Genomic DNA, 49,059 nt, shown 5'->3' on the forward strand with positions numbered 1-49,059 from the left:
GGCCGCCGCCCCCGCGCTGCGCGTCGCGGGCCGGGTCGCCGGGCCGCTCGCGCTCGCCGCGGGCATCGCCCAGGCCGCGACGGCGCAGACGACGGCGGAGAAGGCCGACGCCGCCGTCAACGTGGCCGGCGGGGCGCTGGCGTTGTCGGCCAACCCGGTCACCGGCATCGCCGCGGGCGCCCTCGTCGCGGGCGGCTACGTCGGCGGCAAGGTCGAGGGCGCCGTCACCGAGGCCACCGGCAGCAGCGCCGCAGGGGTGGCGGCCGGGACGCTGGCGGGCGCCGCGACCGGCGCCGCCATCGGCGCGGTCGTCGGCTCCATCGTCCCCGGAGTCGGCACGGCGGTGGGCGCCGGCGTCGGCGCCGCGGCGGGGGCCGTCGGCGGGTTCATCAAGTCGTACTGGAAGTAGCCGGACGCGATCCCGGACGAAGAATCCCGGAAGGAACCAAGGCCATGCCCGCTCTCATCGTCGTGAGGCTGCGTCCCGGCCGCCCCATGTCGGGGCCGGATTTCAGCACCGCGCTGTCGGGGCTCACGATCGAGGCGTTCGACCTGACCTTCGCCGACACCGAGACCGGGGTGTCGCTGGGCACGGCGTCGGGCGTCCTCACCTCGGCGGACGTCTCCGACCTCCTCGTGGACCTGACCACCACGGCCATCGTCCAGCACTTCCTGGACGTCACGATCTCCGGCCCCCTCATGGAGCGGCGTCCGGCGTCGGCGGCCACGGCCGTGATCGTGGCGAGCCCGCCCGCGGGGCATCCCGAACATCCGGCCGGCACGTCGTTCGACATCCGGCTGAAGATCACCAGGAACGGCGTTCCGATCGCCGACCGGCGGATCGACTTCAACGCCACGGTGGTCGACGTCGCCACACCGCCCGTGCTGCTGGCCGACGTCCTGGCGATGCCGCCGAGCGCGTACGCGACCGTCCCCGCCGTCGCCACCGGCGCGGGCGGGCGTCTGGAGCTGCCCGAGGACGGCGCTCCGCCCGGCTTCCACGGGCTGGTCGCCGCGATCGACGCGGTGCTCGCCCTCGACCCGGCGGACGGGCGGCGGATCTCCCAGCGCACCACCCTGACCGCCGCCCAGGCGCGGCAGATCGCCGCCGAGATCGAATGGGACCGGGCGATCCACCCGCCTCCGGCCGAGCCGAGGCCGCTCGGGGACATGTACACCCTGCCGCCGGTCAACCCGGCGGTCGAGGCCGGGGACGCGGAGAACGACCGCAGGCGCTTCGAGGCCGAGCTGGACGGCTACCACGCCACCCACGACGGCCGCACGCTGCGGCTGGCCGGGTTCGTCCACGCCGCCTGGGCAGCCATGATGTGCGAGCGGCTCAGCGCGGGCGAGCACCTGTCGGGACCGGGACCCGCGCAGGGAACCGTGGACGGGGTCAGGGCCGCCACGCTGACCTTCCCGCTGCTCCTCGGCGCCTCCGACGGGACCACCCTCAGGCATGCCGCCGTACGACTCGCCGGCGACCCCGCGGGCGGCGCGCTCGACCCCCGGTTCACCGTCCCCGCCGCCTACTTCTACGCCCTCGGCGCCGCGCTGCCGCCGCAGGTCGACGTGGCGCAGCGGTTCGCCACGGCCAAGGCCGACGCCGAGGCGAAGACGCTGGTGGCCATCCAGACGGCGATCGAGGCCGGTGTGGTCGCCGCCGCCGAGCCGCCCGCCGCCACGGCGGGGCCGGCCCAGCCGATCGTCCCCGCCCAGGCCGCGCGGCGGCTGCGCGCGATCGGCCAGGCCTCGACGCCCGCGCCGCACGTGCCGCTCGACGCGGCCGTGCGCCCCCTCGTCACGGCCTGGCTGGACCATCAGGGGCCGACCGCCGCGATCGACGCCGGCTTCTGGGTCCCGGCGGTCGCGTCCGGATCCGGCGCCGCCGCCTACCTCGCCCTGCTGCTGCGCGCCGTCACCGACGACTTCGACCCGCTGATCACCGCGATCGTCGCCGAGCTGGGGGTCGCCTCGGCCGCCGCGCTGGTCGCCGTCACCGACGAGCGGTGGCGGAGACTGTTCCTGCCGCCGCAGGCGCCGCCCCGGCTCGACCTGCTGCCGCCCTTCACCGACGTGGGGCCGGCCGGCACGCCCGCCGACCGGACCGAGGTCTTCATCCGGCGCCTGCGGCAGTTCTTCGCCGTGCCGTTCACGCAGGTGGTGCAGACGGTGTCCGCGCCCGGCTCCCCACCGGCGCTCCAGCCGCCCTCCGCCGACGTGTTCGCCGCGTTCGCCGCGCGGTACGCGGCCCACGGCGGCGGGACCTACATCCCGGGCTCCGCGCGTGACCCCGGCGCGACCCGGTCGGCGGTCGCCGAGGTGTTCCCGGGAGACGGCGACGCCCAGGCATGGCTGGCGGCGGCGCTGGACGCGATCGACGCGCTGCACGTGCTGACCGCCTTCGCCGCTCCCGGAAGCGCCCACGAGGAGCTCAGGTTCTCGCTGATGGAGGCGCTGTACGCGCGAGGCTTCACCACGGTGGAGGCCGTACGGGCGCTGAGCCCGGCCGACTTCCCGCGCGCGCTCGAGGGCACGGTCGCTCACCCGTTCGCGGAGGACGTCCAGACCGCGGCGGGCGGCTCGACGGCCGGTCCGCCGGACCGGCAGGAGGGGTTCGTCCCGGTGAACCCGGGCGGGCTCACCGACTGCGTGCCGCCTCCGCATCTGTCCCCGTTCGGCCTGACGGCCTATCTGGGCGAGCTGCTGCGGCTGTCGGCGGCGAGCACCTGCGCGCGGCCGTTCCCTCCCGACGCCGAGCGGACGACGGCCGGGCTCCTGTCGGGCCGCCGCGGCCCGATCGGCGACCTGCGCGCCACGGCCGCGAACCTCACGACGCCGGTGCCGGTCGTCGACCTGGTCAACGAGAGCCTGGAGCATCTGGCCGCCGCCGCGGCGACGGGAGGGGCCGCCGGAGGCGCCGTCTTCGACACCGCCTCCGGCGAGGTGGCCGGGCACGTCATCGGCGGGGAAGGACACGATCCCGCGGTGCTGCTCGCGGCCGTCCCCGAGCACTCGTCGCCGTCGGCCGCCGCGTCCCCCGCGGCCTACGCGGCGCTGCGGGCGGACGCCGGCGCGCCGCAGCTGCCGTACGACCAGGCGCTGGACGTGACGCGCACGTACCTGGACGCGGGCGGAGTCAGCAGGTACGCGGTGATGCGCCGGTTCCGGCGGAGGATCACCGAGTTCGCGCTCGACCCCGGCAACGAGCCCGAGGGGTTCGCCTCCCATCGCTGGCGCTATCCGGTCCGGCTGGAGACGGCGCTGGAGTACCTCTGCCTGAGCGCGCGGGAGCACGCGATGCTCTACACCCGGACGCCGGGCGAGGAACCGGTCGGCGACGTGCCCGCCGCCTGGCAGCTCTACGGGTTCTCCCAGCCCGTCGTCAGCGACAGGTCCTGGACCAGGATCGCCGTGCGGCTCCCCGAGTTCCTCAGGCGTACCGGGCTCGACTACTGCGACCTGGTGGAACTGCAGCGCAGCGGGATCGTCCGGTTCGACGTGACGCCGGCCGCGCACGGGCGGCGGGAGGGTGACGGGCGGCTGCCCGACTGCCCGCCGTGCGATCCGCAGGAGCACCGGCTGCGCTTCCCCGCCGAGGGTGAGAGCGACGACACGGCGGGCGGCCTGGTACGGCTGGCCCTGGTGGCGCGGCTGCAGGCCAGGCTGCGCGGCCGGTGCGCGGGCGGGCTGTCCTTCCAGAACCTGGCCGACCTCGACGCGGTGCTGCACCTGTTCGCCGCCGACGGCACGGTCAACCCGGACTTCCTCCGGCAGCTCGCGGCGGTGCTGATGCTCTGCGACGACTTCGGCCTGCCGCTCGGCGCGGGCGGCGGATCGGGGCCGCTCGAGCGGATGCCGCTGCTCGCGCTGTGGGCCGAGGACGCCTCCGAGCAGGAACGCTCACGCGCGGTGGGGCTGCTCCTGGACGGCGTGGAGGAGAGCGCGGGACGCGCCGACCCCGACCTGGAGACCACCCCCGAACTCATCAAGATCATTGGGGAGAACCTCGACGCGCTCTCGCGGCTGTCCGGCTTCGACCCCGCGGTCCCCTCCGACTCCTGGCGGGCGAGACCGGCCGCGACCCTCCGCTTCGCCGAGGTGCTGCTCAAGGTCTACCTGTCCCCGTTCACCGTCGGCGAGCTGCTGTTCCTGCTGACCGCGGACGACCATCTCGAGGGCGACGACCCGTTCCCCCTGCAGGACCGCAACGAGGCCGCCGAGGACCCGCTGGCGCTCGGCGACACCGAGGCGTTCGACGGCCAGGGCCCGCACTCGCTGTGGACCCTGCGCGCCGCGCTCCGCGAGGCCGCGGTGAGCCAGGAGGACGTCGAGCGGTGGAGCTGGCACCGGATCGTCCGGGCGCTGCGCGCCGACTTCGGACACCTCTCGCCCGCGACCGGGCCCGATCCGCTCGACCTGCTCGGGCGGCGTTTCTTCGCCGGGGAGCTGCGCGCGGCCGGGACATCGGTGAGCCCCGCCGACTCCCGGTTCTCGGTCCCGCTGCCGGCCGCGGAGACCTCTCCAGACATGTGGGCCGGCGGCCCTCCCGAGGGCGGGTTCGCCTACGACGCCGCCACCGAGGAGCTGTACTGCCGCCTGCCGCTGCGTGACGCCGACGTGCTCGACCGGCTGCTGCACGTGCGCCCGCTGAACGCCGCCGAGCGTCGCGCGGTGCGGGACCTGTACTTCGCGCCCAGGGTCGCGCTCGCACCGTTCGCGGCGATCTTCGAGAACCCGGTCGAGGCGATCGAGTCACTGGTGCGGGAAGGTGACAGCCATGCCCGCCTCGCCCGGTTCCGTACGGCGTTCGCGCTGTTCAGAAGGCGGTGCGAGCTGATCGCCCGGCATCTCGCCGGACATGTGCTCGCGGCCGCGGGCGACGACCCACGAGACGCCGAGCGGGCCGTCCCCGCCGCGTGGCTGCTGCTGCGGGAGCTGTGGGCCGACGAGAACCTCGGGCTGGAGCCGTGGGAGGCCGACTCCGGCGCCCCGCCGCGGGTCACCTGGCCGTGGCGGCCCGGCGGCGGCGCCTTCGCCGCCCTTCTCGGCCTCACCGGGACGGGCCTGACGGGCGAGTACACCCCCGCGGACTCCGCGGGCCCGCTGCTGTGGCGGGAGGTGCGCGGTCCGATGAGCGCCTTCGGCGACACCAGGAACGCGAACAACGCGCCCGTGCCGACCGTGGTGCCGGCGATGGACCTGGAGCTGACACCGCGGCAGCTCCGCTACCTCAGCGTCCGCAACGGGCTCGCCCTGCTGGACGACGACGGCGAGCCGCTGGGCGGCGCGCAGGCCTTCACGGTGCGCTGGCACGGGGTGCTGCTGGTCGAGGAGGGCGGCGTCTACCGCTTCCACGCCGGCTGCCTCTGCCGCACAGGCCGCGCTACGGAGCACGAGGACCACGGGCACGACCAGGGGCACCGGCGGGGACACGGCCACGGGTGGCGGCACGACGGAGACCACGGTGACCCGCACGGGGACGGAGGCGAGGACGGACCCGATGACCGCTACCGGCACGGACGCGCGGACGGGCATGACGACCGGCATGGGGAAGGGTGCGACCGGCGGGACTGGCGGGTCGTGTTGCGCCGGGGGCAGCGCGTGTGGACGGTGCTCAACCACGGGATGCCGGGAGACGAGGCGCCCGGACACCGCTCCGGCCCGCTGCGCCTGCGCCGCGGCGCGTACGCCATCGTCATCGAGGCGCGGCAGCACGTCCCCGAGCTGTCCCACGGCGGCGACGCCGATCCTGTCCGCACCGGATTCCGCTTCGCCTACTCAGGTCCCGACACCTCCGGTGAGGTGACCCCTCTGCCGTTCGACCGGCTGTTCAGGCCCGCGAAGACGGCCTCCCTGAGCGACGGCGTCGTACGGCAGCCGACCGACGGTGAGTCGGCCGGCGGTGAGTCGGCCGGCGGTGAGTCGGCCGGCGGTGAGCGGGCCGGCGGTGAGCGGGCCGGCGGTGAGCGGGCCGGCGGTGAGCGGGCCGGCGGTGAGCCGACGACCGTCATCAGGCCGGGCGAGGCCGCCGCGGCGTGGCTGGACGGGCTGTACACCAGCAGCCTGCGCGACATCCGGCGCACCTACCAGCGGGCGTTCAAGGCGCTGCTGCTGGCACACAGGTTCGGGCTGTCGGCCCGCCCCGAGCGCGGATACCGGCAGTCGGAGCTGGGCCACCTGCTCGCGCACGGCGAGACGTTCGCCGGCACCGCGCACCTCCGCACCGGACCCGCGTCGTTCGGCGTCCACCGCGCCTGGATGGACCCCGACCTGCTGCCCGTCGCCGACCCCTACCTCCCCGACGCCGTGGCCGACCAGCGCGGCGACCCGAGCCCGCAGCGGCGGGCCGCCCTCTTCGACGTGTGGGAGCGCCTGTACGACTACCGGGACCTGCGCCGCCGAACCGGTGCGGCGCGCGAGCGACCGGCGTGGCTGTTGTTCGCCGAGGTCGCCGAGCGGCAGCCGGACGACCCCGCGCACCTGCTCCGCCACCTCGGCGTGGACGCCCGGCACGCCCCGCTCGTCACCGCCTACTTCGACGTGCCGCCTGACCCGTACCGGCTGGCCGCTCACGACCTGGCGGACGAACGCTGGGCGATTCGTGCGTGGCGCGGCTCCCGGCTGCTGCGCGACCTGACCGAACGCCTCGTCCCGCCGAGCGTCGGGGCCGCCCGTCCCGACCTGTGGGCGGCCGACGACCCCGGCGAGCCGGTCGGGACGCCGCCGCTGCGGGGGACCGCCAACCTGATCCGGTTCGTCGAGGACGCCTACGTCGAGAACACGACCCCGCGCAGGTACACCGACCTGCGACGCCTGAACGACGGCCTGCGGGAGCGCGCCCGCCGGGCGCTGCTCGCCTATCTGTGCGGGATGGACCGCGTCGCCCTGCCCACGGCCCCCGGCCGGTTCGTCCGAACCCCGGGTGAGCTGTCCGACCTGCTGCTGCAGGACGTGGAGGCCGGCCCGGGACAGCGGACCACCCGGATCGAGGACGGGGTGGCCGCCGTACAGGCCTTCGTGCAGCGGGCCCTGCTCGGTCTCGAACCGGCTCTGGCCGTCGGCCCGGGGACGCGCGAGCTCTGGCGGAGCAGGTTCGCGACGTTCGCGGACTGGCGGGCGTGCGCGCGCAGGCAGGCCTACCGGGAGAACTGGATCGAATGGAAGGACCTGCGCGAGGCCCGGCGCTCGGAGGCGTTCCGCCTGCTGGACGCGCAGCTGCGGGAGGACCGGCTGAGCGTGCCGGTCCCGGGTGGCCTGGAGTGGTGGCCCGGCCCGCGTCCCGCCGGGCATCCGGCGCTCGGCCTGCTGCAGGACGGCGAGCGGGCCGTGCAGCGGCTGCTCGACGCCCCCGCGGAAGGCCTCGGGCTGCTGGGCCGTCCGCTCTCCTCCGCGCAGCCCGCCTGGCTGACCCCGGCGCCCCTGCCCCTTGACCCCGGCGGAAACGGCGAGGACGACGAGACCGACGGCGGCGGGAGCCGCGAGGATGACAGGGGCGGCGACGGCGGGAGCGGCGAGGGTCGCGGTGGTCGGCGCAGGTCCAAAACGGGCGGGCGGAGCAGGCGCCGTGCCCTGCCCGCCGCGGCCGAGCCCACCCTGACGGTGAGCGCCTCCGTCGAGCAGCCGGCGGAGACCCGGCTGCCCCTGTGGCTCACCGCCGCCATCTCGCTCGGCGTGCCGTTCGTGCGGGTCGCCGCGGCCGGCGTGCCGTACGCGTCGGCCCACCCTCACCCGTCCGGGCCCGCGTCCGGCTGCTGCGACGCCTGCGACCATGACGATCCGGAGGAGGTCGTCGACGAGTACTACTTCTGGCTGGTCCCTGGAGCTCGCTACGACGCCGACGACCCGGGGCAGGACGCCGACGCCGGAGTCGTGATCTCGACCGCCGCCGACCCCGCCGACCAGACCTCCGACTGGCACCGCCCGGACAAGCTTCCCGGCCTGCTCAACTGGCTGCCCGGGGGCACCGCCCACCTGTGGTGGTGCCGGGTGCGCGGCGGCCGGTTCGAGCCTCCCCGCCGCAGCGCGGAAGGAGTGCGGCTCAGACCCGGGTCCGCCCCGGTCGAGCTGGTGTTCCAGGGGCGGACGGGAGACTCGCTCCGGTTCACGGTGCCCTCCGCCGTGCGGCCCGTCGGCCACTCGGATCCGACTTCGCCGGGGTTCCGCTACGACATGGCGCCGGACGCGGCGCTCACGCTGCCGCTCGTCGCGCCCGCCACGCCGTCGGGGGTCTCCTATCCGGGGGGCATGGCCGCCTACCCGTACTTCGCGTTCGAGCCGCCGGGCGCGCCGCTGCTGCCGCTGTCGCCGTTCCCCGTCGTGTCCGCGGTCGCGGGCGCGCTGCGCACCCACTGCCGCTTCGACGCCGCTCTGGCCTGGTACGACCTCGCGCACCGGCCGCTCGACGCCGACAACGCCTGGCGGCCCGGCGGGCCGCCGGAGCCCCTCTCCCCCGTCGCCGTGCGGCGCAGGGCCATGCTGCTGTCGTACGCGGAGACCCTCGCCCAGGCAGCGGACGCATACCTGAACCGGGGCGACGCGGAGAGCACCCGGCTCGCCCGGGTGCTGCTGGACGTGCTGGCCCGTCTCCTGGGCGAGGCGCCCCGGCGGATCACCGGTCCCGACGAGCCGGAGGCCGCCGCGCTGTCGGCCTTCTCGCCCCGCCCCGCCTCGCTGAACCCGCGCCTGCTCGCCCTCTACGACCGGTGCGCCGACCGGCTCGGCCGCGTCCGGCACGACCTGGACGGCCACCGGCCGCACCCGGGCGGGAGGGCGGCGGAGGAGCACGGTGAGGCGTCCTGTGAGAGCGGCTGTGACGGCGCGGGCTGCCATGGCGCGACCGGGCCCTACCGGTTCGCCTACCTGCTGCAGAAGGCGCTCGACATCACCGGGGAGGTGCGCGGCTTCGGCGCGAGCCTGCTCACCCTGTACGAGAAGGGCGACGCGGAGGGGCTGGCCGCGCTGCGCGCCGCCCACGAGCACCAGCTCGTCGAGCTGGGCAGGCGGACCAGGCAGCTCCAGTGGCGGGAGGCGGACTGGCAGCTGCAGGCCCTGGAGAAGACCAAGCAGGGCGCGCTGGCCCGGCTGGCCTACTACCAGCGGCTGCTGCAGGGCGGCAACAACGCCGGAGAGATCGGATACGAGACCCTGACCGTGGTGTCCACCGCCTCGCGGGTGGCGGGCAACATCTCGGAGGGCATCGCCCAGGGCATCGGCATGTCGCCCGACTTCTGGCTCGGCGTCGCCGGGATCATGGGAACGCCGCTGCAGTTCAACCAGTTCCCGCTGGGCAACAAGCTGGCCGCGGGTTTCAGCACCGCCGCCCGGATCATGAACTCGGTCGCGGAGAACGCCGGCACCAGCGGTGCCCTCAGCCTCACCGAAGGGGGCTGGCAGCGGCGCGAGGACGAGTGGCGGCACCAGATCCAGGTGATCGCCATCGAGCTGCAGCAGATCGAGCGGCAGATCCTGGCCGCCGAGCGGCACCGCGACGTCGCCCTGCGCGACCTCGACGTCCAGGAGGAGCAGGTCGGGCACACCGCGGAGGTGCAGGACTACCTGCGCGACCGGTTCACCAGCGCGGAGCTCTACCTGCACCTGCAGCGCGAGACCGCGGCGCTGTACCGGCAGCTCTACGACCTGGCGCTGCGCACCGCGCGGCGGGCGCGGCGGGCCTTCCTGTACGAGCGCGGGCCCGGCTCGGCGGCCCCCGCGTTGCCCGAAGCCGGCTGGGACTCGCTGCGCCAGGGCCTTGTGGCCGGGGAGCGGCTGCATCTGGCGCTGCGCCAGACCGAGGCGGCCTACCTCGAGGAGAACTGCCGCGAGTACGAGCTCACCCGGCACCTGTCGCTCCGCCTCGACTTCCCCATGGCGTTCCTGCAGCTCCAGCAGACCGGCTACTGCGAGATCGAGGTGCCGGAGTGGTTGTTCGACCTCGACCACCCAGGCCACTACATGCGCAGGATCAGGAACGTCACGGTCACGATCCCGTGCGTCGTCGGGCCGTACGTAGGGGTGAACTGCCGTCTGACGCTGCTGAGCAGCCAGACGCGGGTTGATCCCGCGCTGCGGGACGCGGCCGCCGACTGCTGCGGCGCGTGCCCGCGCGAGCCGGGCTGCCGCTGCGCCGACGCCGGGCGGTGCCTGTGCCCCGGCGGCGGTTCCGCGCGGCGCTGCCGGTGCGCGCGGGGAGGCTGCTCGCGCTGCCCGGCCCTGCCCGACCCCGCGGCCGGGTACGCCCTGGCCGCCGACGACCCGCGCGTCGCGCGCGCACACGACGCGACGGAGGCCATCGCGACCTCCGGCGGCCAGAACGACTCAGGGCTGTTCGAGCTGAGCTTCCGCGACGAGCGCTACCTCCCGTTCGAGTTCCGCGGGGCGGTGAGCCGGTGGCGGTTCGAGCTGCCGCCCGAGGACAACCGCTTCGAGCTCGGCAGTGTCAGCGACGTGCTGCTGCATCTCAACTACACCGCGCGTGAGGGCGGCGACCGGCTGCGTGAGGCGGCGCGCGCCCACGCCAGGGGCAGGCTTCCCGGCGAGGGCTTCCGGATCGTCGACGTCAGCCGGGATCTGCCCGACGACTGGTACCGGTTGCGGTCCCTCGCGCACCGCCCCTGGGTGCGCTGGCCGCTGCGGCTGGGCCGGGAGCTGTTCCCGTTCGTCCCCGGCGGGTGCGACCTCCGGGTGACCCGGCTGGAGCTGTTCATCGAGGTCGGGACGCCCGGCTGCCGGTCGTCCGTGCCGGTGCGGCTCCTCGCCGGGCACCGGGGGAGGCACGGGGAGGAGCACAGGGGGGAGCACGGGCAGGACGAGCCGTGCGGCTGCCCGGCGGTGGAGGCCGAGTGCGTGGCGAGCGCCGACTGGCCCTGCCTGTTCCACGGCGTCCTCGAGGCGGAGCTGCCCGTGGACGGCTCCCAGCAGGTCGAGCTGGTCTTCCCCGAGCTGCCCGGCGGGATCTCCGCGCTCTACCTGCTGTGCGGGTACGGCCACGCGGCGACCTGACCTCCGCTAACCGACGCCGGGGTCCGTCCGAGATCGATGGGAGGAGTCGAGCAGGGACCACACGGTCTGGGGCGTCAGCGGGGTGACGGTGATCCGGTCGGCGATCTCCGGCAGCGCGGCGGCCACCGCGTTGCCTATCGCCGCGGGCGGGCCGATGACGCCCGCCTCGCCCACTCCCTTCATGCCGCCCGGTGTGACCGGTGAGGGGGTCTGGACCAGGACGACCTCGACGGCGGGGATCTCCCGGGTGGTCGGCAGGAGATACTCGGCGAGGGGCAGGCCCTCCTCGGAGTAGGCGAGCTCCTCCGTCAACGCCATCCCGATCCCCTGGGCGACCCCGCCCCTGATCTGGCCTTCCACGATCGCCGGGTTGACCAGGGTCCCCGAGTCGCCGACCACCCAGTAGCCCTCGACCTCCACGGCCCCGGTCTCCACGTCGACGGCCACCGCCGCCGCGTGGGCTCCGTAGGCGTAGGTGTAGGCGGCGGGGTCGTGGGTCGCCCGCTCCTCCAGGCCCGGGGACATCCCCTCGGGCAGGTCCCAGCCCCGCCAGGCGGAGGCGGCGATCTCCTCCAGGGTCCGCCTCGCGCCCGGATCGCCCTTCACCCGCACGACCTCGCCCGCGACCTCCAGATCCTCAGGGGCCGCCTCCAGCTGATGGGCGGCGATGGCGACGATCCTGTCGCGGAGCCGGGCGGCGGCCTGGATCAGCGCTCCCCCGCCGACCGTGAGCGAACGGCTCGCGATGGAGCCGACCGGCGAGTACGGCGTGGCCGCGGTGTCGCCGAGCACCACCTGGACCCGCTCGAGCGGCACCCCGACCCGGTCGGCGGCGAGCTGGGCGAGCGCCGTCTCGATGCCCTGTCCGATGCCCGCGACCCCGGTGCAGACGACGACCGAGGCGTCGGGCTCCATGCGCACGACCGCGCTCTCGAACCCGCCGGCCTGGATGCCCGCCGCCTTCATCTGCGCGGACGGCCCCATGCCCGTGCTCTCCACGTGGCAGGAGAAGCCGACGCCCCGCCTGCGCCCGTCGTGCGAGGGGCGGGTTCGCGCGAGGCCGCGCAGGGCGCGCAGGGCGCCGGGGTAGTCGCCCGAGTCGTAGGACTGCCAGGTGCGGGTGGCGTAGGGCAGCTCCTCGGGACGGATCATGTTGCGCAGCCGTATCTCGACCGGGTCCACGCCCAGGCGTCGCGCCGCCTCGTCGACCAGCCGCTCGCGCGTCCAGGTCGCCTCCGGCTGCCCGAACCCCCGGTACGAGCCGGTCGGGGTGGTCGTCGTGACGGCCGCGCGCACCCGCGCCCCGGCCCGCTCGAAACGGTACGGCCCGGGCAGCATGGTCGCGGAGACCGCGATCGGCGAGATGCCGACGTTGGACGGATGCGCGCCCAGGTCGCCGAGGATGTCGCAGTGCAGGGCGACGAAGCGGCCGTCCGCGTCGAGCGCCAGCCGTCCCCGGTGGACGGCGTCGCGGGCCGGCAGGGTGGCTCCGAAGTGGTCGGTGCGCGGCTCGACCCACCTCACCGGCCTGCCGGAGCGGATCGCGGCCAGGCAGACCAGCGTCTCGTCGGGGTAGAGGTGCTCCTTTGCGCCGAACCCCCCGCCGACGTCGCATCCGATGACGCGCACCCGGTGCTGGGCGAGGCCGAGGGCCTGCGCCGCGTGGTCGCGCACGTGGTGGGGAGCCTGGGTGGAGGCCCAGATCGTCAGCGTCCCGTCCGCCCAGGACGCCACGATCCTCCTCGGCTCCATGGGGCTCGGCGCGGCCCTGCCGATTCTGAAGGTCATCTCCACGACGTGCTCCGCCCCGGCGATCAGCTCCTCGCAGTCGGTGTCGCCGATCACGAAGTCGGTGACCAGGTTCGTTCCCCACCCCGGGTACAGCAGCGGGGCGTCGTCCAGCAGGGCCCTGTCCGCCCCGACCACGGCGGGCAGCTCGTCGAACCCGACGTCGAGAAGCTCCGCCGCGTCCTGGGCCGCCTCCTCGGTCAGGGCGACGACGACGGCGAGCGGCTGGCCCGCGTAGCGGATCGTCTCCTCCAGCACCGGGTAGGAGCTCTCCGGCTGTCCCGGCGCCAGGGACACGCAGGGCAGCCTGACCCCGGCCGCGTCACCCGCGGTGATGACGTCGAGCACCCCGTGGGCCGCGCGGGCGGCTCCCGCCTCGCACCGCGTCACCCGGCCGTGCGCGAGGGGGCTGCGCACGACCACCGCGTGAGCCATGCCTGGCAGGCTGACGTCCCCGGCGAACCTCCCCCGCCCGGTCAGCAGGCGGGGGTCCTCCCTACGGGGCGTCCTGGCGCCGACATACGGACGATCATCGCTCATGGACCTGATTGTGACCGCCGCCCCATGCCCCGCCAAGAGCGCCGTGCCGTACGGCCCGCGGCGGGGCGGCCGTCCTGGGCGCGGGCGGCCGGGCCGTTCACCGGCGAGGACGCGTCCGGCGGTTACGGTCATCCGCCATGGGAGTCGGCGGATCTCCCCCATGGTGGTCGGTCAGGACACCTCCTGGCGTTGACTGACATGATCAGCCTCATTCCCCTCGCCTGGTCATCCCGTCCGCCGCGTCCCATCCGGAGGACAGCGGCCGACGACGGAGGGGCAAGCCCGTCTTGCGCGCCCCTTAGCCGGTAGACGTTCCTCGGCCATCGGCACGGGTGACGGGGTGCGCCTCGGTGGGGCGGGTGGTGTGTGCGGCGGTCCGGCTGTGATTTCAGCTCGGACCGCCACACTGGCGTCACCCAAAGAGACAGTCACTATCTGCAACTTCATTATTACGCAGAGTCATGGGACGATGAGGTGTCGGTAACTCCTCACCCAAGGAGCATCATGAACACCACGCGCACCATGCCGCACCAGTCCGCCCCGGTCGAGCGCACCATCACCGGAGCCCCGGCGAGTGGCACCGTCGGCGTTGCTCCGTCGCTCTTCCAGCAGAAGGACCCCTGGGGTCCAGGCTTTCCCTTTGCCGGTGACGACGACAACTAACCGCACACCTAACCGCACACCGTGAACCGGCCCCGTTGTTCTTCGGAGCGGCGGGGTATGCGGTGCTGCGCCGGCGTGACGTCTAGACTTCGCAGCCGTGTCAGCTGAACGAGTCGCCCGCACGCTGGTGGGCGTGCTGGCGGGCATGGCCCTCGGCGTCGTCGAGCTGGCCTTCCTCTGCCTGGCCTTGCCGATGTCCGTGACGCCGGTCACGCGGGCGGCGGCGGGGCGCATCGCGGCCGGGTTGACGGCGTTGGAGCGGGCTCGGCTGGCGGCCTGGCTCGACCACGACACGGAGCGCGCGGGCGGCTACGGCTTTCTCACCGCCCGTGCCGTGACCGGCGTGCTCGGCGGGTACGTCTGCGCCGCGACCCTGTTCCTCAGCGGCCTGTTCCTCTTCGGCGGGCTGCTGGGCCTGATGTCGGGGCCGTCGAATCCGGTGCGGCTGGAGCTTCCCGGCGTGAGGCTGGCCGTCGACGGCCGGGCGCTCGGGCTGACGGGCGGGGTGATCCTGCTGGCGCTGGCCGTGCTGGCGGTCATCGCGGTCGGCGCCGTCGACCGGCGCCTGGCGGGCCACTTCCTCGGGCCGGACAGGCAGGAGCGGATGCGCAGGCGGATCGCCGAGCTGACCGCGACCCGCTCGGGCATCGTGCGGGCCGTCGACGACGAGCGGCGCAGGATCGAGCGCGACCTGCATGACGGCGTGCAGCAGCGAGGGGTGGCGCTGGCCATGCTGCTGGGGCGCGCCCGCCACAGCTCCGACCAGGACAGGACCGCCGAGCTGCTGCGCCAGGCCTACACCGAGGCCCGCCAGCTGCTCGACGAGCTGCGCGGCGTGGCCTGGCGGATCTACCCGACCGCGCTCGACGAGCTCGGCCTGCACGCCGCCCTCGCCGGGGTCGCCGAGCGGTCGGGCGTGCCGGTGACCGTGCACTACGGGCTGGCCGAACGGCCCGTCTCCGAGATCGAGACGGCCCTGTACTTCGTGGCCCGCGAGGCGATCACCAACGCGGTCAAGCACGCGGCGGCGCATGACATCCTGGTCGTCCTGACCGAGGACGAACGGACGGTGAGCGTGGAGATCTCGGACGACGGCGAGGGTGGGGCGGACCTGTCGGGAGGGGGACTGTCCGGGCTGGCCAGGCGCGTCCTGGCGCTCGACGGGAAGTTCGCCGTCCACAGTCCGCGAGGAGGCCCGACCAGGGTCTCCGCGACACTGCCCAGGGTCGCGCCGTGCGACTGATCCTGGCCGACGACTCGGTGCTGCTGCGCGAGGGCCTCATCCGGCTGCTCGAGGACGCGGGCCACGACGTCGTCGCCGCGGTCGGCGACCCGGAAGCGCTGCTCGACGCCGTCGAACGGCACCGGCCCGACGTGGCGGTCGTCGACGTGCGCATGCCGCCGACGTACACCGACGAGGGGCTGCGCGCGGCGCTGGAGATCCGCGGGCGCCGGCCCGCTGTCGGCGTGCTCGTCCTGTCGCAGTACGTGGAGAAGACCTACGCGGCCGCGCTGCTGTCCGGGGCCACGGAAGGGCTGGGCTACCTGCTGAAGGACCGGGTCTCCGAGGTGGCCGACTTCCTCGAGTCGCTTGAGCGGGTACGGGCGGGCGGGGCGGTGTTCGACCCCGAGGTGGTCCGTCAGCTGATCGCCCGCACCACGCGCGCCGACCCGCTGAGCAGGTTGAGCCCGCGCGAGACGGAGGTGCTGCGCCTCCTGGCGCAGGGCTTCGTCAACGCCGCGATCGCCGAACGCCTGCACGTGTCGCCGAGCACCGTCGAAAAGCACGTCGCCGCCGTCCTGGACAAGCTCGACCTGCCTCGCGACCCCGGCTACAGCCGCAGGGTGCTGGCGATCCTGCGCTACCTCGACGGCTGAAGGCGGCGAGCGGGGCGCGCGACGGAAACGAGAGCTCAGGCGAGGAGAGGCCGAAGTCTTCGAACGTCCGTTTCACGGACGCTCATCTCAGGTACGTCGCGGAGCGGCGGCAATCACACGATTACCTGCCGACGCCCGCGCGTTCGTGATCTGATGACCTTCGCTCTCGGCACCACCCTCGGCGAACCGCGCTCTCTCCCTGAGGCATGCGCGCTCGCCGGACGCTCAGCCCGGCCGTTTCCGGCACCGCTCGTCCCAGCGGCGAGCGATGCCCTCACAAGTCTGGATGACGTATCCATGTCCTCGAACGTGAGTCGCCTGTACCAAGCGGTCCTCCGGGACAAGACCGCGCCGATCGCCCCCCGGCTGCGCCGTACCTTCGGAGAGTGGCTCGCCGCCAAGGGGCTTCCCGCGCCCGAGCCGGGCAGGGCGTCGCAGGAGTTCGAGTCGGACGGGGCCAGGGTCCGTGTGGAGCGCGCGGGCGACTGCGGGCGGTACATCGTGGAGGAGGAACACGGGGACGGGCTGCTCCGCACGCGGGTCGCCTACGCCGAGTGGGTGGGCGGGCCGTCTGGCTGGGTGGTCGTCACGGTCGAGGAGGACGGCGAGACCTGCGCGGGACAGGCCCCGGGTTTCGTCCAGGCGTACCTGCGGACCGCGCGGATCACCGACGGGGCCGTCCACCTCACCGACACCGCCGACGAGATCGACGAGGACGACGTCCACCGGCTGATCTCCGCGCTCTCCGAACGCAGGCGCCGCGTCCCGGTGGCCGTGGTCTCGGTCGACCCGCAGGATCCGCAGGCGGCCAGGACGAGGGCCGACTACCTGGCGGGCATGACCGCCGGAGCCGGGGTGGTCGTGCGTTTCGCCGACATGCGCGCCCAGCGGCGTTTCAACGAGGCGATGGGGGCCGAGCTGGGCGTGTTCGGCGGGGGGATCCGCACCTATCTCGCGCCGTTCGACCCCGGCAACGAGAGCTACCCCTACCGGCATCGCCCGATGGGCGGCGGGATGATCCGCAAACAGGGCAGGCAGGCCCTCGACCTGGCGGCGGACGGCATCGTCGGGGAGACCGCCAGACGCGCCTTCCCCGACGACGTGCAGCGCGCCTACCGGGTCGTCTCGAGAGTCCTGGTGGGCAAGGCCGGCTCCGGCGATCTCGCCGAGGCGATGACGCCGACGCCCGCGCCGCCCGCCGGTTCCGAGCGGGAGGGACTGCGCCGCTGGATGATGGCGATGACCGCCCGCCCGGAGACCACGGCCGTCGGAGCCGAACAGCCCGCCGCCGCCCCCGAGGCGGCGCAGGAGCCCTCCGCCCCCGAGCCCGATCCCGCCGCGCAGCGGCCCCCTCTGCCCACGCCCTCGGACGCCTCCCCGGGTATGGCCCTGGACATGGGCGAACTCGCGCAGACGGTCGCCGGGGTCGTGGCCAGGGAGTTACGGGGAGAGCTCGACGCGGCGCTCGGTCTGGCGGCGTCCTCCGCGGAGGGCGGCCCGGGGTCGGGGAACGGGGAGATCCTGCGCCAGATGCGCACTCTCTCCGCTCATGTCGAGGGGTTGCGCGACCTCGTCGTCGTGCGGCAGCACGGCGACCAGCTGCTCGCCGAGGCGGAGGACGAAAGCGACCGGCTGGCCGGTGAGATGGACCGGCTCCACGCCGAGCACGAGATCCTCCAGCAGGAGTACGCGGAGGCCGTCGCGGGCGCCCGCAAGCTCCAGGAACGGGTCCGCTGGCTGGAGGCGAGACTGGCCAGGGCCGGTCAGCCCGCCTTCGGGCTGACCTCGAAGGAACCCGTCTTCGAGCCGACGAGTCTCATGGACGCCCTGAACATGGCCAGGGAGACGCTCGCCCACGTGGAGATCGGCGACACCGACACCGAGGCCGCCAGGCTCGATCTCACCTATCCCACGCTCGCCAGGGCGTGGGCCTCGAAGACCTGGGACGCCCTGCGCGCCCTGGACGCCTTCGCGCGGGCCAGGTCGTCCGGCGAGTTCGCGGGCGGCTTCTTCGACTGGTGCAGGAGCCCCGCCAGGCTCACGATCCCCGCGGGCATGGTCGCCATGAGCGAGTCCAGGACCGTGAACACCAACGGCAAGTACAGCATGAGGCGGACCTTCGCCGTCCCCGAGGAGGTGCATCCTTCGGGAAAGGTGATGATGGAGGCACACATCAAGATCCGTAAAGGCGGCTGTCCCGCCCCCAGGATCCACTTTCACGACGACTCAGGCGGCTGTACCGGCAAGATCTGGATCGGCCACGTCGGCGACCACCTGCCCAACACCCACACCAACTGACCCTCCGCCCAGATCCGGGTGGTGCGCGAAGCGGCACGCCCCGTCCTTGCAGATCTCGCCCATGGGCCGCCGGCCGCGCCCGCCTACCGCCCCTGACGCCGCGGCGACCGAACGCACGGGAAACGACGGCCTCTCCTCAGGAGATCGACTCGGGTGGGGTGAGCGTTCCCCGGGTGAGGCCCTGGGTCAGTGCGTTCACCGTCAGGTGGCCGGACGCGCTGAGCTCCCGGAGCGCGGCCTCGAAGGCGAAGGCCTGCCGGAAGACGTCGCCGTACCGTTTCTGCTCCCGCGGCGACAGGCGTGGCACCTGGGCGCGGCGCGGATCGAAGCGCGTCGCGCCCGACTGCGTGCCGACCGTCGCGGCGGAGGACAGACCGCGGATGAACCCCGCGAGGAAGAACGGGTCGAGCCGGGCGGGGTCCGGCCTGAGCAGGGTGAGCCGGGGGCCGAGCAGCAGGCCGGGAGTCTCGACGACCAGGGTCGCCAGGGTGTTCCCCCGGGCGGCGACGACCACGTCTCCGGGCTCGGCGGTGATCCGGCCCTCGGGCCGGGTGCGTGTCTCCGCCGGTTCTCCGTCGAACACCTGCCGATCGGTCAGCACGGGATCGCCCACACCGTCGATCTCGAACCGCCCGGCCTGCTGGACGGCCAGCGCTCCGACCCGTTCCAGCTCCGCCAGACCGACCGTCGGCAGCTCCCGGCCCGCCCCCGGCACGGCCTCGGGGACCAGGGTGGAGAGCCGTCCGAACTGCCCGATCAGGCGCTCGCGGAGGAGGACGTAGGTGTCCGCTGGAACCTCGTCTCTCACCCCCAGGTGGCGGGCAGGGGTGACGTCGACGTCCTCGTCGACCAGGTCGATGATCGGGACCGTACGGCTCTCGCCGGGCCGGTCGAGGTCCCGCTCCGGGTCCGCCCGGAACTCGTGCCAACGCTCGACGATCGCGTCGACGTCGCCGGGGTCGGCCTCGGCCATCAGCACACGGGACGGGGTGCGGTGGTCGCCCGACGGCTTGCGGAGCACCCAGACGTGCACGGGAAGCCCGGTGCCCGAGGCCACCTTCGGGGGGAGGCCGATGACGGCCTGGAGCGTCCCGCTCCGCAGGAGGTTGCTGCGGATGCGGCGGCCTGAGCGGCGGTTGGCCGCCGTCGCGGGCATGAGCAGCACCGCGATCCCGCCCGGTTCGAGGTGGGCGAGCGCGTGCTGGACCCAGGCGAGTTCGGACTCCGCCTTGGGCGGCAGACCGTACTCCCAGCGTGGATCGCTCGTCAGCTCGTCGTATCCCCAGTTGCGCTCGTTGAACGGCGGATGGCACACGACGGCGTCGACGGTCAGGCCGGGCCAGGCGTCCTCACGCAGGGAGTCGCCCGTCCTGACCGTGCCGCCCGCCGCGCTCAACGCCAGGCGCGACTGCGCCAGCCTGGCGAGGGAGTCCTCCTGCTCCTGGCCGTAGAGGTGTTCCACGTCGCTCAGCGCGGCGAGCAGCATTCCGAGCCCGCAGGCCGGGTCGAGAACCGATCGGACGTCCGGCCCCGCCAGCCGCGCCATGAGGTCGGCGACCTCGGCCGGCGTCTCGGCCAGCCTGCGGGAGTGGACGTCGGCGTAGCGGTCAAGCAGGAACCGGACGGCCTGGGCCTCCCCCTCCTCCCGCGCGTATCCCCTGACGAGCTTCCACACGGAGGCGGGGAGCGTCCGGGGCTTTCCGCCCCGGTGCAGGAGCTCGGTGGCCTCGGCGACGCTCTCGCCGAGGCGGAGGTCGTCGGATGCCGCGCGGATCTGCTGCCAGACCCGCTCCCGCAGCGGCAGCTCCGCCACCTTGCCCTGCTCCAGCAGCCACGCCTCGACGGCCTCGAGGGAGAACGCCGGGCTGGTCGCCGTGCCTCCCACGGGCTCGGGGAAGTCCTCGTGCCGCTTGCGCCAGTTGCTCACCGCCGCGCGTCCGACGCCCGCCATCCGCGCGATGTCGGCCGCGGTGACGGTCGCCTCGTCTCCTGCCATCGTCGGTCCCTGCGCTCCCCGTCCCAGAACGGACTCTCCACCACCTCGGACAGAGGTCATGTGGACGTCAACGTATCCCACGACTTGACTGTGCGGCGACCGCCGACACCGAACGCGTGAATCCCGTTCACGACCACGGCTGACGTCCGGCCGGAGATCGGCAGCCGAGGAGGACCGGTCACGGTCTCGAACGCCCTGCTGATGTCGGCGGCCCTGCCGCCCCGAAGGCCCCGGGATCACCCCGAGACCGCGAGAGCGCCCTCGACCGTCAGTGCGCGACGAGGCGCGGCCGTCTGCCGTCCCTGGTTCGCACGGTGTCCGTTCGCGGGGCGGTTTCGCCCCCGTGCTCCGGCCGAGTCGGAGACAGCACAACGGGTAGGACCATTGAGGTGATCACGTTGTCACCTGGTCAGGGGTTGCCACAGCTCGCCGAGCTCGCTCTGGCGTTGCTGCTGTCGGCCGTGATCGGCCTGGAGCGTGAGGCGCGCAACAAGAGCGCCGGGCTGCGCACCCACACGCTCGTGGGCCTGGGGGCGGCGCTGTTCATGCTGGTCAGCAAGTACGGCTTCAGCGACGTGCCCGGCGCCCACGTCTCTCTCGACCCGTCCCGGGTGGCCGCGCAGATCGTCTCGGGCATCGGGTTCATCGGGGGCGGCCTGATCTTCGTCCGCCGCGACGCCGTACGGGGGCTGACGACGGCCGCGGTCGTGTGGGTCACGGCGGCGGTCGGGATGGCCTGTGGCGGAGGGCTGCCGGTGCTCGCCGTGGCCGTGACCGCCTTGCACTTCGTGACCGTCTTCGGGATCAACGCCCTGGGCCGCAGGCTGCCGCTGTCCCGGCATCCGCCGACCCAGGTGCGGGTGGTCTACTGGGACGGCACCGGCGCGCTGCGCCAGATCCTGGTCGAGTGCACCCGTCGGGACTTCGTGGTCGCCGAGGTCTCGGTCGAACGCGGGATGTCCGAAACGGCCGAGCCCGGCCGTGACCGCGGCGCCCGTCGCGACCACCGCGATCTCGAAGTGCGACGTCCACGGCGCACGGTGGCGGTGACGCTCGTCGTGGAGGGCAAGGGGTCGATCGCCGATCTCACCGCCGCGCTCGGCGAGATGCCCGACGTCCTCAGCGTCGGCTCCCAGGAGGGCGGTCTGAGCACCGACTGAGCCTTCCGCCCCGGACGCGCAGCTCGTACAGCCCGCCCTCCTGATCGGACGTCCCGCTGGACGGATCATCGCCGCTGTCGACTTCCTGCGCCGAAACGTCCAGCCCGGGTTGCGCTCGGCCCGCGGAACGGCACGATGCGGAGGCGTGAACGACAACGACCTTCTCAACGACCGCAGGTTCGTCATGGTCAGCTCGACGGCGAGCGCGGTTGACCCGGACGGGCCGACCGAGTTCGCCTATCGGGAGTCCGGCGGGATCATCTGGGGCGACTACACCGGCGACACCGTGGTCCACGGGCGCTTCCTCGGCACCCGGGACGCCGACCGGATCGAGCTGACCTACGTGCACCTGCTCAAGAACGGCGACCGCGCGGGCGGGCAGAGCACCAGCCGCATCGAGACGCTTCCCGACGGGCGGCTGCGCCTGGTCGAGGAGTTCCAGTTCGCCGGAGACGACAGGGTGCACGTGAGCGTGTGCTCCGAGGTCGACTGACGTCTGAGGGACGACGCCGAGGTCCTCTCACACCTCGGGCCCCTCGACGTTCCGCGGCTCGCGCCCGGTGCCGCCACAGGCGTTCACCGGGTCACGCGCCGTTCACCGGCGCCGATCGGGGCGGCGTCAGAGGTCCCGTTGAAGCTGGGCGCGGCCCTCGGCGGCGCCGACGAAGCGCATCTTGCCCAGGGGGACCTCGCCGCCCGCCGGATCGGGGGCCGGGCGGCGGGTGGACCAGGCCGGGTTTCGGTCGCTCGGCAGGACATACGGTCGTTTGAGGACCTCGTCCAGGATGAAGACGGTCTCGGTGGCCTTGACCGCGGGGATGTTGGCCAGCCGTTCGGTCACCATGGTGTGCACGGCGGCCACGTCGGTCATGCGTACCTGGATCATGGCGTCGTGCTGGCCCGTGGTGATCGCGCAGTACTCGACCTCGGGCATCTGGGCGAGCTGGGCGCGGAACTGGCGCCACATCTGCTGCCTGACCGTGACGAAGATCAGCGCGGTGATGCCGAGACCTGCGCGGACGTGGTCGATCTCGGCGGTGAAGCGTTTGATCGCGCCGTCGGCGCGCAGCGCCTCGAACCGGGTGTAGGCGTTCGCCCTGGAGATGCCGACGCGCTCGGCGAGCGCCGCCACGGAGATCCTGCCGTTCTCCCTGAGGACCTCCAGAATTTTCAGGTGTGTCGCGTCGAGTTCGAGGCCGATGCCGATCCGTCCAGCCTGACCGCCCTCATGGGCCGAGTTCCTTGACGTTTCGGTCATGATCATACCCCTCAGGTCAGATTTGTCTCAGTTTAGCGCCATGAACTGGACTTTCTGCCGGATAATCCTGGACGATCGGCGACCAAACGTCCACAAGGCCCATTTTCGGAGGACACAAAAATGGCGATCCGTTCCCGGCGTCCCGGGGCGAAGGCAGCACTGCTGCCGGTGCTGCTCACCGGCGCCCTCGCCCTTGCTGCCTGCTCCAGCGGCGGCTCGTCCACCCCGGCGTCACAGGGTGGCGGCACCGCCGCCAAGACGCTCGTGATCGACACGTCCTTCAACCTCAAGACGGCCGACCCGGGACGAACCTACGAGCCGACCGGCCTGATCGTCGGCAAGGCCGCCTACGACACCCTGCTGACGTTCGACGGCTCCGACGTCACCAAGCCGGTGCCCTCCCTGGCGGAGTCGTTCGAACTGTCCGAGGACGGCAAGACGCTGACCCTCAAGCTCCGCAAGGGCCCCACGTTCGCCGACGGCTCCCCCGTCACCGCCGACGACGTCGTCTTCTCGCTCGACCGCGTCCGCGACATGAAGGGCACGCCGTCCTTCCTGCTCGACGGGGTGAAGGTCGCCAAGACCGACGACTCGACGATCACCCTGACGTCGAAGAACGCCAACCCGGCGCTGCCGTACATCCTGCCCAACCCCGCGCTGGGCATCCTCAACTCCAAGGTCGCCAAGGAGCACGGCGCGACCACGGACTCCGGCGACAAGGCCGAGCAGTACCTCAACTCGGCCTCGGCGGGCTCGGGTCCGTACACGATCGAGTCGGTGAACATCAGCAGCCAGGTCGTGCTCAAGGCCAACGCCAAGTACTGGGGCCCGAGCAAGCCGGTCTACGACAAGGTCGTGATCCGCAACGTCGAGTCCGCGACGCAGAAGCTCAACGTCTCGCGCGGCGACAGCCAGGTGGCGCTGGACCTGTCCGGTGACCAGGCCGCCGGCCTGCCGGGGAACCTGCAGGTCAAGAAGACGCCGTCGGCCAACGTGGTCTTCCTGTTCGCCAACCGGGACTCCTCGGTCAGCAAGGTCAGCTCCAACCCCAAGTTCGCCGAGGCCATCCGCAAGGGCGTCGACTACACGGGCCTGCTGGAGCTGGCGGGCGAGGGCTCGGTGCAGGCGCCGGGCGTCATCCCCTCGATGTTCCTGGGCGCGCTGCCCGCCGACCAGGCGGCCAAGCGCGACGTCGAGGGCGCCAAGGCCGCGCTCAAGGAGAGCGGCGTGACCGACCCGAAGGTCAAGCTGGAGTACCCCAGCGAGCTGACCCTCAACGGCCTGTCCCTGCAGACGATCGCCGAGCGGATCCAGGCCAACCTCAAGGAGGTCGGCATCACCGTCGAGCTGACCCCCGCACCGGTCACCACGGCGCTGGACAACTACCGCAACGGCAAGGAGGAGCTGGGCCTGTGGTGGTGGGGTCCCGACTACCCCGACCCCAGTGACTACCTGGTGTTCCTGCCGGGCAAGACCGTGGGTCTGCGGGCCGGTTGGAAGGCGGGCGCGGACAAGGAGCTGGAGGCGGCCGGTGACAAGGCGGCCGCCGCGCTCGGCGACGACGCCCGCAAGCAGGCCTACGTGGACGTCCAGACGAAGCTGAACGCCTCGAGCCCGTTCATCCCGCTCATCCAGCCGAGCCAGAACATCGTGACGGCCGCGTCCGTCACCGGCCTGGAGTTCCACCCGGTCTGGACCGTCGATGTCGCCGACCTCGGTGCCAAGTAAGGATCCCGAGGCGGGCGGGAACCCGAAGGCCGTCCAGGACCGCGAGGGCACCGGGACGGCCTCGGCCCCGAAGGCCGCCGGTACGGCCCCGCCTCGCGCGGGCCGTACCGGCGGCCGGAGCCCGCTGGCGCGCTTCCTGATCCGCAGGGTGCTCACCGCGCTGCTGCTCGCCGTGGGCATCACGCTGGTCACCTTCGTCCTGACGAACCTGGTCCCCGGCGACCCCGTCGCGGCCAACCTCGGCCAGCGTGCCCTCGGAGACCCGACGATCGTCGCGCAGTGGAAGGCCGAGCACGGCCTGGACAAGCCGCTCCCCCAGCAGTACCTGCTGCACCTTCAGGGCGTGCTCCAGGGTGATCTGGGCACCAGCCAGCAGAGCCACCGACCGGTGCGCGACGACCTGGCGGAGGCCGTTCCGGCCACACTGGAGCTGGCGGGCGTCGCGATCCTGATCTCCCTGGTGGCGGGCGTGGCGTTCGGCGTGATCGCGGCGCTGCGCCGCGACCGGCTCTCCGACCACCTGCTGCGGATCCTCAGCCTGGTCGGCATCTCGGTGCCGACGTTCTGGCTGGCCCTGACGGCCTTCTACATCTTCTTCTACCGCCTGCAGATCACCCCGGGCAGCGGCCGCATCGACCCGGGGATGAGCCCGCCGCCCCAGGTCACGGGCCTGTACACGATCGACGCCGCGCTGGCGGGCCAGTGGGACGTCTTCGCCTCGGCGATCGGCCACCTGGCCACTCCCGCGCTGGTGCTGGCCCTGTACACGATCGGCCTGCTCACCCGGTTCACCAGGTCGGCGGTGCTGGAGGTGCTGGGCCAGGACTACGTGCGCGCCGCGCGGGCCAAGGGCCTGCCCGGCAGGGTGATCCTGTTCCGCTACGTGCTGCGCTCGGCCCTGGTGCCGATCATCACGGTCGCGGGCCTCGCCTTCGGCAGCCTGCTGTCCGGCACCGTGCTCGTCGAGGCGATCTTCGCCTGGCCGGGCGTCGGGCAGTACGCCTTCAAGAGCGCGACCAGCCTCGACCTGCCCGCCGTGATGGGCGTCGGCCTGGTCGTCGGCGCGGTCTACCTCGTCATCAACCTGATCGTCGACGTGCTGTACGGCGTCATCGACCCCCGAGTGAGACTGTCGTGAAACTCCCCCAAGCCTGGCGGCAGCCGCTGGCGATCGTCGGCGGAGTGGTGGCGCTCGCCTGGATCGTGATCGCGCTGGCCGCCCCGCTGCTGGCGCCGCACGACCCGCTCGCCCAGGACCTGCCCCGCCTGGCCTCGCCCGGGCCCGGTCACTGGTTCGGCACCGACCAGCTGGGCCGGGACATCCTGAGCAGGGTCATGTACGGCGCGCGCCTGTCGATCCCGCTGACGGTGCTGCTGGTCGCGCTCTCGGTGCTGGTCGGCGGCCTGCTCGGCGCCTGTGCCGGATACTTCGGCAAGTGGGCCGATGAGACGATCATGCGGTTCGCCGACCTCGTCTTCGCCTTCCCCACCGTGATCCTGGCCATGGTCGTGGCCGCCGCGCTGGGCGCGAGCCTGGCCAACGCGGTGCTCGCCGTGCTCGTCGTCGCCTGGCCCGCCTACGCCCGGGTGACCCGGGGCCTGGTGCTGGGCGTGCGCGAGCGCGAGTTCGTGATCAGCGGGCGGCTGCTCGGCTTCTCCGCCTGGCGTTCGCTCCGCGTCGACGTGCTGCCGAACATCACCGGCCCGATCCTGGTGCTCGCGACCCTCGACATCGGCACCGCGCTGCTGCTGCTGTCCGGCCTGTCCTTCCTCGGGCTCGGCGCCAAACCGCCCTCGCCCGAGTGGGGCGCCATGGTCTCGGCGGGCGTGGAGGTCTTCGACAGCTGGTGGGTGGCGACCTTCCCGGGCCTGGCCATCCTGAGCGTCGTCCTGGCCTTCAACTTCCTCGGCGACACGCTGCGCGACGCGCTCGACCCCCGCACGGCCCGCGCCATCAAGGAGCGTGCGCTTTGACCCTCTCCATCTCCGACCTGAAGGTCACCCTCGGCGGCAGGGAGATCCTGCGGGGCGTCGACCTCGACCTGCGCCCTGGCCGCGTGCACGGCCTGGCGGGCGAGAGCGGCTCCGGCAAGACGATGACCGGCCTGGCCGTGCTCGGCCTGCTCCCCCACGGGGCCCGGGCCACGGGACGCATCGCCCTCGGCGAGCGCGACCTGCTGGGCATGTCCGCCAAGGAGCTCAACACGGTGCGCGGCGGCGAGGTCGCCATGGTCTTCCAGGATCCGGCGACCAGCATGCACCCCATGCTGACGATCGGCCGCCAGCTCACCGAGCACATGCGCCACCACCTGGGCCTGGACAGGAAACAGGCCAGGGCCAGAGCTGTCGAACTGCTGGGCCAGGTGCGCATTCCCGGCCCGGAGGCGGCGATCGACCGCTACCCGCACCAGTTCTCCGGAGGCATGCGCCAGCGCATCGCGATCGCGATCGCGCTGGCCTGCTCGCCCAAGGTGCTCATCGCCGACGAGCCGACGACCGCCCTCGACGTGACCGTCCAGGCCGGGGTGCTGCGGCTGCTGCGCGGCCTGTGCGACGACCTGGGGCTGGCCGTGCTGCTCGTCACCCACGACCTCGGCGTGATGTCGGCGGTCGCCGACGAGGTGAGCGTGATGAAGGAGGGCCTGGTCGTCGAGACGGGCCCGCGCGGCCAGGTGCTGCGCGACCCCCTGCACCCCTACACCCGCGCCCTGCTGGACTCGCTGCCCGGGGAGACCGCATGACAGACAGCACGACCACGACAGCGCCCGTGACGGAGCGCGCCACGCTGCTGAGCGTCGACGACCTGGTCGTCGAGCACCGTACTCCGGGCCGCCCGCTGGTCCGCGCCGTGGCCGGGGCCAGCCTGACCGTCGCGGCGGGCGAGGTCGTCGGCCTCGTCGGGGAGTCCGGATGCGGCAAGTCGACGCTGGCCCGCGCGGTGTGCGGGCTCAACCGCGCCGCGTCGGGGACGATCACCTTCGGCGGGCACCCGGTGACCCCGCTGGGGCTGCGCCGCAGGGACAGGGCGCTGTCGGGGATCCAGATGGTCTTCCAGGACCCCTACTCGTCGCTGAACCCCCGGCGCAAGGTCGGAGCGCAGATCGCCGACGGCCTGCGCACCGCGGGCGACACGACGACCTCCCCTGCCGACCTGCTGGAACGGGTCGGGCTGCCCCGCGACTTCGCGGGACGGCACCCGCACGAGTTCTCCGGTGGACAGCGGCAGCGGATCGCGATCGCCAGGGCGCTCGCGGCCCGCCCGTCCCTGCTGATCGGCGACGAGCCCATCTCCGCGCTCGACGCCTCGGCCCAGGCGCAGGTGGCCAGGCTGATGCGGGACCTGGCGGTCGATTCGGGCGCGGGCCTGCTGTTCATCAGCCACGACCTGTCGGTGGTACGGCTGATCGCCGACCGGATCGCGGTGATGTACCTCGGGAAGATCGTGGAGATCGGCCGTACCGAGGAGGTCTGGACCGACCCCCGCCACCCGTACACCCGTGCCCTGCTGGGCGCCATCCCCGCGCCGGACGGGGCCGGCGTGCTGCCCGCCGAGCTGCCGGGAGACGTCCCCGACCCGGCCGACCCGCCTCAGGGGTGCCGGTTCCACCCGCGCTGCCCCGTGGCGATGGACGTCTGCCGGGAGCGGGAGCCAGACTTCGGCCCGGTCGCCTGCTGGCTGCACGAGCCCGCGTGATCGACGCATGATCGACGAGGTGCGGCTCAGGATGGCCGAGGAGGGGATCGACGCCCTGGTGCTGCGTCCCTCCCCCGACTTCCGTTACCTGGGCGGGGAGGGCGAGGGCTACCTCGTCGTGACCCACGACCGTCTGCCCGCCGTCGCCACGGGGCCGCTGGAGGCGGCGGCGCTCGTCCCCGCCTCGGCGCGCCGCGTCGGCGTGGACTCCGAGATGCGGGCCTGGGAGCTGTTCTCGCTGCGGGTGGAGGCCGAGGTCGTGCTGGCGTCCACCGTACTGGCCCCGCTCAGACTGCGCAGGCGGCCCGAGGAGGTGGCCTCGACCGAACGCGCGGCCGCGGCGGCGGAGGCGGTCCTGCTCATGGCCCGTGAGCTGGCGTGGTTCGGGACCACCGAGCGCGCGATGGCGCGCAGGCTGTGGGCCATGATGGTCGAGACGGGGTGCGAGGAGGTGCTGTCGGTCGTCGTCGCGGCGGGCGAGCACAGCGCCGTCGCGCGGCACGTGCCGTGCGACCGCGTGATCAATCCGGGCGACGCGCTGCTGGTCTCGGTCTGCGGCAGGTGGGGCGGCTACTGCTCTGAGGTGGCCCGCGTGTTCGCGGTCGCCGAGCCGCCCGAGGACTTCGAGGCGATGTACTCCGTCGTCCTCGCCGCGCAGCGCGCCGCCCTCGACGCGCTGCGGCCCGGCGTGACCGCGGCGGAGGTCGGCAGGGTCGCGCGGGAGGTGATCGAGGGCAGCGGCTACGGCAACTACGCCGGACGTCGCCCGGGGCGCGGCGTCGGCCTCGGCCACGACGAGGGGCCCTGGCTCGTCCCCGGCGACGAGACCGTGCTGGCCCCCGGCATGACGGTGTGCCTCGAACCGTCGATCTATCTGCCCGAGTTGTTCGGCGCGAGGGTGGCCGACATCGCGGTCTGCGCCCCCCACGGAGGCCTCCGTCTCAGCACGAGCCTGCAGACCCTCCACGTCATCGACCACTGACCCCGCGGATCCCCCGGCCGGAACAGCGCTCCGGCCGGGGTCTCCCGGTGTGACAGACCGCGCCCGCGAACCGGCCTCACGGCCCGACCGACCCACGAGCGAAAACAGACCAGACATCCCTTTTTATTAGTTTCAGGCCATTTATTCATAATAGAGATATATGGCCTCTTACAAACGGGGAATACGGTTTCGGTGCCACTCGACACACCACCGCGAAGCGGTCATCATGACGCTGGAATCCGCGAGACGGCGAGTTTTCTTCTGAGAGCCCCTCCGGATTCACGCGCCCTTCCCCTGTTCGCACGCTCCCTCCCCGTGCCCACAGCCACCGCTCCGCTCCGCTCCGCTCCAGAACAGGTGCCCTCCCACCGGCGGCAACCAGTCAGCACAGGACCGCAACTCTGTGACGAGAAAGGAGAAAAGCATGGCGCTGAAGCCGATCAGAGCACTGTTCATGACACTTCTTCTCACGACAAGCATGTTCTTCGGTGTCACTGGAACCGCTGAGGCTCACGACCAGATGCCGTGCCACTGGGAGGTGGTCGGTGACCGCTCCTACTGCGACAACCATGTCACGCAGCCCGGCGACCCCGTGTCCGACCAGTGCTTCGGGCCGCACAACGGCGAGTACGCGAAGTACACGGCCGAGTTCAACGACGGTTCGCTGAACATCGGCTACATCCAGCTCCTGTACAACGGGAAGGACGCATGCCGGACCGTCGCCGCCGTCATCGTCATGAACGGCGGGATCCCGGCGGGATCCAACTGCTACGTGAAGGTGGAACGCACCTCCGACGGACAGGCTTACCGAGTCGGCGCGTCTCCGAACGGCGCCGCCTTCACCGCCTCTCTCTACGACGCCGACGTCGAATCCTACGCGTGGGGTTATTGCAAGTGGGGCTCCAACGGCCCTGCGTACACCGCCCAGACCGGCAGGTGGCTCACCTGATCGCCCGGCGGGCCGACCGACGTCGGCCGGGGCTCACACCCGCGGATCGGGAGACAGCGACCGGACGCCCCTGAAAGAGCCGGCGGCCGGGTGCGCGCAAGCCCCGCACGCCATGGGGACTGCGCCGTCACCGGCCGCCCGGCTGGGCGAGGGCCCGGGGAGGGGGCTGGGAGGGGGCGGGGAGCAGGCCGTCGACGAGGGCGCGCAGGCCCTGGCGGTAGGTGTCCTCGGCGGTGAGGGCGGCCCACCGTCCGGCGAGTGACGCCAGGTGCGGCAGGGTCTCCGGGTCCAGGTCGGCGAAGACCTGTTCGCGGTGGGTCGGCCGGTCGTCGGCGGCGGCGCGGCGGCGTCCGGCGGACGCCCTGACGATGATCTCCCCCGCGGTGTAGTACCAGATGGCCCGGTAGGCGTGGACGGCCCGCTCGGGGGTGAGCCCGCAGGCGACGGCCGCGCCGACGATGTTCTCCGCGTACCAGAGCCCGGAGGTCGACAGGAGGTCGTCGGCGACGAGGACCTCGACGATCCAGGGACATCCGGCGAGCGCGTCGTGCATCGCCAGTGCGGCGGCGGTGACCCGCTCGCGAGGGTCCTCCGGCAGGGCGGGACGCGCCATCGCCCCGGCGTACTCGTCCAGGAGCAGGAGCAGCAGCTCCTCCTTGTCCTTGACGTGGTGGTAGAGCGCCATCGGCGTGCTGCCGACCTCCTTGGCCAGCCGCCGCATCGTGAGGCCGCCCACCCCGTCGCCCTCGATGACCCTGCGTGCGGCGTCCAGGATCTCGCCGCGGGATATCCGGGGCGGTCTGCCCGTACGGGGACGTCGCGGAACCGGCTGTGCCATGCCCCCATCATCGCCCACCCCGCCTGTGAAAAACGCCGCGCCGTTGACGTCCGGAGGCCGCTGAGACTAGTTTTATACATGTACAAAAACTTGACGGCCCGTCCTGGGCCGCTGTTGGCGGCGGTGGCCGTCGCGCAGTTCATCGCGGCGCTCGACATGTCGGTCGTGAACGTCGCGCTGCCCGCGATCCGCACCGGACTCGGTTTCGGCCAGGCGGAGCTGCAGTGGGTCGTCCACGCCTACGCGCTGACCTTCGGCGGTTTCCTGCTGCTCGGCGGCCGGATGTCCGACCTGTACGGCAGGCGCAGTACGCGGGATGGCGCTGGGCGACGCTGGTCAACGTGCCCTTCGTGGCCGTCGCGCTCGCCATGGCAGCCGTGCCCGCCGACCCGTCCCGCGCCCACCGCGGCAGACCCGACCTGCTCGGCGCGGCGCTCGGGACCTGTGGCACGAGTCTGCTGGTCCTCGGCGTCGTCCGCACCGACCAGTACGGCTGGGCCTCGGCGACCACACTGGGCACGCTGACGGCGTCGGTGGCGCTGCTGGCCGCGTTCGTCGCGGTGGAGGCCGGGAAGACCAGGGCCGCAGAGACGCCGCTGATCCGGCTGGGGCTGCTGGCCAGCCGTTCCGTGGCCGGGGCCAACCTCTTCATCTTCCTGGCGGGGGCGGGCATGTTCTCCGCCTTCTACTTCGTCTCCCTCTACATGCAGGGAGTGTTGCGCATGAGCGCCTATGCCACGGCGCGGCGTTCCTGCCCTTCGCCCTGGGCACGATCGCGGGAGCGGCGATCGCCACCGGGGCCTCGGCCCGGCACGCTCCACGCGCCCTGCTGGTTCCCGGCGGTTCGCTCGCCGCGATCGGCTTCGGGTGGTTCAGCCTCATCAGCCCCTCGGGAAGCTTCGCCGCCGACGTCCTCGGACCTTCGCTGGTCACCAGCGTCGGCCTGGGCATGTGCTTCGCCCCACTCGCGGCCGCGGGCACGGCGGGCGTCGCCGCCCACGAGGCGGGCATGGCCTCCGGCCTGCTCAACAGCGCCAGGCAACTCGGCGGCTCCGTCGGCCTGGCGGTGCTCACGACCGTCGCGGCGCACCGCGCCGGGGAAACACCGCCCCCGGGGCCCTCACCGGCGGCTACTCCCTCGGCCTGGCCCTGTCCGGCCTCCTGCTGGCCACGGCGGTGGTCGTCGCCCTGACGGTGCTGCCCTCGAAGCGCCACCGGGCCGACGCAGGAGACCCCTTCCCCTCGCCCCGGCCGGGAGAAGGGCTCACGACACCCGCAGGAACCGGCGCAGACACCATCGCCTCGCCCCACCCGGCGAGCGTCGCCTCACAGGAAGGGATCACCTCATGACCGTCCCCCGCGGAGGCCCGCGCCTCGGCACGAGTCTCCACCCCCTCCGCGTCGTCGACCGCTGACGGGGACGCGGCCTCATCCCCGCGGTGTCCCTCCCTCCGCCCCTCACCGCGGCACGTCCCCGCCGGAGTCCTCGGGCCCGTCCCGTTGTTCAGAGTTTTGTTCATCGACAAACACCCCGACACCGAACAACGTCGTCCCCTGTACGAACGGGGGGCACGTCCAAGACGCCGCGTCCAGGAAAGGGCCGACCACGCCCACGCCGCGCGGGCGTCTCGGGATCCACGTCCGGAAGGGGAAACCACATGCGCGTTCGCACTCTGGCCGCGGTCGCCGCGGCCACCGCCCTGTTCGGTGTCGCCCTGCCCGCCGAAGCCGCCTCGGTCAGCGACCAGCCCTTCGCGGAACAGGCCAGAAGCGCGAAGCTGACGACCGCACAGACCACCGCGCTGCAATCGAAGGTCGACGGCTATCTGAAGAAGGTCGGAGGAGAACAGGTCGCGCTCAACGAGATCGGTTTCCCGGGCGGGAGACTACGGGTCGCCCTCCCCGGGGAGGCGCACCCGAGGGACTTCTCCTCCGGCGACGGCACGCAGTTCGTCACGAACCCCTGCTCGGTCATGAACAACGGGTGGTTCTGCTCCTTCCCCCAGCCGGGATTCCAGGGGGACGACCTGTCGTGGTACACCTGCGGGACCTACAACATGCCCTGGGTCGGCAACGGGTCGTGGATGAACAACCAGACCGTGGGCACCCAGGCGCGGTTCTACAACAACGCCGGGAACCTGCACGACACCACGCCGGGCGCCTACAGCTCCAGCCTCACCTACAGCTGGACCCCCGTGTTCAAGGTCAAGCCCTGCTAGAGCCGCGTGCCCGCCGGCGGGCTTCGCCGCCGGCGCGCCGCCGGGTGCCTGCCGGAACGGTCAGGGGGCCACGCGGCCGTTGGCCACGAAGGCCGCGTGGGTCAGGGGCATGAGGGCCGACCAGGCGGCCTCCATCTTCTCGGCGACCATCTCGATCTCCCGCTGCGGGAACGAGGGCACCCTGGCCTGTTCGTTCTTGGTGCGCAGCGACAGGAAGTGCATCAGCGAGCGGGCGTTGCACGTGGCGTACATCGAGGAGAACAGGCCGACGGGCAGCACGGCCCTGGCCACCTCACGGGCGACGCCGGCCTCCAGCATCTCCTGGTAGGCGGCGTAGGACTGCCGGTACGACGCCTCCATGGCCTCGGTGACGATCTTGTGCTGCTCCTCGGTGCCCTCGACGAAGACGTACTTGCCGGGACGCCCCTCCTGCACCAGCTTCCGCTCGGCCCCGGGAACGTAGAAATCGGGCTGAAGCTCCCTATAACGCCCGCTCTCCTCGTTGTAAGACCAGCCGACCCTGTGGCGGTGGAACTCACGGAAGACGAAGATCGGAGCCTTGACCAGGAAGGTCATCGAGTTGTGCTCGAAGGGGCTGCCGTGGCGGTCGCGCATCAGATAGTTGATCAACCCCTTGGACCGCTCGGGGTCCTTGTGGATCTCCTCGATGGACTGCTCTCCGGCGGTCGACACCCGGGCCGCCCAGAGCACGTCGGAGTCCGAGGCGCTGTGCTTGACCAGCTCGACGCTGACGTCGTCGAGGAAACGGGGCTGACTGTCGTCCACGGGCAGAACCTTCCGTGTCGGGGATCGGGCGCCGTCAAGCCTATCGCCGTCCCCCCGCGCCGCTTCGCGCGACATGGCGGGGGCGGCGCCTCGGCGGGAGCGTCGGGCTATTGTCTGATCCCGTCGGAGTCTTCGGACGGGGAGGGCGAGCGTGCCCGGCGGGTTGAGCGAGGACGAACTGGGCGCGTACTGCGCCGAGGCGCTGGCGGAGCACGGCTGCCCGTCGGTCTCGGTCGCGGTGGCCGAGCGAGGCGAGGTGGTCCTCTCCGGGGCGTACGGACTGGCTGACGTCTCCACCGGACGTCCGGCCACGCCCGGCACGGCGTACGGCCTGGGATCCGTCACCAAGCCCGTCACGGCGACCGCCGTCTGTCTCGCGGCCGACGAAGGCCTGCTGGATCTCGACGCGCCCGTGCCGGGCGACTTCCGGTGGACCGCGCCGACGGCGCGGCAGCTGCTGCGGCACCGGGGCGGTTTGCGGGCGCACTACGACTGGGACTACGGCGGCGGCCGGCGGGTGGTCGACGCGGACCGTTACGCGGTGCCGTGCCGGGAGCCGGGCGGCGTCTTCGAGTACGCCAACCTCGGCTACCGGCTCCTGGGCCGTCTGCTGGAGGCCGTCACGGGGCAGGAGCTGGGCGCGTTCGTCCGGGAGCGGGTGTTCGAGCCGCTCGGGCTCACGGGCTGCCATGTCGGACGGACCTACCCCGGCCCGGCGCCGTCGGCGGTTCGCCACACGGTCGACGGCCGGGCGTATCCGGACTATGGCTGCAGCCATCCCGGCGCCACCCTCGGCTGGGCTCCCGCCGGGGAGCTCGCGCTCTTCGCGCAGTCGTACGACCGCCTGCTGAGGCCGGACACGGCGGCCGCCGTACGGGACGCGTCGCCGATCAACGAGCATGTGGGGTACGGGCTCGGCTGGAGCGTGTCGGCCGGCGGCGGACCCGTGGTGCAAAGTCACGGCGGCGGCGGGGGCGGAGTGGCGGCGATGGTGGTCGCCGTGCCCGAACGGCGGCTCTCGGTGGCCGTGCTGTCCAACTCCACGAACAAGGCGGCTCGCGACGCGATCGTCCACCACGTCCTGGGCGCGTTGGTCCCCGGGCACACACCCGAGCGGATCACCCCGGTGATCCATGACCCGGCGCGCCCGATGGACCTGCCGGAAGGCGACTGGTCGGGCCGGATCTGCACTCCGGAGGGAGAGGTGCCCATCGAGCTACGGGTGCTGGCCGGCCGCCGGGTCGAGCTGCGGATGGACGGCGGGAGCGCCGTCCGCCCTGCCGACGCGTCGCGGGCGTGGGACCTGCGGGCGACCTTCCCCCTGCAGTTGCCGACCGCCGACGCCCGGATCAACAGCCCTGCCCTGGGGCTGGTCCTCCGTCTGGAGAAGGGGCTGCTGACCGGTGTGGCCTACGCCTGCAAGGACGGCGACGGCGAAGGCTGGCTCGGCAACTTCCTCAGCCACTCCTGCGAGCTCCGGTCGCGCTGACGGCTCGGCCGCGCGTCGCCGCCCTAGAGGTGGTAGATGCGGCGGGCGTTCCCCGAGCCGATCATGTGGGCGACCCGCGCCGCGTCGGGGACGCTCCACTCGCCCGCCGCCAGCCGTACGGCGAGCGCCCCCGCCAGGCCCCGGCGGTAGTACAGCGCGCCCAGGTAGCAGGTCTCCGCCACGCCGTGGCCGTCGGAGCCGAACAGCTGCTTGTGGAACGGGACGAGCTCGAGCAGTTCGCCGACGACCGCGGCGGCTCCGGCGGCCGTGTGGGCGGGCACGAGGCCGACGTCCACGTAGACGTGCGGGAAGACGGTGGCGAGGTGGGCCGCCTGGCGATGGAACGGATGGCAGTGCATCAGGACGAGGGGCACGCCGATCGGTTGCGTCGCCCTGATGAAGCCGGTCATCAGGGTCGGGTCGGCGCGGTGCGGGTCGAGGCCGGGCGCGCCGTACCCGGTGTGGAACTGCAGCGGCAGGCTGCGTTCCCTGGCCACGTCGACGACCGCCCAGAGCAGGTGACGCAGCAGCACGGGATCGGCGAGCCGGTCCTGAGGGTCGGCCAGACGCCGGTTGGCGGCCGCGATCACCGCTCCCCTGCTCGGTCTGGCCGGGTCGAAGTCCAGGCCGTGCGGGTGGGCGACGACCGAGGTGAAGCCGACGGCGCGGGCCGCCTTCGCGGCGAGGTTGTCGTTGAGGTCGGAGATGTAGGAGACACCTGAGGCGGTGGAGGCCGCGACGGCCTGCTCGACCTGTTCGGTCCTGACGATCTCGTCGGCCGCCGCGCCGCCGAGGCGGCCCATCTCGGCCGCCGAGAGCAGGCAGGAGCCGTTGATTCCGGTGTCGACGAGAAACGCCACGATCCCCGCCTCCCGCAGCAGCCGCCGGTTCACCTCGGCGGCGCCGAGTTCCGCCCTGCGCGCCAGGTAGACGGCGGGAGGCACGTGCGGGTCCAGGCCGAGAAGCGGCGCGCACCAGCGGCGCACCGCGAGGCCCGCGGGGGTGTCGAAGTGGGTGGTGCCGGGCGGCGCGGGAAGATCGGCTTCGGTGATCAGCGTCTCGAACAGGGCCCGCGTCAGGTCGTCGCGACGCACCCCGTGGCAGTGGTGGTCGACCAGCGGGGCCAGCACGGCCTCCCGCACCGCGTCGGGCAGCTCGACGGGGAGCGCGTCACCCGCTCTCATGCCGTCTCCTCCCAGGGCCGTCGCGACGACGGGCGGACCGGCACCGCCGGTCCGCCCGCGACCTCACACCAGGAGCAGCACTCTACGACTACCGAGCGTGATCTCGCGTGTCTTTAGGCAGAGGCACGGCAGAGCCTGAGCACGTTGGCGATGATCCTGGCCCCCGCTCCGCCCTCGGCGGTGAGGATCGACTCGGGGTGGAACTGCACGGCGAAGCGCCGCCTCTCCACGTCCTCGATCGCCATCACCGCCCCGTCGGGGGTGAGCGCGGTGGGGGTGAAGCCGGCCACCCCCGGCTGCTTGGCGTGCAGCGAGTGGTAGCGGGCCGCGGTGAACTCCTCGGGGAGCCCCTCCAGCAGCGCGCTGTCGCCGATCCGTCTGACCTGGCCCCGCTTGCCGTGCTCCGGGTAGGACAGCAGTTCGAGCGTGCCGCCCGCCTGCTCGACCATGCCCTGCAGGCCGAGGCAGACGCCGAACACCGGCAGGTCCCGCTCGTAGAGCGCCTCGACGAGCCCCGACAGGCCGAAGTCGGAGGGCCAGCCGGGCCCGGGCGAGAGCACCACCAGCGACGGCGCGATCTCGTCGATCATGCCTACCGGGAAACCGTGCCTGAGCGTGACGACCTCCGCACCCTGCTGGCGGAAGTAGTCGGCCAGGGTGTTGACGAAGGAGTCCTCGTGGTCCACGAGCAGCACCTTCATGCCCTCGCCCGGCCGCTCGGCCGCCGGGCCGGTCGTGTCCTGCTCCGACGCGACCGCGCCGACCGCGGCCAGGGCGCCGAGCAGGGCGCTGGCCTTGAGCTCGGTCTCCCGCTCCTCGGCCTCGGGGTCGGAGTCGAACAGCAGCGTGGCCCCGGCCCTGACGGTGGCGACGCCGCCGCGGATCTGCGCGGTGCGCAGGGTGAGGCCGGTGTTCATCGAGCCGTCGAAGCCGATGTAGCCGACCGCTCCGCCGTACCAGCGCCTGGTGGTGGCCTCGTGGTCCTCGATGAACTGCATCGCCCAGGTCTTGGGGGCGCCGGTGACGGTGACGGCCCACATGTGGGTGAGGAAGGCGTCCAGCGCGTCGAACTCGGGGCGCAGACGGCCCTCGATGTGGTCGACGGTGTGGATCAGCCGCGAGTACATCTCGATCTGACGCCGCCCGATCACCTGGACGGTCCCGGGGACGCAGATGCGGGACTTGTCGTTGCGGTCCACGTCGGTGCACATGGTCAGCTCCGACTCCTCCTTCACGCTGGACAGGAGGGTGCGGATCGCCTCGGCGTCCTCGATCGGGTTGCTGCCCCTGGCGATGGTGCCGGAGATCGGGCAGGTCTCGACGCGGTCGCCGCTGACCCTGACGTACATCTCCGGGGACGCGCCGACCAGGTGCTCGTCCTCGCCGAGGTTGAACAGGAACTCGTACGGCGCGGGGTTGACCTTGCGCAGGCCCCGGTAGAAGGCGGCCGGGTCGGTGCAGGAGGCGTGGAAGACCTGGCCGGGGACGACCTCGAAAAGGTCTCCGCGGACGAACTTCTCCTTGGCCGCGGCGACGACCTTGGCGTAGGTGCCCTTCTCCGGGTCCGCGGGGAGCCCGGCGGGGGCCGCGGGCAGCGGAACGCTCTCCCCCTCGCGGGCGAGGCCGTGCGTCGAGACGCCGTCCACGGTGAACTCGTAGCGGAACTCCTTGCTGGTCTCCCGCTTGCGGTCGATCACCATCACCCGGTCGGGCAGGTGCAGGACGAGGTCGCGCTGGTCTTCCGCCCGGGTGAGGACCTGCCGGATCGGCTCGAACTGGAAGGCCAGGTCGTATCCGAAAGCGCCGTAGAGGCCCAGGTGCTCGTCCTCGCCCTTGAACGCGGCGATCACCTCGCGGATCGCGGTGAAGACGGTGGGGCGGCGGCTGCGCATCTCCTCGGGGAGGATGTCCTCGGACTCCGGGACGTGGACCTCGACGTGGTCGGCGGTCGGCTCCCCGGTGGGCTTGCCCGCGGCCAGCAGGCAGGAGGCGACGGCGGGCAGGACGACCCGGCCTCGCGCGTTCAGCGCGCGGGCGGAGATCCTGCGGCCCCTGGCCACGATCTCCAGGCAGGGGTCGACGTAGGCCAGGTGCCATCGGCTGTAGCGGCCGGGATACTCCATCCCGGAGGAGAGCACTCCGCCACGGCGTTCGCCGAGCGTCGTGACGACGTCCTCGAGCACCGTCTCGGGCACGTCGGATACGGTGACCTCGACTTCTATCCCGCCCGCGGTGGTATATCCACTCGTCTCCACTGCTGCCTCGCCCCTTTGATTTCCCTGATGCCCTCAAGGAGGCGGACGCGAAAAAGGCCACCTTCTCAAGGGCGGCCGTCTGTCTGCTCTCGCGAATGCGAAACCTGCGCCGCCTAGAAGCGGCGCCACCACTGAAGGGTGTCGAGATATCGCATGTTCCAAAGCCTACCGGCGGCAGCCATGATCTTGCAACGTATCGGCGACACGGGCGTGGCGTCCGGCGAGCCGAAGGACCACGCCTCGGGGCTCTGGCCAGAACCGGCCCCGCCATGTTACCAGTAAGTAAAGACCGGATGAGGAGGGAGCATGTCGTTCGCATGGCCGCGGGCCGTCCATCGGGTCGCCGTCCAGCGCGACCTCCCGGTGCCGATGAACGACGGGGTCACGCTCCTGGCCGACCGGTACGCGCCGGTCGGCGCCGTACGGCCGCCGACCGTCCTGGTCCGCTCGCCGTACGGCAGGCGCGGGATGTTCGGGCTGGCGTACGGGCGGACGTTCGCCCGCCACGGGTTCCAGGTCGTCCTGCAGAGCTGCAGGGGCGGGTTCGGCTCGGGCGGCCTGCTCGACCCGCTCGGCGACGAGCACGACGACGGGCTGGCGACCCTGGCCTGGCTGCGCGCCCAGCCCTGGTACGGCGGGAGCCTCGCGATGCACGGCCCCTCCTATCTGGGCTACGCCCAGTGGGCGATCGCCCCGTTCGCCGGCCCCGACCTGAAGGCCATGGCGACGTCGGTGACCGCCTCCCAGTTCCGCGACGCCGCCTACGTGGGCGGGGCGTTCGCCCTCGAGTCCTCACTGATGTGGATCACGCTGACCGCCTCGATGGGCGGCCGGTTCGGCGGAGCGGAGGTCTTCCTCGCGCCGCGCAGGACCCGTCGGGCGGCGCTGTCCGGGCGGCCCGTCGGGGAGATGGACGTGCTGTCGGCGGGACGGGGCCTGCCGTTCTTCCAGGACCTGCTGGCCAATCACGCCGATCCCGGCGTCTACTGGGCCAGGCGTGACTTCTCCGCCTCGGTCGGCGAGGTCGAGGCGGCGGTCACCATGGTCGGCGGCTGGTACGACGTGTTCCTGCCGTGGCAGGTCAACGACTACACCGCGATGCGCGCCGCGGGCAGGCGGCCCCAGCTGACGATCGGACCGTGGTACCACGCGGACATCCGGCAGGGCAGGGCGGCCAACGCCGACGCGCTGGCCTGGTTCAGGGCCCATCTGCTCGGCGATCCCTCGGGGCTGCGCGAGCAGCCGGTCAGGCTCTACGTCACCGGCGCCGACGAGTGGCGCGACTATCCCGACTGGCCGGTGCCGGGCGTGCGGGAGCAGCGCTGGCACCTGCAGCCGGGGTTCGCCCTGGCTCCGGAGAACCCGGCGGGCGGCGGGCCCGACCGCTACCGTTACGACCCCTCGCACCCGACCCCCGTGCTGGGCGGCCCGGTCCTGCTGGGCAACTCGGAGCCCCGCGACAACCGGCGTCTCGAGGCGCGGCGCGACGTGCTCGTCTACACGGGGCCCGAGCTGCGCGAGGACACCGACATGATCGGCCCGGTCCGCGCCGACCTGTACGTCAGGACGAGCACCGAGCACGCCGACCTGGTGGTCAGGGTCTGCGACGTGCATCCGAACGGCGCCTCCTACAACGTGTGCGAGGGCGTGCGCCGCCTGACGCCGGGCGCGCCCCCGACGGACCGCGACGGCGTCCGCCGCGTCCAGGTGGAGTTGTGGCCGATGGGTCACCGCTTCCGCAGGGGGCACCGCGTCCGCCTGCACGTCGCGGGCGGCGCCTACCCCCGCATCGCCCGCAACCTGGGCACCGGCGAGCCCCTGGGCACCGGCAGTGCGATGGTCGCCTCCGAGCACGAGATCTTCCACGACGGCGGACGGCCCTCCGCCGTCGTGCTGCCGGTCGTGACCGGCTGAGCGAGCCGGAGTCCGTGCGGCTCCCGGCGGGTTCCGGGCCGGTTCGAGGGGGGCGGCGCGCGGGTTAGGGTCGATGGGTGCGCGCGGCCAGGTTGATGTCGTTGGTGCTGCTGCTCCAGGCGCGGGGCGGGATGACCGCCGCGGAGCTCTCCAGGGAGCTCGAGGTCTCCGAGCGGACCGTCCACCGGGACGTGCTGGCCCTGTCGGGGGCCGGGGTGCCGGTCTACGCCGATCGCGGCAGGGGCGGCGGCTATCGCCTGCTGGAGGGCTACCGTACCCGCCTCACCGGCCTCGACAGGGCCGAGGCTCAGGCGCTGTTCCTGTCCGGCGTTCCCGACGCCCTGCGGGAGATGGGTCTGGGCGAGGTGGCCGCCACGGCGCGCCTCAAGGCGTCCGCCGCGCTGCCGCCGGGCGCCCGCGACGCGCCCGAGACCGCCGCGCAGCGCTTCCACCTCGACGCTCCCGGCTGGTTCGCGCACGGGAAGCCGTCTCCCGAGGCGCTGCCTGCACTGGCCAGGGCCGTGTGGGGCGACCATCCGGTGACGGCCCTCTACCGCGGGACCAGGCGGACCCTGCAACCGTACGGGCTGGTGCTCAAGGCCGGCGTCTGGTACCTGGCGACCCGCTCCGCGATCTACCGGGTGGAGCGCTTCGCCGAGGTGGAGGTCCACTCGGAACGGCGTTTCGACCGGGACCCCGGCTTCGACCTGGCCGCCTTCTGGAGCGAGCGCGCCGCCGACTTCGCCCGCTCCCTGCTCACCGCCCGCGTGACGGTGCGGCTCAGCCCCGCGGGCCTGCGCGGTCTCGCCGTCCTCGGCGATCCCGCGGCCCTCGACGAGGCCCTCGCCTCCGTCGGGGAGCCCGACGGGCAGGGGTGGGTCACGGTGTCCCTGCCCGTCGAGTCGCTCGAGGTCGCCTACCACCAGATCCTGAGGTTCGGCTCTGAGGCGGAGGTCCTCGACCCGCCGGACCTGCGCGCCAGGATGGCCGAGGCGGCGGCGCGCGCGTGCGGCCTGTACGGCGGGCGGGCCGCGGGCGACGCCCCGCCGTGACGACCGGCCGGTTCAGCGGTATCCGGTCGCGTCCGCGGGCCTGCCCCTGTCCTGGACCTCGACGACGTAACGCCAGGCGTCCGGCCTGCTGCCGTCCACGTCGGTGAAGCCGTACACCTGGGCCAGCTGCCCGCTGGAGAGGGACTGCCCCGACCAGCGGCCCCGGTCCTCGTCCGCGGCCAGCGCGACGACCGCGCGTCCCGTGTACGCGGGCGACTCCGAGATCACGAAGTGCGGCTCGACCGCGAGGGCGTCGCGCCAGGTGTCCTCGGTGACGCCGAAGTGCTCGAGCATCATCTCCGAACGGAGCCAGCCGGGCGTCAGCGAGACCGCGGCGCAGCCGTGCGGCCTGAGCTCGTGCGCCTGGGAGAAGGCCAGGCGGTTCACCGAGACCTTCGCCAGGTCGTAGAAGAACGAGACCCGGTAGTTGGCGGCGTTGTACTCGGCGGTGCCGTCGGTCACCTCGACGACCAGGCCGCCGGGGTTCCTGGTCAGCAGCGGCAGCGCGTGGTGGCTGGTGATGACGTGGGTGTCGATCGCCAGTCTGAGCAGGCGCAGGCCGTCGGTCAGCGAGTGCTCCCAGAGCGGGGTGTTCCACGCCGCCAGCGGATCACCGCCCCAGATGTCGTTGACGAGCAGGTCGAGCCTTCCCCGCTCGCGTTCGATCCGCTCGACCAGTCCGCGCACCTGTTCGGACTCCAGGTGGTCGACCTGTACGGCGATGCCCAGGCCACCCGCGCGCGTCACCAGTTCGGCCGTCTCCTCGATGGTCTCGGAACGGTTCATCTCCGAACGGTGCTCCCGCGTCGTCCTGCCCGTGCAGTAGACCGTGGCCCCCGCCTCGCCGAGCGCCGTCGCGATCGCCCTGCCCGTCCCTCTCGTCGCCCCGGCGACCAGGGCGACCTTCTCCTGAAGTGTGGTGTTCATGCGGATGATCCTGACCGAAAAACAGGACATCTCATGTCATGTTTTCCTGGCTCCCGCCCGCCTGGCATCTGACGTCCGAGCCGTCGTCTCGAAGCGGCGGCCGAGCGGGAAAAATCCATCAAGCCTCCTTTTTCCAGAAATTCCGGATGATACCGAGAAACTACTTAATTCCAGTGTTGTCTGATGGTTGAACGCATATTCGCCAGAAAAAATCAGGTGAACGAAAACCACCGTTGACAGCCAGGAAAACCTGAGTCACTTTGTCGGGGGAGGTGCTGATAATTCAGCCGTTGTCACCCCGCATTTCATCCCCGAACAAGGCGGACCCTCGTAGCCGTCGAGGATTCGCACGGCACCGGACCCTTTCCTGCGCCACTTCCGAAAACGCCGAGGATTCACCGGGAGGAATTCGCTCGTGAAAAACTCTCACAGGCGTCGCGACACATCCGGCGCGCTCGGGCGCGCCCTGACCGCCGCCGCCGTGCTCGCCCTGTCGGCGACAATCGTGGCCGTCCAGAACGGCGCCGCGACGGCGGCGCCCGGCTCCCCCGGAACGCCAAAGGCTCCAGTGATCGTTTTCACGGAGAACTTCGAGAACGGCCAGGGCGCCACGCCGATCGTCGTCACCGGCTACACCGGGGCCGCACCCGTTCACGAGACCTACACCGCGGACCCCGCGTGGCTGAGAAACTGCAACGGCTGGATCTCCTCGCAGCAGAACCCGGCGACCGCGCCCGCGGGATCGGGCTGCGGCGGCTGGTGGGCCTCGGTCAAGCAGCTGTCCGGCGCGCTCGGCCAGTGGGCGGGCGGCGACGCGGCGACGAACCACGCCGTCACCGCCTACACCAGCGCCGACCCGGGCCCGGACAAGACCCAGCTGGAGACCGTCACCCCCATCGACGTCGGCGGCCCCAACCGCTTCCTCACCTTCTCCGTCGACGCGGCGGAGGTCAACTGCCACGGCAACCACGCCAAACTCGGCTTCTACCTGCTCGACGGGACGACGGCCGTGCCCACCTTCACCACCCCGATCGAACCGTGCCGCGAGTCCGGCGCGACAGTGAACGGAATCCCGGTCGGCACCTACAGCGGCGACAAGCCGGTGCTGTTCTCGGGCTCGACGCTCGGGCTCAGGCTGGTCAACTTCCAGGGCAGCGGCTACGGCAACGACGCCGCCTACGACAACGTGCGCGTCCTGGACGTGACCCCGCAGCTGGACGTCGGCTACCACCCGGCTTCGGCCAAGGTCGGCGACACCTCGACGCTGACCTTCACCGTCACCAACACCGAGGAGCTCGCGGCGAAGACCGGCTGGTCGTTCACCGAGAACCTGCCCGCGGGCCTCACCGTCGCGGCGGGCGGCTCGTCGACCGACTGCGCGAACGCGACGGTGACGGCGGCGACGGGCGGGCGACGTGTCGAGGTGACCGGAACCCTTCCCTCGGGCAAGGCGTCCTGCGCCGTCTCGGTGAACGTGACGTCCGCGAGGGCGGGCGTCCACAGCACCTGCGCCGACGACCTGACCCGCCGTGCCGGGCTCAACCCGCCGGGATGCGCGCGGGTGAGGTTCACGCCACCGGACCTGGTCTTCGACGCCCACGCCCACGGCGGACGCGTCACCTCACCACTGGTCGGCGTCCCGCCGCTCGCCCCGTCCGACATCACCTGCACCGCGACGGCGGGAACCGACGACGGCACACTGGCCGGCGCCGCACTGCCCGGTCTCGGCTCCCTGGGGATCGTCATCACCGGGGCCTCGGGCACGACCGACGCCGCAGGGCTCCGCACCGCGACGGCGACGGCCAGGACCGCCCGTCTCAGCCTGCTCGGCGGACTCGTCACAGCGGACGAGATCACGGTCACAGCGAAGGCGGAGAGCGACGACTCCGGGCGGGTGAGCACGACCGGCCGGGTGGATCTCACCGACCTGAGGGTCAACGGAGCCTCGATAACCGACCCGGAGGTCAACCGCACGATCGACGTCCCGCTGGTGGCCAAGATCGTGATCAACGAACGGGTGGCGACCGCGGGCGGCGACGGTCTCGCGGTCAACGCCGTCCATGTGCGAACGGTGGCGGGCGTCGACGTCGTCATCGGTCACGCCAGAGCCTCCCTGACCGTCCCGGGGAAACCCTGCCCGGCTCCCTGACCCGCCGTCCAGGCGAGGGTCTCCGCGACATCGCCCTCCCCTGAGGCGAAGGATCGCCTCCGAGTGCGAGAAGGGCTCACCCGGTGAAGCCCGCCGGAAGGGCCCGTCGGCGCGCGACCCGCGCCGACGGGCCCCTTCCGCCGGAGGCCGCAGGAGCCGTCCGTCCGCGTCGCCTTCGCGGATCCCGCTTCTCCCGGTCGAACGGGATCGAGTCGACCGTCACCCGATCGAGTCGACGAAGCGCCACGCGTCGGACTCGGCCATGCCGGTCTCGCCCCTGACCAGGAAAACGGCCTGTTCGACACGGCCTGAGGCCTTGAGGTCCCGGACACGGGTGGCGAGGTCGGCGCCGTGGTACGAGGGCGCGGAAGGCGCCTCACCCCGATCCGGAAAGCCCTGGTGGGCAAGGCCGTGCCGCGACAGGGAAGAGGGAGGCTCGGGGAACCTGCCCGCTTCGAGGTCGTCGACGTACTTCTTCGCGGCGGCGAGGCCCAGACCGGTCTGCTCCCTGACGAGCTTGATGGCCTGGATCTTCTTTCGCTGCCCGAGGAGCGCCCGCACCTGGCCTTGCAGGTCGGAAGGGCCGGGCCGGCCTTTTGGGCCGAGGTCGAGGTGAGGAGCGGAGAGAGGGGAGGAGGAAGGGGCCGCGGCGCGCCGTGCGAGCAGGACGAGCACGGTGACGACCGCTCCGAAGACCAGGAGGAGGATCAGCCCGATGATGAGCAGTTCCGTTGGACCGAGATTCGGCATTCTTCGATCGTATTGCGGGCCCCGCTGATTCCCTTCCCTTTCTCGTCCCTTTCCGACGACGCCCGGCTCCGGAGTTTCCCGTTTCCTCCGCCCGGGCGCGAACCGGGAGCATCGTGGGTCCGAGGAGTCGGTTCGCCGATCCCCGCCGCGACGGCGTCGAGGACCCGGGCTGGCCGACCGTTCACCGCGCCAACCGATCCGTTCGGCGCTCAGCGATCGCAATGAAACGACCGCGTAATTACGCTCCGGTCAGCCGAAGGAGTCAGCCGCACCCGGCTGCCCGCTCTTCAGCCCGAGGAGACCGAGTTGAGCACTCCCGAAAAGGACAGGGGCGACCGCAGCCCATGGAACTGGTTACTGATCGTACCGATCATCCTACCTTTGCTGCCCTTTCTGTACAACGCCAACGATCCCCGACTTTTCGGTTTTCCCCGGTTCTACTGGCTCCAGCTCGCGTTCATCGCCGTCGGCGTCGCCTGCACGACGATCGTCTACCGGATGACCAAGCGGAGGCGATGACCCGGTGAGCGCGCACCTGACCGAGATCATCGTCTTCGTCACACTGTTCCTGGGCGTCAGCGGCATGGGCTTCGTGGCCGCGCGCTGGCGTCGCCCGCACAGCCTCGCGAGCCTGGACGAGTGGGGACTCGGCGGCCGGAGCTTCGGCTCGTGGATCACCTGGTTCCTGATCGGCGGCGACCTCTACACCGCCTACACCTTCGTGGCCGTGCCCGCCCTGCTGTGGGGGGCGGGCGCGACGGGCTTCTTCGCGATGCCGTACACCGTCATCACCTATCCCCTCGTCTTCCTGGTGCTGATCAGACTCTGGTCGGTATCGCACGTGCACGGGTTCGTGACACCGGCCGACTTCGTCAGGGCCCGTTTCGGCTCCCCCACACTCGCCCTGCTCGTCGCGATCACCGGCATCGTGGCGACCATGCCCTACATCGCCCTCCAGCTCGTCGGCATCGAGGCGGTGCTGAAGTCGATGGGGGTGAGCGGCCACCTGCCGATCGTCATCGCCTTCGCCATCCTGGCCGCCTACACCTACCAGTCGGGCCTGCGCGCCCCGGCACTGATCGCGTTCGTCAAGGACTCGCTGATCTACATCGTGATCCTGGCCGCCGTCATCGTGATCCCGTGGAAGCTGGGCGGGTGGGGCACGATCTTCGACGCCGCCGAGGCCAAGTTCGCCGCCACGCCCGCGCCGGGTGACGGCACCCTGCTCAACGCCAACAACCAGGTGCAGTACGTCACCCTGGCACTGGGCTCGGCGCTCGCACTGTTCCTCTACCCCCACAGCGTCACCGGCGTGCTGGCCTCGAGGAACCGCGACGTGATCAAGCGGAACATGTCCGCACTCCCCCTCTACAGCCTGCTGCTCGGACTGATCGCGCTGCTGGGCTACATGGCCATCGCCGCCGGGGTGAAGCCGATCACGACGGCCGGAAAGCCTGACAACAACACGATCGTGCCGCAGCTGTTCGACCAGGTGTTCCCCGACTGGTTCACCGGAGTGGCCTACGCGGCGATCGGCATCGGCGCGCTGGTCCCCGCGGCGATCATGTCGATCGCCGCGGCGAACCTGTTCACCCGCAACATCTACCGGGAGTACGTGAAGCCGGACGCGAGCGACGCCGACGAGGCACGGGTGTCGAAGATCACCTCACTTCTCGTGAAGATCGGCGCGGTGCTGTTCATCGTCTTCCTGGACACGGGTTTCTCCATCGATCTCCAGCTCATCGGCGGCGTCATCATCCTGCAGACGTTCCCGGCCGTCGCACTGGGGCTCTACACCCGCTGGTTCCACCGGAGCGGGCTGATCGCCGGGTGGATCGCGGGGATGAGCACCGGCGTCCTGCTGCTCTACAACATCGGCAACCCCGCCACCGGCAAGCTGCACTTCGCCGGTTCGGCCTTCCCTCTGGCGAACCTGGGCCTGGACACCAAGGTGACGGTCTATGCGGGACTCCTCGCGCTGGCCGTCAACCTGCTCGTCGCGGCACTCGGCACGATCATCGTCCGTGCCGCCGGAGTCGCGGAAGGCGACGACGCCACCCGTCCGGACCACTACGTCGCCGACGAGAGCGACCCCCGGATCAAGGATCTTGACCTCACCCCCTGACGACCGGCCCGGCCCGCCCCCCAGGGGAGCGAGCCGGACGGTTTCCCGGCCCGTACGGCCGGTCGACGACCGGCCGCCACTTCAATAACCCTAATTCCCTACCTTAATAGTTGACAATTGTCGGACTGGAGACCTACCGTGAAGGCGTGATCGCCTCGCTGTATCTCACCACGCGGGGTCACGTGGACCTCTGTCGCGTGGCCAGCGCGCTGTGTTCTTCCACCCGACCCCGATCCTGAAAGATCTTCGTTGGAAGGAAGCCCACGATGTCATCACTCACCGTCACCCCCGTAGCCGGACGCATCGGCGCCCAGATAGCCGGCGTCCAGCTCGGCGGCGAACTGCCGGCCGAGACCGTGCGGGAGATCCGCGCGGCACTGCTCCGCCACAAAGTCATCTTCTTCCGCGGCCAGGAGCATCTCGACGAGCAGGGCCAGGTGGCCTTCGCCGGTCTGCTCGGCCCGCTGACGACCGCCCACCCGACCGTCCCCGCCCTGAGCGACGACTCCCCCATCCTCGACCTGGACTACAGCCACGGCCAGAAGGTCGACCGCTGGCACACCGACGTCACCTTCGTCGACCGTCCACCACTGGCCTCGGTACTGCGCGCCGTGGTCGTTCCCCCCGCGGGGGGTGACACCCTGTGGGCCAACACGGTGGCGGCCTACGAACACCTTCCCCGCGAACTGGCCGAACTGGTCGACGGTCTGCGTGCCGTGCACACCAACCAGTTCGACTACGCGAGGATCGCCGCCTCCGACAACCCCGCACGGACACGTGAGTACGCCGAGATCTTCGCCTCCACCTCCTTCGAGACCGAGCATCCCGTCGTCCGCGTCCACCCGGAGACGGGTGAGAGGTCGATCCTGCTCGGCGACTTCGCCAAACGCATCGTGGGCCTGCCCGGTGACGTGTCGGCCACGGTGATCCGTCTGATCCAGGACCAGGTCACCCAGGTCGAGAACACCGTCCGCTGGCACTGGGCTCCGGGCGATGTCGCCATCTGGGACAACCGGGCCACCCAGCATCGGGTCGTCCACGACTTCGGGCGTCAGGCACGCCGCCTGCACCGGGTCACTGTCGCCGGTGATGTGCCGGTGGGCATCGACGGCCGCTCGAGCGAGGTGCTGTCCGGCGACGCCTCGGCCTACTCGCCCATCGCCCCCGTCACCCCTGCCACCCCCGTCGCCGTCTGAGAACCGTACACACATCCCGATCGGGCAGGAGCGTATCCAGGGAAATCCCCCATCGCCCCCGCCCCTCCTGATCAAGCCCGCCCGGCTCCTCCTCCACCGGGCGGGCTTTCCCCATGAGTCTTCAATATGGGAGGAGCAGGACGCGCACGAGAAAGTCCCGGAAACGCAAAGAAGGGCCACCCCGAACGGGGTGACCCTCCTTGAAAGATTGTCCGGCGGCGACCTACTCTCCCACACCGT

34 protein-coding genes and 1 pseudogene are annotated in these 49,059 nt (G+C 72.1%); 26 read left to right on the plus strand and 9 right to left on the minus strand.

The window, feature by feature from the left end; translation table 11 throughout:
* Window positions 1-409, plus strand: a pseudogene (locus PKF00_RS42145) (hypothetical protein); the annotation flags it as partial.
* 44 nt (window positions 410-453) lie between these two features.
* On the plus strand, window positions 454-11,001 hold the full coding sequence (locus tag PKF00_RS42150) for a Tc toxin subunit A-related protein (RefSeq protein WP_271223395.1): 10,548 nt from the start codon (window positions 454-456) through the stop codon (window positions 10,999-11,001).
* 6 nt (window positions 11,002-11,007) lie between these two features.
* On the opposite strand, the gene PKF00_RS42155 is transcribed toward PKF00_RS42150, so the two are convergent.
* Window positions 11,008-13,329, minus strand: coding sequence for a xanthine dehydrogenase family protein molybdopterin-binding subunit (locus tag PKF00_RS42155; RefSeq protein WP_271223396.1), 2,322 nt, complete (start codon window positions 13,327-13,329; stop codon window positions 11,008-11,010).
* A gap of 504 nt (window positions 13,330-13,833) precedes the next feature.
* On the opposite strand from PKF00_RS42155, the gene PKF00_RS42160 reads away from it, so the two are divergent.
* From PKF00_RS42160 to PKF00_RS42175, 4 genes are all read left to right on the plus strand, one after another.
* Entirely contained in the window at window positions 13,834-13,992 is a 159-nt protein-coding gene (locus PKF00_RS42160; protein WP_271223397.1) for an anacyclamide/piricyclamide family prenylated cyclic peptide, read from the plus strand.
* Between the two features lie 97 nt (window positions 13,993-14,089).
* Complete coding sequence (locus tag PKF00_RS42165) at window positions 14,090-15,235, plus strand: sensor histidine kinase (RefSeq protein WP_271223398.1); 1,146 nt, start codon at window positions 14,090-14,092, stop codon at window positions 15,233-15,235.
* Complete coding sequence (locus tag PKF00_RS42170; protein ID WP_271223399.1) at window positions 15,226-15,870, plus strand: response regulator transcription factor; 645 nt, start codon at window positions 15,226-15,228, stop codon at window positions 15,868-15,870. Before PKF00_RS42165 ends, PKF00_RS42170 begins: the two co-directional genes overlap by 10 nt.
* A 297-nt stretch (window positions 15,871-16,167) precedes the next feature.
* Window positions 16,168-18,168, plus strand: a complete 2,001-nt coding sequence (locus tag PKF00_RS42175; RefSeq protein ID WP_271223400.1) for a hypothetical protein — start codon at window positions 16,168-16,170, stop codon at window positions 18,166-18,168.
* Window positions 18,169-18,304: 136 nt separating this feature from the next.
* Here the strand turns inward: PKF00_RS42175 and PKF00_RS42180 are convergent, their stop codons facing one another.
* A complete protein-coding gene (locus PKF00_RS42180) occupies window positions 18,305-20,164 on the minus strand; it encodes an N-6 DNA methylase (protein WP_271223401.1) in 1,860 nt (619 codons plus the stop codon).
* A 389-nt stretch (window positions 20,165-20,553) separates the two neighbouring features.
* On the opposite strand from PKF00_RS42180, the gene PKF00_RS42185 reads away from it, so the two are divergent.
* Both PKF00_RS42185 and PKF00_RS42190 read left to right on the plus strand, forming a co-directional pair.
* Window positions 20,554-21,324 carry an MgtC/SapB family protein gene (locus PKF00_RS42185; protein WP_271223402.1) on the plus strand — a complete coding sequence of 257 codons (771 nt, stop codon included), beginning with the start codon at window positions 20,554-20,556 and terminating at the stop codon, window positions 21,322-21,324.
* Window positions 21,325-21,469: 145 nt separating this feature from the next.
* Window positions 21,470-21,817, plus strand: coding sequence for an avidin-fold protein (locus PKF00_RS42190; RefSeq protein WP_271223403.1), 348 nt, complete (start codon window positions 21,470-21,472; stop codon window positions 21,815-21,817).
* A 126-nt stretch (window positions 21,818-21,943) separates the two neighbouring features.
* Here the strand turns inward: PKF00_RS42190 and PKF00_RS42195 are convergent, their stop codons facing one another.
* Window positions 21,944-22,582, minus strand: coding sequence for an Lrp/AsnC family transcriptional regulator (locus PKF00_RS42195; protein ID WP_271223404.1), 639 nt, complete (start codon window positions 22,580-22,582; stop codon window positions 21,944-21,946).
* Window positions 22,583-22,702: 120 nt separating this feature from the next.
* Between PKF00_RS42195 and PKF00_RS42200 the strand changes: the two genes are divergently transcribed.
* The 7 genes from PKF00_RS42200 to PKF00_RS42230 all read left to right on the plus strand — a co-directional run bounded on the left by PKF00_RS42200 (window position 22,703) and on the right by PKF00_RS42230 (window position 29,935).
* On the plus strand, window positions 22,703-24,310 hold the full coding sequence (locus PKF00_RS42200) for an ABC transporter substrate-binding protein (RefSeq protein ID WP_271223405.1): 1,608 nt from the start codon (window positions 22,703-22,705) through the stop codon (window positions 24,308-24,310).
* Window positions 24,285-25,448 (plus strand): ABC transporter permease, encoded by a 1,164-nt coding sequence (locus PKF00_RS42205; protein WP_271223406.1) that lies wholly within the window; start codon window positions 24,285-24,287, stop codon window positions 25,446-25,448. The genes PKF00_RS42200 and PKF00_RS42205 overlap by 26 nt, the downstream gene beginning before the upstream one ends.
* Complete coding sequence (locus tag PKF00_RS42210; RefSeq protein ID WP_271223407.1) at window positions 25,445-26,284, plus strand: ABC transporter permease; 840 nt, start codon at window positions 25,445-25,447, stop codon at window positions 26,282-26,284. Before PKF00_RS42205 ends, PKF00_RS42210 begins: the two co-directional genes overlap by 4 nt.
* The gene (locus tag PKF00_RS42215; protein ID WP_271223408.1) at window positions 26,281-27,051 is read left to right on the plus strand and encodes an ABC transporter ATP-binding protein; all 771 of its coding nucleotides are present in this window, start codon (window positions 26,281-26,283) and stop codon (window positions 27,049-27,051) included. Before PKF00_RS42210 ends, PKF00_RS42215 begins: the two co-directional genes overlap by 4 nt.
* Entirely contained in the window at window positions 27,048-28,004 is a 957-nt protein-coding gene (locus tag PKF00_RS42220; RefSeq protein ID WP_271223409.1) for an ABC transporter ATP-binding protein, read from the plus strand. The genes PKF00_RS42215 and PKF00_RS42220 overlap by 4 nt, the downstream gene beginning before the upstream one ends.
* 7 nt (window positions 28,005-28,011) lie before the next feature.
* Entirely contained in the window at window positions 28,012-28,986 is a 975-nt protein-coding gene (locus PKF00_RS42225; protein ID WP_271223410.1) for a M24 family metallopeptidase, read from the plus strand.
* Between the two features lie 424 nt (window positions 28,987-29,410).
* A complete protein-coding gene (locus PKF00_RS42230; protein WP_271223411.1) occupies window positions 29,411-29,935 on the plus strand; it encodes a hypothetical protein in 525 nt (174 codons plus the stop codon).
* Window positions 29,936-30,062: 127 nt separating this feature from the next.
* Here PKF00_RS42230 and PKF00_RS42235 read toward each other — a convergent pair whose 3' ends face one another.
* Entirely contained in the window at window positions 30,063-30,773 is a 711-nt protein-coding gene (locus PKF00_RS42235) for a TetR/AcrR family transcriptional regulator (protein WP_271223412.1), read from the minus strand.
* Between the two features lie 78 nt (window positions 30,774-30,851).
* Here PKF00_RS42235 and PKF00_RS42240 point away from each other — a divergent pair, with 78 nt between their 5' ends.
* The 3 genes from PKF00_RS42240 to PKF00_RS42250 all read left to right on the plus strand — a co-directional run bounded on the left by PKF00_RS42240 (window position 30,852) and on the right by PKF00_RS42250 (window position 32,992).
* A complete protein-coding gene (locus PKF00_RS42240; protein WP_271223413.1) occupies window positions 30,852-31,298 on the plus strand; it encodes an MFS transporter in 447 nt (148 codons plus the stop codon).
* Between the two features lie 424 nt (window positions 31,299-31,722).
* Complete coding sequence (locus PKF00_RS42245) at window positions 31,723-31,965, plus strand: hypothetical protein (RefSeq protein WP_271223414.1); 243 nt, start codon at window positions 31,723-31,725, stop codon at window positions 31,963-31,965.
* Between the two features lie 466 nt (window positions 31,966-32,431).
* Window positions 32,432-32,992, plus strand: coding sequence for a hypothetical protein (locus PKF00_RS42250; RefSeq protein WP_271223415.1), 561 nt, complete (start codon window positions 32,432-32,434; stop codon window positions 32,990-32,992).
* Window positions 32,993-33,052: 60 nt separating this feature from the next.
* On the opposite strand, the gene thyX is transcribed toward PKF00_RS42250, so the two are convergent.
* Window positions 33,053-33,778: an FAD-dependent thymidylate synthase gene (thyX, locus tag PKF00_RS42255; protein WP_271223416.1), complete on the minus strand. Its 726-nt coding sequence runs from the start codon at window positions 33,776-33,778 to the stop codon at window positions 33,053-33,055.
* A gap of 151 nt (window positions 33,779-33,929) precedes the next feature.
* On the opposite strand from thyX, the gene PKF00_RS42260 reads away from it, so the two are divergent.
* Window positions 33,930-35,267 (plus strand): serine hydrolase domain-containing protein, encoded by a 1,338-nt coding sequence (locus PKF00_RS42260; protein ID WP_271223417.1) that lies wholly within the window; start codon window positions 33,930-33,932, stop codon window positions 35,265-35,267.
* A gap of 23 nt (window positions 35,268-35,290) precedes the next feature.
* Here the strand turns inward: PKF00_RS42260 and PKF00_RS42265 are convergent, their stop codons facing one another.
* Complete coding sequence (locus PKF00_RS42265) at window positions 35,291-36,451, minus strand: amidohydrolase family protein (protein WP_271223418.1); 1,161 nt, start codon at window positions 36,449-36,451, stop codon at window positions 35,291-35,293.
* A 113-nt stretch (window positions 36,452-36,564) separates the two neighbouring features.
* Entirely contained in the window at window positions 36,565-38,706 is a 2,142-nt protein-coding gene (locus PKF00_RS42270) for an anthranilate synthase component I (protein WP_271223419.1), read from the minus strand.
* Between the two features lie 306 nt (window positions 38,707-39,012).
* On the opposite strand from PKF00_RS42270, the gene PKF00_RS42275 reads away from it, so the two are divergent.
* A complete protein-coding gene (locus PKF00_RS42275) occupies window positions 39,013-40,620 on the plus strand; it encodes a CocE/NonD family hydrolase (protein WP_271223420.1) in 1,608 nt (535 codons plus the stop codon).
* Window positions 40,621-40,697: 77 nt separating this feature from the next.
* Entirely contained in the window at window positions 40,698-41,672 is a 975-nt protein-coding gene (locus tag PKF00_RS42280) for a helix-turn-helix transcriptional regulator (RefSeq protein ID WP_271223421.1), read from the plus strand.
* A 12-nt stretch (window positions 41,673-41,684) separates the two neighbouring features.
* Here PKF00_RS42280 and PKF00_RS42285 read toward each other — a convergent pair whose 3' ends face one another.
* Window positions 41,685-42,599, minus strand: coding sequence for an SDR family oxidoreductase (locus PKF00_RS42285; protein WP_271223422.1), 915 nt, complete (start codon window positions 42,597-42,599; stop codon window positions 41,685-41,687).
* Window positions 42,600-43,014: 415 nt separating this feature from the next.
* Between PKF00_RS42285 and PKF00_RS42290 the strand changes: the two genes are divergently transcribed.
* A complete protein-coding gene (locus tag PKF00_RS42290; RefSeq protein ID WP_271223423.1) occupies window positions 43,015-44,748 on the plus strand; it encodes a choice-of-anchor P family protein in 1,734 nt (577 codons plus the stop codon).
* Window positions 44,749-44,967: 219 nt separating this feature from the next.
* Here PKF00_RS42290 and PKF00_RS42295 read toward each other — a convergent pair whose 3' ends face one another.
* Window positions 44,968-45,498, minus strand: a complete 531-nt coding sequence (locus tag PKF00_RS42295; protein ID WP_271223424.1) for a ribosomal protein L7/L12 — start codon at window positions 45,496-45,498, stop codon at window positions 44,968-44,970.
* Window positions 45,499-45,804: 306 nt separating this feature from the next.
* Here PKF00_RS42295 and PKF00_RS42300 point away from each other — a divergent pair, with 306 nt between their 5' ends.
* From PKF00_RS42300 to PKF00_RS42310, 4 genes are all read left to right on the plus strand, one after another.
* Window positions 45,805-46,017, plus strand: a complete 213-nt coding sequence (locus tag PKF00_RS42300) for a DUF3311 domain-containing protein (RefSeq protein ID WP_271223425.1) — start codon at window positions 45,805-45,807, stop codon at window positions 46,015-46,017.
* Window positions 46,018-46,021: 4 nt separating this feature from the next.
* On the plus strand, window positions 46,022-47,623 hold the full coding sequence (gene mctP / locus PKF00_RS42305; RefSeq protein ID WP_271223426.1) for a monocarboxylate uptake permease MctP: 1,602 nt from the start codon (window positions 46,022-46,024) through the stop codon (window positions 47,621-47,623).
* A 146-nt stretch (window positions 47,624-47,769) separates the two neighbouring features.
* The gene (locus tag PKF00_RS44800) at window positions 47,770-47,862 is read left to right on the plus strand and encodes a putative leader peptide (RefSeq protein WP_369011201.1); all 93 of its coding nucleotides are present in this window, start codon (window positions 47,770-47,772) and stop codon (window positions 47,860-47,862) included.
* Between the two features lie 27 nt (window positions 47,863-47,889).
* Window positions 47,890-48,819, plus strand: coding sequence for a TauD/TfdA dioxygenase family protein (locus PKF00_RS42310; RefSeq protein ID WP_271223427.1), 930 nt, complete (start codon window positions 47,890-47,892; stop codon window positions 48,817-48,819).
* The last annotated feature ends 240 nt before the right edge of the window (window positions 48,820-49,059 follow it).

It is taken from the genome of Streptosporangium carneum, from assembly GCF_027922005.1.
GTDB lineage: Bacteria > Actinomycetota > Actinomycetes > Streptosporangiales > Streptosporangiaceae > Streptosporangium > Streptosporangium carneum.

Excerpts from the sequence above, each read along its gene's own strand:
- PKF00_RS42150 (WP_271223395.1), top strand. The coding sequence starts at position 454 with ATGCCCGCTCTCATCGTCGTGAGGCTGCGTCCCGGCCGCCCCATGTCG.
- PKF00_RS42155 (WP_271223396.1), bottom strand. The coding sequence starts at position 13,329 with ATGAGCGATGATCGTCCGTATGTCGGCGCCAGGACGCCCCGTAGGGAG.
- PKF00_RS42160 (WP_271223397.1), top strand. The coding sequence starts at position 13,834 with ATGAACACCACGCGCACCATGCCGCACCAGTCCGCCCCGGTCGAGCGC.
- PKF00_RS42175 (WP_271223400.1), top strand. The coding sequence starts at position 16,168 with ATGTCCTCGAACGTGAGTCGCCTGTACCAAGCGGTCCTCCGGGACAAG.
- PKF00_RS42180 (WP_271223401.1), bottom strand. The coding sequence starts at position 20,164 with ATGGCAGGAGACGAGGCGACCGTCACCGCGGCCGACATCGCGCGGATG.
- PKF00_RS42195 (WP_271223404.1), bottom strand. The coding sequence starts at position 22,582 with ATGACCGAAACGTCAAGGAACTCGGCCCATGAGGGCGGTCAGGCTGGA.
- PKF00_RS42200 (WP_271223405.1), top strand. The coding sequence starts at position 22,703 with ATGGCGATCCGTTCCCGGCGTCCCGGGGCGAAGGCAGCACTGCTGCCG.
- PKF00_RS42205 (WP_271223406.1), top strand. The coding sequence starts at position 24,285 with ATGTCGCCGACCTCGGTGCCAAGTAAGGATCCCGAGGCGGGCGGGAAC.
- PKF00_RS42220 (WP_271223409.1), top strand. The coding sequence starts at position 27,048 with ATGACAGACAGCACGACCACGACAGCGCCCGTGACGGAGCGCGCCACG.
- PKF00_RS42225 (WP_271223410.1), top strand. The coding sequence starts at position 28,012 with ATGATCGACGAGGTGCGGCTCAGGATGGCCGAGGAGGGGATCGACGCC.
- PKF00_RS42230 (WP_271223411.1), top strand. The coding sequence starts at position 29,411 with ATGGCGCTGAAGCCGATCAGAGCACTGTTCATGACACTTCTTCTCACG.
- PKF00_RS42235 (WP_271223412.1), bottom strand. The coding sequence starts at position 30,773 with ATGGCACAGCCGGTTCCGCGACGTCCCCGTACGGGCAGACCGCCCCGG.
- PKF00_RS42240 (WP_271223413.1), top strand. The coding sequence starts at position 30,852 with ATGTACAAAAACTTGACGGCCCGTCCTGGGCCGCTGTTGGCGGCGGTG.
- PKF00_RS42245 (WP_271223414.1), top strand. The coding sequence starts at position 31,723 with ATGTGCTTCGCCCCACTCGCGGCCGCGGGCACGGCGGGCGTCGCCGCC.
- PKF00_RS42250 (WP_271223415.1), top strand. The coding sequence starts at position 32,432 with ATGCGCGTTCGCACTCTGGCCGCGGTCGCCGCGGCCACCGCCCTGTTC.
- PKF00_RS42265 (WP_271223418.1), bottom strand. The coding sequence starts at position 36,451 with ATGAGAGCGGGTGACGCGCTCCCCGTCGAGCTGCCCGACGCGGTGCGG.
- PKF00_RS42275 (WP_271223420.1), top strand. The coding sequence starts at position 39,013 with ATGTCGTTCGCATGGCCGCGGGCCGTCCATCGGGTCGCCGTCCAGCGC.
- PKF00_RS42285 (WP_271223422.1), bottom strand. The coding sequence starts at position 42,599 with ATGAACACCACACTTCAGGAGAAGGTCGCCCTGGTCGCCGGGGCGACG.
- PKF00_RS42295 (WP_271223424.1), bottom strand. The coding sequence starts at position 45,498 with ATGCCGAATCTCGGTCCAACGGAACTGCTCATCATCGGGCTGATCCTC.
- PKF00_RS42310 (WP_271223427.1), top strand. The coding sequence starts at position 47,890 with ATGTCATCACTCACCGTCACCCCCGTAGCCGGACGCATCGGCGCCCAG.